Source organism: Gracilibacillus alcaliphilus (genome assembly GCF_016909015.1).
Lineage (GTDB): Bacteria > Bacillota > Bacilli > Bacillales > Amphibacillaceae > Gracilibacillus > Gracilibacillus alcaliphilus.
Genome location: NZ_JAFBFA010000003.1, coordinates 173,014 through 230,684 on the forward strand (window position 1 = coordinate 173,014; position 57,671 = coordinate 230,684).

General features: G+C 39.0%; 64 protein-coding genes and 4 pseudogenes (2 of these 68 only partly in view). 14 read left to right on the forward strand and 54 right to left on the reverse strand.

The features are described 5' to 3' along the window. The 6 genes and pseudogenes from JOD18_RS03720 to JOD18_RS03745 form a co-directional block, all read right to left on the reverse strand. Positions 1-616, reverse strand: the 5' portion of a protein-coding gene (locus JOD18_RS03720) for an ABC transporter permease (RefSeq protein WP_204667673.1). The gene continues 104 nt to the left of window position 1, outside the view; only the first 616 of its 720 coding nucleotides appear in the window; it begins with the start codon at positions 614-616; its stop codon lies beyond the left edge, outside the window. Next, the gene (locus JOD18_RS03725; RefSeq protein ID WP_204667596.1) at positions 609-1,526 is read right to left on the reverse strand and encodes an ATP-binding cassette domain-containing protein; all 918 of its coding nucleotides are present in this window, start codon (positions 1,524-1,526) and stop codon (positions 609-611) included. The genes JOD18_RS03720 and JOD18_RS03725 overlap by 8 nt, the downstream gene beginning before the upstream one ends. A gap of 76 nt (positions 1,527-1,602) precedes the next feature. Beyond that, positions 1,603-2,643 (reverse strand): sensor histidine kinase, encoded by a 1,041-nt coding sequence (locus tag JOD18_RS03730; RefSeq protein WP_204667597.1) that lies wholly within the window; start codon positions 2,641-2,643, stop codon positions 1,603-1,605. Beyond that, positions 2,633-3,346, reverse strand: coding sequence for a response regulator transcription factor (locus JOD18_RS03735; protein WP_204667598.1), 714 nt, complete (start codon positions 3,344-3,346; stop codon positions 2,633-2,635). The genes JOD18_RS03730 and JOD18_RS03735 overlap by 11 nt, the downstream gene beginning before the upstream one ends. A 194-nt stretch (positions 3,347-3,540) precedes the next feature. Then, a pseudogene (locus JOD18_RS03740) lies at positions 3,541-4,091 on the reverse strand (shikimate kinase). Between the two features lie 48 nt (positions 4,092-4,139). Beyond that, on the reverse strand, positions 4,140-5,003 hold the full coding sequence (locus tag JOD18_RS03745) for a PhzF family phenazine biosynthesis protein (protein WP_239587900.1): 864 nt from the start codon (positions 5,001-5,003) through the stop codon (positions 4,140-4,142). A gap of 541 nt (positions 5,004-5,544) precedes the next feature. Here JOD18_RS03745 and JOD18_RS03750 point away from each other — a divergent pair. Both JOD18_RS03750 and JOD18_RS03755 read left to right on the forward strand, forming a co-directional pair. Next, on the forward strand, positions 5,545-5,970 hold the full coding sequence (locus tag JOD18_RS03750; RefSeq protein WP_204667599.1) for a hypothetical protein: 426 nt from the start codon (positions 5,545-5,547) through the stop codon (positions 5,968-5,970). Positions 5,971-6,336: 366 nt separating this feature from the next. Continuing rightward, on the forward strand, positions 6,337-6,765 hold the full coding sequence (locus JOD18_RS03755) for an SRPBCC family protein (RefSeq protein WP_204667600.1): 429 nt from the start codon (positions 6,337-6,339) through the stop codon (positions 6,763-6,765). A gap of 132 nt (positions 6,766-6,897) precedes the next feature. On the opposite strand, the gene JOD18_RS03760 is transcribed toward JOD18_RS03755, so the two are convergent. From JOD18_RS03760 to helD, 4 genes are all read right to left on the reverse strand, one after another. After that, the gene (locus JOD18_RS03760) at positions 6,898-7,299 is read right to left on the reverse strand and encodes a hypothetical protein (RefSeq protein WP_204667601.1); all 402 of its coding nucleotides are present in this window, start codon (positions 7,297-7,299) and stop codon (positions 6,898-6,900) included. Between the two features lie 122 nt (positions 7,300-7,421). Then, complete coding sequence (locus JOD18_RS03765) at positions 7,422-7,937, reverse strand: ribonuclease FAU-1 family protein (RefSeq protein WP_204667602.1); 516 nt, start codon at positions 7,935-7,937, stop codon at positions 7,422-7,424. A gap of 57 nt (positions 7,938-7,994) precedes the next feature. After that, the gene (locus JOD18_RS03770) at positions 7,995-8,828 is read right to left on the reverse strand and encodes an aminoglycoside adenylyltransferase domain-containing protein (protein WP_204667603.1); all 834 of its coding nucleotides are present in this window, start codon (positions 8,826-8,828) and stop codon (positions 7,995-7,997) included. 166 nt (positions 8,829-8,994) lie between these two features. Next, positions 8,995-11,343: an RNA polymerase recycling motor HelD gene (helD, locus tag JOD18_RS03775; RefSeq protein WP_204667604.1), complete on the reverse strand. Its 2,349-nt coding sequence runs from the start codon at positions 11,341-11,343 to the stop codon at positions 8,995-8,997. Positions 11,344-11,684: 341 nt separating this feature from the next. On the opposite strand from helD, the gene JOD18_RS03780 reads away from it, so the two are divergent. Then, complete coding sequence (locus JOD18_RS03780; protein WP_204667605.1) at positions 11,685-12,236, forward strand: dihydrofolate reductase family protein; 552 nt, start codon at positions 11,685-11,687, stop codon at positions 12,234-12,236. 152 nt (positions 12,237-12,388) lie between these two features. Next, positions 12,389-12,910: a GrpB family protein gene (locus JOD18_RS03785; RefSeq protein WP_204667606.1), complete on the forward strand. Its 522-nt coding sequence runs from the start codon at positions 12,389-12,391 to the stop codon at positions 12,908-12,910. Between the two features lie 300 nt (positions 12,911-13,210). On the opposite strand, the gene JOD18_RS03790 is transcribed toward JOD18_RS03785, so the two are convergent. The 10 genes from JOD18_RS03790 to JOD18_RS03835 form a co-directional block, all read right to left on the reverse strand. Beyond that, positions 13,211-13,663: an HD domain-containing protein gene (locus tag JOD18_RS03790; RefSeq protein ID WP_239587901.1), complete on the reverse strand. Its 453-nt coding sequence runs from the start codon at positions 13,661-13,663 to the stop codon at positions 13,211-13,213. 193 nt (positions 13,664-13,856) lie between these two features. Continuing rightward, on the reverse strand, positions 13,857-14,597 hold the full coding sequence (locus tag JOD18_RS03795; RefSeq protein WP_204667607.1) for a MerR family transcriptional regulator: 741 nt from the start codon (positions 14,595-14,597) through the stop codon (positions 13,857-13,859). Between the two features lie 217 nt (positions 14,598-14,814). Beyond that, on the reverse strand, positions 14,815-15,660 hold the full coding sequence (locus JOD18_RS03800; RefSeq protein ID WP_204667608.1) for an ABC transporter permease: 846 nt from the start codon (positions 15,658-15,660) through the stop codon (positions 14,815-14,817). Further along, positions 15,660-16,646 (reverse strand): ATP-binding cassette domain-containing protein, encoded by a 987-nt coding sequence (locus JOD18_RS03805; protein WP_204667675.1) that lies wholly within the window; start codon positions 16,644-16,646, stop codon positions 15,660-15,662. Before JOD18_RS03805 ends, JOD18_RS03800 begins: the two co-directional genes overlap by 1 nt. A 31-nt stretch (positions 16,647-16,677) precedes the next feature. Continuing rightward, positions 16,678-17,043 (reverse strand): hypothetical protein, encoded by a 366-nt coding sequence (locus tag JOD18_RS03810; protein ID WP_204667609.1) that lies wholly within the window; start codon positions 17,041-17,043, stop codon positions 16,678-16,680. 80 nt (positions 17,044-17,123) lie between these two features. After that, positions 17,124-17,753: a TetR/AcrR family transcriptional regulator gene (locus tag JOD18_RS03815; protein WP_204667610.1), complete on the reverse strand. Its 630-nt coding sequence runs from the start codon at positions 17,751-17,753 to the stop codon at positions 17,124-17,126. Positions 17,754-17,969: 216 nt separating this feature from the next. Beyond that, the gene (gene phaZ / locus JOD18_RS03820) at positions 17,970-18,833 is read right to left on the reverse strand and encodes an intracellular short-chain-length polyhydroxyalkanoate depolymerase (RefSeq protein ID WP_204667611.1); all 864 of its coding nucleotides are present in this window, start codon (positions 18,831-18,833) and stop codon (positions 17,970-17,972) included. Between the two features lie 192 nt (positions 18,834-19,025). Next, the gene (locus tag JOD18_RS03825; protein ID WP_204667612.1) at positions 19,026-19,859 is read right to left on the reverse strand and encodes an MBL fold metallo-hydrolase; all 834 of its coding nucleotides are present in this window, start codon (positions 19,857-19,859) and stop codon (positions 19,026-19,028) included. Between the two features lie 16 nt (positions 19,860-19,875). Further along, entirely contained in the window at positions 19,876-20,682 is an 807-nt protein-coding gene (locus JOD18_RS03830) for a glucose 1-dehydrogenase (RefSeq protein ID WP_204667613.1), read from the reverse strand. A gap of 188 nt (positions 20,683-20,870) precedes the next feature. Continuing rightward, entirely contained in the window at positions 20,871-23,441 is a 2,571-nt protein-coding gene (locus JOD18_RS03835) for a winged helix-turn-helix domain-containing protein (RefSeq protein WP_338029484.1), read from the reverse strand. A 346-nt stretch (positions 23,442-23,787) separates the two neighbouring features. Between JOD18_RS03835 and JOD18_RS03840 the strand changes: the two genes are divergently transcribed. Further along, entirely contained in the window at positions 23,788-24,045 is a 258-nt protein-coding gene (locus JOD18_RS03840; RefSeq protein WP_204667614.1) for a hypothetical protein, read from the forward strand. Between the two features lie 364 nt (positions 24,046-24,409). Here the strand turns inward: JOD18_RS03840 and JOD18_RS03845 are convergent, their stop codons facing one another. The 5 genes from JOD18_RS03845 to JOD18_RS03865 form a co-directional block, all read right to left on the reverse strand. Further along, a complete protein-coding gene (locus tag JOD18_RS03845) occupies positions 24,410-25,015 on the reverse strand; it encodes a response regulator transcription factor (RefSeq protein ID WP_204667615.1) in 606 nt (201 codons plus the stop codon). 29 nt (positions 25,016-25,044) lie between these two features. Next, on the reverse strand, positions 25,045-26,166 hold the full coding sequence (locus JOD18_RS03850; RefSeq protein WP_204667616.1) for a sensor histidine kinase: 1,122 nt from the start codon (positions 26,164-26,166) through the stop codon (positions 25,045-25,047). A 225-nt stretch (positions 26,167-26,391) separates the two neighbouring features. Further along, positions 26,392-27,075, reverse strand: coding sequence for an ABC transporter permease (locus tag JOD18_RS03855; protein ID WP_204667617.1), 684 nt, complete (start codon positions 27,073-27,075; stop codon positions 26,392-26,394). Beyond that, a complete protein-coding gene (locus tag JOD18_RS03860) occupies positions 27,072-27,809 on the reverse strand; it encodes an ABC transporter permease (RefSeq protein WP_204667618.1) in 738 nt (245 codons plus the stop codon). The genes JOD18_RS03855 and JOD18_RS03860 overlap by 4 nt, the downstream gene beginning before the upstream one ends. Position 27,810: 1 nt before the next feature. Continuing rightward, entirely contained in the window at positions 27,811-28,758 is a 948-nt protein-coding gene (locus tag JOD18_RS03865) for an ABC transporter ATP-binding protein (RefSeq protein WP_204667619.1), read from the reverse strand. A 488-nt stretch (positions 28,759-29,246) separates the two neighbouring features. Here JOD18_RS03865 and JOD18_RS03870 point away from each other — a divergent pair, with 488 nt between their 5' ends. From JOD18_RS03870 to JOD18_RS03880, 3 genes are all read left to right on the forward strand, one after another. Continuing rightward, positions 29,247-29,429 (forward strand): hypothetical protein, encoded by a 183-nt coding sequence (locus JOD18_RS03870; RefSeq protein WP_204667620.1) that lies wholly within the window; start codon positions 29,247-29,249, stop codon positions 29,427-29,429. Positions 29,430-29,577: 148 nt separating this feature from the next. Then, positions 29,578-30,393, forward strand: coding sequence for a CPBP family intramembrane glutamic endopeptidase (locus tag JOD18_RS03875; protein WP_204667621.1), 816 nt, complete (start codon positions 29,578-29,580; stop codon positions 30,391-30,393). A gap of 113 nt (positions 30,394-30,506) precedes the next feature. Then, the gene (locus tag JOD18_RS03880) at positions 30,507-31,058 is read left to right on the forward strand and encodes a DUF2441 domain-containing protein (protein ID WP_204667622.1); all 552 of its coding nucleotides are present in this window, start codon (positions 30,507-30,509) and stop codon (positions 31,056-31,058) included. 595 nt (positions 31,059-31,653) lie between these two features. Here JOD18_RS03880 and JOD18_RS03885 read toward each other — a convergent pair. From JOD18_RS03885 to JOD18_RS03930, 10 genes and pseudogenes are all read right to left on the reverse strand, one after another. Next, entirely contained in the window at positions 31,654-32,322 is a 669-nt protein-coding gene (locus JOD18_RS03885) for a hypothetical protein (RefSeq protein ID WP_204667623.1), read from the reverse strand. A 151-nt stretch (positions 32,323-32,473) separates the two neighbouring features. Continuing rightward, entirely contained in the window at positions 32,474-32,944 is a 471-nt protein-coding gene (locus JOD18_RS03890; protein WP_204667624.1) for a DUF5946 family protein, read from the reverse strand. 184 nt (positions 32,945-33,128) lie between these two features. Beyond that, positions 33,129-33,361: pseudogene (locus tag JOD18_RS03895) on the reverse strand (zinc ribbon domain-containing protein); the annotation flags it as partial. After that, a complete protein-coding gene (locus JOD18_RS03900; protein ID WP_204667625.1) occupies positions 33,343-33,927 on the reverse strand; it encodes a TetR/AcrR family transcriptional regulator in 585 nt (194 codons plus the stop codon). The gene JOD18_RS03900 and the pseudogene JOD18_RS03895, both read right to left, overlap by 19 nt. Before the next feature lie 14 nt (positions 33,928-33,941). Further along, positions 33,942-34,712: a DNA alkylation repair protein gene (locus JOD18_RS03905; protein ID WP_204667626.1), complete on the reverse strand. Its 771-nt coding sequence runs from the start codon at positions 34,710-34,712 to the stop codon at positions 33,942-33,944. Beyond that, positions 34,712-35,128, reverse strand: coding sequence for a VOC family protein (locus JOD18_RS03910; protein WP_204667627.1), 417 nt, complete (start codon positions 35,126-35,128; stop codon positions 34,712-34,714). The genes JOD18_RS03905 and JOD18_RS03910 overlap by 1 nt, the downstream gene beginning before the upstream one ends. 244 nt (positions 35,129-35,372) lie before the next feature. Further along, positions 35,373-35,588, reverse strand: coding sequence for a hypothetical protein (locus JOD18_RS03915; protein WP_204667628.1), 216 nt, complete (start codon positions 35,586-35,588; stop codon positions 35,373-35,375). A 493-nt stretch (positions 35,589-36,081) separates the two neighbouring features. Next, entirely contained in the window at positions 36,082-36,651 is a 570-nt protein-coding gene (locus tag JOD18_RS03920; RefSeq protein WP_204667629.1) for a DUF4352 domain-containing protein, read from the reverse strand. Between the two features lie 78 nt (positions 36,652-36,729). Further along, positions 36,730-37,176: a DUF4352 domain-containing protein gene (locus JOD18_RS03925; RefSeq protein WP_204667630.1), complete on the reverse strand. Its 447-nt coding sequence runs from the start codon at positions 37,174-37,176 to the stop codon at positions 36,730-36,732. Positions 37,177-37,575: 399 nt separating this feature from the next. After that, on the reverse strand, positions 37,576-38,172 hold the full coding sequence (locus JOD18_RS03930) for a hypothetical protein (RefSeq protein ID WP_204667631.1): 597 nt from the start codon (positions 38,170-38,172) through the stop codon (positions 37,576-37,578). Positions 38,173-38,420: 248 nt separating this feature from the next. On the opposite strand from JOD18_RS03930, the gene JOD18_RS03935 reads away from it, so the two are divergent. Next, entirely contained in the window at positions 38,421-38,804 is a 384-nt protein-coding gene (locus JOD18_RS03935; protein ID WP_204667632.1) for an RrF2 family transcriptional regulator, read from the forward strand. 65 nt (positions 38,805-38,869) lie between these two features. Then, positions 38,870-39,775: an NAD(P)/FAD-dependent oxidoreductase gene (locus JOD18_RS03940; protein ID WP_204667633.1), complete on the forward strand. Its 906-nt coding sequence runs from the start codon at positions 38,870-38,872 to the stop codon at positions 39,773-39,775. 198 nt (positions 39,776-39,973) lie between these two features. Here JOD18_RS03940 and JOD18_RS03945 read toward each other — a convergent pair whose 3' ends face one another. From JOD18_RS03945 to JOD18_RS03975, 7 genes and pseudogenes are all read right to left on the reverse strand, one after another. After that, positions 39,974-40,678 carry an FAD-dependent oxidoreductase gene (locus JOD18_RS03945; RefSeq protein ID WP_204667634.1) on the reverse strand — a complete coding sequence of 235 codons (705 nt, stop codon included), beginning with the start codon at positions 40,676-40,678 and terminating at the stop codon, positions 39,974-39,976. Positions 40,679-40,707: 29 nt separating this feature from the next. Next, positions 40,708-41,100, reverse strand: a complete 393-nt coding sequence (locus JOD18_RS03950; RefSeq protein ID WP_204667677.1) for an iron chaperone — start codon at positions 41,098-41,100, stop codon at positions 40,708-40,710. 27 nt (positions 41,101-41,127) lie between these two features. Next, positions 41,128-41,493, reverse strand: a pseudogene (locus JOD18_RS24550) (SRPBCC family protein); the annotation flags it as partial. A 3-nt stretch (positions 41,494-41,496) separates the two neighbouring features. Further along, positions 41,497-41,817 carry an ArsR/SmtB family transcription factor gene (locus JOD18_RS03960; protein ID WP_204667635.1) on the reverse strand — a complete coding sequence of 107 codons (321 nt, stop codon included), beginning with the start codon at positions 41,815-41,817 and terminating at the stop codon, positions 41,497-41,499. Positions 41,818-42,153: 336 nt separating this feature from the next. Continuing rightward, on the reverse strand, positions 42,154-42,441 hold the full coding sequence (locus JOD18_RS03965; RefSeq protein ID WP_204667636.1) for a DUF899 family protein: 288 nt from the start codon (positions 42,439-42,441) through the stop codon (positions 42,154-42,156). Positions 42,442-42,561: 120 nt separating this feature from the next. Next, entirely contained in the window at positions 42,562-43,035 is a 474-nt protein-coding gene (locus tag JOD18_RS03970) for a DinB family protein (RefSeq protein WP_204667637.1), read from the reverse strand. Between the two features lie 327 nt (positions 43,036-43,362). Further along, a complete protein-coding gene (locus JOD18_RS03975) occupies positions 43,363-43,728 on the reverse strand; it encodes a winged helix-turn-helix transcriptional regulator (protein WP_204667638.1) in 366 nt (121 codons plus the stop codon). A 191-nt stretch (positions 43,729-43,919) separates the two neighbouring features. Here JOD18_RS03975 and hxlA point away from each other — a divergent pair, with 191 nt between their 5' ends. Together hxlA and hxlB are read left to right on the forward strand one after the other, a co-directional pair. Beyond that, a complete protein-coding gene (hxlA, locus tag JOD18_RS03980; RefSeq protein ID WP_204667639.1) occupies positions 43,920-44,552 on the forward strand; it encodes a 3-hexulose-6-phosphate synthase in 633 nt (210 codons plus the stop codon). Between the two features lie 7 nt (positions 44,553-44,559). Further along, on the forward strand, positions 44,560-45,117 hold the full coding sequence (gene hxlB, locus JOD18_RS03985; protein WP_204667640.1) for a 6-phospho-3-hexuloisomerase: 558 nt from the start codon (positions 44,560-44,562) through the stop codon (positions 45,115-45,117). Positions 45,118-45,190: 73 nt separating this feature from the next. Here hxlB and JOD18_RS03990 read toward each other — a convergent pair whose 3' ends face one another. Beyond that, complete coding sequence (locus tag JOD18_RS03990) at positions 45,191-46,414, reverse strand: DUF418 domain-containing protein (RefSeq protein WP_204667641.1); 1,224 nt, start codon at positions 46,412-46,414, stop codon at positions 45,191-45,193. A gap of 437 nt (positions 46,415-46,851) precedes the next feature. Between JOD18_RS03990 and JOD18_RS03995 the strand changes: the two genes are divergently transcribed. Further along, positions 46,852-47,625: an acetoin reductase gene (locus JOD18_RS03995; protein WP_204667642.1), complete on the forward strand. Its 774-nt coding sequence runs from the start codon at positions 46,852-46,854 to the stop codon at positions 47,623-47,625. Between the two features lie 383 nt (positions 47,626-48,008). On the opposite strand, the pseudogene JOD18_RS04000 reads toward JOD18_RS03995, so the two are convergent. From JOD18_RS04000 to JOD18_RS04045, 10 genes and pseudogenes are all read right to left on the reverse strand, one after another. Continuing rightward, positions 48,009-48,344, reverse strand: a pseudogene (locus JOD18_RS04000) (DUF2200 domain-containing protein). A 202-nt stretch (positions 48,345-48,546) separates the two neighbouring features. Continuing rightward, complete coding sequence (locus JOD18_RS04005; protein WP_204667643.1) at positions 48,547-48,864, reverse strand: putative quinol monooxygenase; 318 nt, start codon at positions 48,862-48,864, stop codon at positions 48,547-48,549. Between the two features lie 333 nt (positions 48,865-49,197). Beyond that, positions 49,198-49,608 (reverse strand): DUF3021 domain-containing protein, encoded by a 411-nt coding sequence (locus JOD18_RS04010; protein WP_204667644.1) that lies wholly within the window; start codon positions 49,606-49,608, stop codon positions 49,198-49,200. Position 49,609: 1 nt separating this feature from the next. Then, positions 49,610-50,059, reverse strand: a complete 450-nt coding sequence (locus JOD18_RS04015; protein ID WP_204667645.1) for a LytTR family DNA-binding domain-containing protein — start codon at positions 50,057-50,059, stop codon at positions 49,610-49,612. Between the two features lie 34 nt (positions 50,060-50,093). Continuing rightward, on the reverse strand, positions 50,094-50,840 hold the full coding sequence (locus tag JOD18_RS04020; protein WP_204667646.1) for an ABC transporter permease: 747 nt from the start codon (positions 50,838-50,840) through the stop codon (positions 50,094-50,096). Positions 50,841-50,856: 16 nt separating this feature from the next. Next, entirely contained in the window at positions 50,857-51,756 is a 900-nt protein-coding gene (locus JOD18_RS04025; RefSeq protein WP_204667647.1) for an ABC transporter ATP-binding protein, read from the reverse strand. Between the two features lie 152 nt (positions 51,757-51,908). Further along, positions 51,909-52,880 carry a tRNA dihydrouridine synthase gene (locus JOD18_RS04030; protein ID WP_204667648.1) on the reverse strand — a complete coding sequence of 324 codons (972 nt, stop codon included), beginning with the start codon at positions 52,878-52,880 and terminating at the stop codon, positions 51,909-51,911. A gap of 476 nt (positions 52,881-53,356) precedes the next feature. Beyond that, positions 53,357-54,772, reverse strand: coding sequence for a serine hydrolase domain-containing protein (locus JOD18_RS04035; RefSeq protein WP_204667649.1), 1,416 nt, complete (start codon positions 54,770-54,772; stop codon positions 53,357-53,359). Between the two features lie 30 nt (positions 54,773-54,802). After that, entirely contained in the window at positions 54,803-55,348 is a 546-nt protein-coding gene (locus JOD18_RS04040; RefSeq protein WP_204667650.1) for a TetR/AcrR family transcriptional regulator, read from the reverse strand. Between the two features lie 193 nt (positions 55,349-55,541). Next, entirely contained in the window at positions 55,542-55,964 is a 423-nt protein-coding gene (locus tag JOD18_RS04045; RefSeq protein ID WP_204667651.1) for a VOC family protein, read from the reverse strand. 267 nt (positions 55,965-56,231) lie between these two features. Between JOD18_RS04045 and JOD18_RS04050 the strand changes: the two genes are divergently transcribed. Continuing rightward, complete coding sequence (locus JOD18_RS04050) at positions 56,232-57,209, forward strand: NAD-dependent epimerase/dehydratase family protein (protein ID WP_204667652.1); 978 nt, start codon at positions 56,232-56,234, stop codon at positions 57,207-57,209. 98 nt (positions 57,210-57,307) lie between these two features. On the opposite strand, the gene JOD18_RS04055 is transcribed toward JOD18_RS04050, so the two are convergent. Continuing rightward, positions 57,308-57,671, reverse strand: the 3' portion of a protein-coding gene (locus JOD18_RS04055; RefSeq protein ID WP_204667653.1) for a helix-turn-helix domain-containing protein. 554 nt of this gene lie beyond the right edge of the window; the window shows 364 of its 918 coding nt (coding positions 555-918); the start codon falls outside the window, past its right edge — the gene reads right to left on this strand; the stop codon is at positions 57,308-57,310.

Consider the following 57,671-nt stretch of genomic DNA (forward strand, 5'->3'; position numbering starts at 1 on the left):
GGAGGGTATGATTGGCTATATCTCCTGCCGCTGCCCATGGAAATAGAGCTCGATGTTCCGAATTTCCACTCATAACATTTATCAAAGTAATAACAACTGTAAAAATAATAGTGGGCACATAATTTTTCATCACAAGTGTTACCAAAATAATAGGAGTGGAAAGGATAAACAACAGCAAGCCGCCTACAGCAAATTGACGGATAGATGCTAATAACAGGTCAACAGTTAGTCCGTCAAACTGTGTTAACCAGCCTAAAAATAACGTAAGGGCCCAGGCAATTGCGGTCAAAAACATGATCCATAAGAAAAGCAGCAGCATTTTACTCATAATAAAGCTTATTCGTGATACAGGGATAGTAAATAGATTTTTCAGTGTATCCTCCACATATTCGCGATTGAACAAATAGGTAGTCACCACTCCATATAAAGGAACCCCAATAATCAGCACCGTATATAAATTCACATTGTAAAACAGGTCTTGAAAAGGGGTAGATGGCTCATTCAAAAAAGTAGCTATTACCACAACAAAAGGGGCTACAACTGATCCAAGAATGCTGATCACAAACATACTGGAACGTTTAAGCTTCAGCAATTCTGCCAATACTAAATTAACCAATCGTACCACCCCCGACCAATTTTTCAAAGTAATCCTCCAGCCGGTCTTCACTTAACTGTATTTTTAATACGTCTATATCATGCTGGACAAACAGCTTATTCATTAATGCTCGTTCCTCAAGCTGCGAGTATATCCGGATTCTTCCCTCGTCATATACTTGGTAATCAAACATCTGAAAGTGTTTCTCCAATAGCATGATTGCTTTATTATCATTCGATACTTGGAACTCAAGGTATTTGCGATTTTTTTGCCGAAGCTGGTCAAGGTCTATCTCTTCCAGAAGTTTTCCTTTATGTATGACCCCCATATGATCAGCCAACTGTTCAACTTCTGATAGAATATGGCTCGATATAAAGATGGTTATATTCCTTTCTGCTGCAAGGGACTTTATCAGCCTTCTCATTTCCTTTATGCCAATAGGATCTAAACCATTGGTAGGTTCATCTAATATTAAGAGTTCCGGATAATGGAGGAGAGCCCTGGCAATCCCTAATCTCTGTTTCATACCTAATGAATATTTACCAACCAGCTTTTTCTTTTCATTTTGCAGCCCAACAATTTCTAATGCCTCATAAATGGCATTTTTCTTGTGTATTCCCTGAATTCTTGCGTTAATCATCAGATTTTCTTTAGCAGTTAAATTTTCGTAAAACCCCGGTGTTTCCACAATAGAGCCAATTCGTCGTAATATTCCTTTCTTGTTGCTGGACAAATTCTCGCCAAACAGCTCAATTTCTCCATCAGTCGGTTGGATAAGACCCAATAACATCCGAATGGTAGTTGTTTTACCAGCCCCATTTCGGCCAAGAAAGCCGTAAATATCCCCGTGATTAACTGTTATACTCAGTTGATCCACAGCTTTTTGATCCCCATATGCCTTTGTTAAATTGGTTGTTTTAATAACACTCATTCCACAACACCTGCTTTCAATTAAGTTGATAGTTTCTATTATAGGGGATTGATTTTAATAGGGACTTAACCATTTCTTAATTGTTTCTTAATTGGCTCTTACCCGTATGTTTAGGGATCAAAAAACCAAAGGTTGTTTTTTTCCATGGCATACTTTCCACCCAAATCTGGCCATGGTTTCTTTCTACCAGCTCCTTCGCAATAGACAATCCTAAGCCACTGCCGCCATATGAACGATTCCTTGAATCCTCCCCGCGATACATTCTCTCAAAGATGTTCTCCATATCTTCGTCTGAAATACCAGGCCCCCGATCCCAAATAAGCATTTGATAGTTATTGTCAGTCTCGATCAATTCGACTCCCAAAATTCCTCCATCCTTGCCATAATGCAGTGCATTCTTTATTACATTCCCAATAATTCGAATCAGACTTTGATGATCCGCCATGATATAACAAGTGTCCTCTGGGATATGAACTTTTAACTCGATTCCCTCTTTTTTCAGTTCAGGTAAAAACGAAATAACAGATTCTCTGGCAACCTCTGCAAAGTCCAGCCGTTCTTCCTTTAGTGTGAATTCATCAGCATCCAGTTTGGCCATATCAAAAAGATCATCTAACAACTGTTTTAAACTGTTCGCTTTTTTGGATACGGTTGCTATATATTCATTTCGTTCCTGTTCTGAAATAGATATGTCATCTTGTAAAGCGTCGATATATCCAATAATCGAAGTAAGCGGAGTGCGGATGTCATGTGAAATACTGGATAAAATCCTCTTTCTTGCTGTTTGAGACTTGATAGACTGGATTTGGATCTTTTCCAGCTGTTCAAGTAAGTCATTGATAGAAAAAGTCAACTCATCTAGAGCTTTGTCATGATTAGCCAATAATCTTGTATTGGCATTCTCATATACAGCTCGTTTCAATTCTGTATCCATGCGCTTAAGCTGAGCAAAGTAGCGGATTCTTGTCGATAATAAAATGACCGTTACCAGACATACCCCTAAAAACAAGCACCAACTTATGATAGCTGGCATTGGCTCATTTATATCTATCATTAATATACCAGTTATCATAAGTAACTGAAGCACCAATAGTATGCTAACCTTGTCATTTCTCATTTGGCTCACCAACAAACTTATAACCAATTCCCCAAACTGTTTGGATAAATTTTGGATTGGAGGGATCTGTTTCTATTTTCTTTCTGAGTTTCCTGATATGAACCATAACGGTATTATCATCTTCAATATAGTCACTTCCCCAAACATGACGAAATAGCTGTGTTTTTGTGAATACTTGTTCAGGATGGGCAGCCAGAAATCGAAGCAATTCAAATTCTTTTGCAGTTAAAGCGACCTCTGCTCCATTCTGGATGACGGCATATTTTTTTAGATCAATCGTCAAACCGCTAAACTGGATTAAACTCTGTTCCAATGCTTCCACATTACTGCCCAATATCAAGAACCGTCTCATTAGCGATTTGACCCTGGCAACCACTTCATGAATGCTGAACGGTTTGGTAATATAATCATCCGCTCCAATACCTAATCCCAAAACCTTCTCTGCCTCTTGATCCTTGGCAGTGAGCATTAATATTGGAATATTTGTTTTATTTCTAAGCCGTCTGCACACCTCAATACCATCGATCTTTGGCATCATTAAATCCAAAATAAGGAGGCTGTATCGGTGTTTATCAAATAAATACAGAGCTTCCTCACCATTTACAGCAATATCTATCTCATATCGTTCTCTTTCCAAGTATTTCTTCAGCAAATCACTAATTTCCTTCTCGTCTTCTGCTATCAATATTCGAATATCTTCCATCGTTTCACCTGCTTTTTCTGATATTCATACGACATTTAGTTCGTTTACCTGTTACTTACCATATCATATTTTAGAAAAGATGAACTGGAAAAACTGTCTCCCCCTGCTTAGCCTTTTTCTAAAGTTTTAGAAAATGATTAGATAAAACCTAAAATAACCACCTCTCCGTCTATGGAAAGGTGGTTATAGCTCATTTACAGATTAAATCTTTCTTTAATCATTTTCGCTGCGTCTGCAGCCTCTAGGTGGGTATTGTTGATCTTGTTATAATTATCTTCTTGGATTTCACCTTTATAAGAATTTAACCTGTGATTTTCCATTGTCTCTCTCAAATTCTTCTCAGATAATTCCACATTTCTGTAGGCTTGTGTTCCAGCCGGTGCGGGCTTGTATTGCGGTTCAGCCTTTCTTCCAAAGCAGCCTCCAGTTCCACATAGTAAACCACTGCGTCCTTTGATTCAAAAATTTCACGTATCTAAGCCACAGAATCCCAATCTTTCTGCAAGTCAAATGCCCACACATAGGTGAATATCAAACCGTCCAGATCACTCTCTGCAACTGCCTTAAATATTTCTTTACGAAATAGATCCACTAGCCGCCACATTTCTGAGTTTAAGTTAAAAAAAGGTGCCAGCAAATCAATCGTCATATGATTATGAAGCAGTTTCAGCTCCGTTTTTCTCCAGTTCTTGCCCCACTGTATTTTCCCGACTGCTTGTGGTCCAAATAGAAAAACAAGCTTCACCCAACCCCTCAGAGCATACCTTGATTTTTTTCAAAACAGATAATTGATTCAACTACGCAGTTGACCTTCTATACAAGTAACAATATTCCCGCCAAGCAAAATTTTTCCATCCGGTTCAAATCTTACTTCAACGCGCCCATTCCTGCCTACACAATAGCCTTGACCAGCTGTATAACGTGAACCATGGATCAGCCCTAACTTCCTCACCACCGTGGCAACACAGCCATTACCACTGCCACAAACAGGATCCTCCGGCACACCTTCACTAGGAGCAAACGAACGAACTTCAAAGGCAGGGTCTGCATTTGATGTTGTGGCTCCAAATACTGTTACACCAGTTACGCCCGGCGGCGTCAGAGAAGCCAGTTTTTCCATATTTGGGCGTAAATGATGCACCTCTTCAGCATCCGACAGTTGCAATGTCATCCATACAGCGCCTACATCAACCGTCAGACTAGCTTTCACGCGATCCACAGCTATGCCAAGGGCATTGGCCAGCTGCTGAACATACTCGTGGTCGATTGCTTTTATCTGTGGATCAGGCAGGGCGAAAAACAATTTTTCTCCCTCTATCCTAATATCGACTAATCCGACAGCACTTTCCTGTACCAAGCGTCCTGCCGTTTTTGGCTTTCGACCATGTTTCAATATGGCAAAAGCCGAACCTAATGTAGGGTGACCGGCAAAAGGGAGTTCACTTTTTGGTGTAAAGATCCGCAGTTTATAATCTGCTGCTGGATTGGTTGGTTGACAAACAAACGTCGTTTCCGATAAATTCGTCCAATTAGCAATCTCTTGCATTTCTTTAGTCGTTAAACCGTCACCTTCTAGTACAACGGCAACGGGATTTCCTTTAAATGGCGTATCTGTAAATACGTCTACTTGTTGAAATGGCAACTGTAGTGTCATCATGCATTCCCCCTCTAGGTTAAAGAATTTTTGTTATCTATTTAGCTCACAAATTTGATTAGTTAGCATTATACTATATATATTCCCAAAATTATATTTCATATAGAAAAATCTTTCAAAGATTAACCTATTACTACATTATCTCCGTTAGACATTGGCCTTTGAGCAATAAACCCAAATACTGTTTTATAAAGCGAAACTTCATTCAGCGGGGGTACGACACGACATCGCAAACTTAGTCTGTTTCCTCCATCCCCCGCTCTCCCACTTAGAAATGACGTGTTCCCTTATTTCTTGAAGTGGGAGTCTCACAGCCAGTTACACTGCGATAAAAAAAGAGCAGTCATTCTGTCTTGTTCCATATGGAATACATCGAATGCTACAACTAACAAGACTTGGTGAGAGGTTTTAAAAAACCGAGCTTTTTATGATAAAATGAAATGATGACGTTTTTGTAAATATGGCTTCTGGCTCCATCGAAGAAATATCTTTAATTTTCCACCATACTATCACAACATTTTATAAAAAGGAGAAAAAACTAAAGATGTCTACACTACAAATACTTTTAATTGCTCTTATTATCATTGGCATTATTTTTTTAATCTTTTTAAAAAGAAACCAACTTAATCCAGCACAGACACAAAAGGACCCAATCGAAGTTATCTTTGAAGCGCTGATTAAATTTAGAGTGGATCAAAATACAACCTCCCCTCTAGTATTCATCCATGCATTGAGATATATAAAGCGAGAGACGGGTATGGGGTTATTAGCGTTACTGAAACATCTAAAAAACCAGCAAACCCTGTTGCAAAAATTAGATAACCCTCAATTTGTACAGAATGTAAACGACATGCTGCAATCTCCGGAAAGTGAGTATAAAGCTGTAAAATACGTACAAGAACAGACTGGCTTAAATATGAATACTTCAGAAAAGATTGTCCTTGTATTTAAGAAGAAGGAACTGCTATAAAGGAAGATGACAAAACCCCGGTTGGAGAACAGATTTAGAATAAGGACAGAATCTGAAGCACGATTTAAGAAAACCCAAGAAGAGTATGGCCTCAGCAGATTTACAAGAGTGTGTTCAAAAAAGGCCGAGAAGTTCAAAGCAGCGTAGTTAAATAATCGAACGTATGCTTTTAATATATGAATCGTAATAAAAAATCGAGTCTATTCTCCCTACACTCTTTTCAGAAGAACGATTTACTTCCACCATGGCGATAGATCATGGAACACATACCAATCAGTTTAGGATACAAACAGCAATTTGAAAGAAACCTTATGGCCACTCCATGCTATAATAACTAAGTGTAAATAAAAACTTGGAGGTTATGTAATGGGAACAGATAAACCAGTAAAGATAACCATTGAAGCAATTGTTCAAGCACCTGTTCATCAAGTATGGGAACATTGGACAGAGCCGGAACATATCACAAAATGGTCCTTTGCCTCTGATGAATGGCACGCACCAAAAGCCGAAAATGATTTACGAACTGGCGGCAGTTTTGTCACAAGAATGGAAGCAAAAGATGGAAGCTTTGGATTTGATTTCAGCGGTGTTTATGATGAAGTGAAAACAAATGAATTGATTTCTTATACACTCGGCGATGGAAGAAAAGTGATAATCACCTTTGTTAGTCAAGGCAATGATACGAAGATAATAGAAGTGTTTGAAGCAGAAGCCGAGAATTCCATTGCCATGCAAAAGGAAGGCTGGCAGGCTATTTTAGATAATTTCAAAACATATAGTGAGCTTGCTAAATAATTAACAGAGAATTGTCGAGGCTGCTGCACAACTAATAGTGCAGCAGCCTCGACTGATATGCCCTTACGTTTAGCTTTCGTTTGCTGGAAATAGCAAAACGATGATTTCTTAACAGTCTGAATTTCTTTATTATCAAAATTCACTTGGGTAATCCTCACGATTCATGACATAGATAACTTCTCCTACCATCTCTTCAAAATCATCCGCGTAATTAGTTTGTTTAACAAAGAGCGCATTATTTTCATCATCTTTATTTTCAAAAACGACATAATGATTGGCTCCATCCACTTCCACCCGATAGTAACTGGTAGAATTCACAAACCCTGCCGCATTCTGAGTAATTTCAAATGTTTCCTCACTGCCGCTCTCATCCGTGATGATTAGGTTTTTTTCTTCTGAAAAATGAAGCATAGCCTGTTCTCCTGTATCCGACAGTCCATACCAATCACCAGCATACTTATCTGATGGCTTACAGCTTACTAGTAGAATAAGTCCGAATAAAATAATTGCTGTCTTGATTAATTTGCTTGTCATATGTATGCAGTCCTCTCTTATGAATTGAGTTTACTCTGTTTTTATAAACAGACTTCCATGTTACGAATATATGGATTCGCAGTACACCTCATTATTTCAAATAAATTTCAAATAAACAACACTTATAAAAGACCTTTTTTCCATTTTTTCAATAGCTGTTCTGATTCTTTAATTATATCCTCCGCAATAGCTTCTATAGAGTCCAATAATTCCTTTAATACAGCATTGACTCTGCCATTCTCAAATTCCTCTAATGGTTCTGGCAGTTCATCTTCGTCTAATACAGCATATTCCCCGCTTGGCTTTCTGACAATATCAATAATTAAATCTTCAAATGTTACAATTGCAGGAGTAATTTCCGTCTGCTTGACAATGTTAACATACAAACCCAAGAGCTGATCATGATTATCTCTAAATAAATAGATATTATACGGTCGGTCACTCCAATAAAAAGCAAACGTATAACTGCCTTTTGGTATATTGAGTATCGAATTATTTACTTGCATGGCAAAAGGAAACTCGATTTTGTGATACAAAACAGCTTCTTTACCAGTATGAACCCTAATCTCTCTGCACGGGTATTCAACCACCGAACCATCATATCTGATTTTCCTTTCGCTGACGAAGTTATTTTCCATCACCCCCACCTCCCTTTTATCCAAATAGAATAGAGAAGGAAATCCTATAGCCCTCCACTAATTATGGTAATCACTTAACCTTTCACGAGCATAATCTCTCAGCGCAAGCAATTCTTCTCGATTCCATTCCAGACCGCCCGTTTCTCTGTCTGATTCCTCAACAGCTTCAGAAGAACGATAGATAGAAAGGGTCATTTGAATAAGAGGGTGAAACGCTTCGGGCAGATGAGCCAGTCCCCATTCGCCCCCTTCATCCTTGCTATAGACAATTTGCACATTTTTGCTAAGTAATTGAAAAGAACGGCACATGTTTAGAATGCCATAGTAAGGCGATTCCAGAATATGTTCCTTCTCCAAAATCCATTCTAAATCATCAAGCACTCCAAACATAAAGTCATCCCAATCCACATCACCAAATACTACATCAATAGGCTGACCAACTAAACAATAACCGCGTTTTTTCACATATACCAAATGCACATACAAGTCGGTATCAAATGCCTCGTTTCCATATTGCATGTCACCGTTCAAAATCCGATCACGCCAGGATGAGCTGTAATGTAATTGATAAGGAATTGGCTTTGGTATATGTTTAGCTGTATCAGCCGTTATCACAGACAGTTCAATATCTCCTATGCTGGGCCGCAAATCAGAATATTTGGCTATAGATATACTTACCTTCTTCGCTAAATCTGGGACAAGTGGTTCAGTCACCACTACAAGTATGTCGATATCACTTTTAGGAAAGTAGTAACTGCCAGTCGCCAGAGATCCATGCAAGTAAACACCAGCCAGCTGCTGCTTCAGATGGGATTGCAGCAATGCAACCAATTGATCCACATAATCTTTGATCTCACTGTTTACTTGCGGCCATTTTTGCGGTTGGCTCATTATAATTCTTCCTTTCCATGTTAATTATCAACTATTTAAAGCTGCCGCCATCAATGGAGGATGATGAACGATTGCACCAAGATAAATGTCATTTCCCAAAATAAATTCCTTTTTTCTATTGTAATCGAAAGCTATCTTTTTTTAAATAAGCTAAAGTGATGGATTGTCAGATAGACAATCCATCTTGGAGAATATTTGTCCTCCATGCATTTTGCAAGAACGGGCTCGGCTCCCCTACACTATAAAGCTGTAAGTAGTGCATCGCCCTCGTACAAGCAGTGTAGAATATCCTGCGCAAGCTTTCTTCACCATATACGTTTTTCGAAGCATCATAAATAATTACGGCATCAAATTCAATTCCTTTAGACAAATAAGAGGGGATCACTACCACGCCTTGTTCGTATTCAGCGGCACCATGCTTCACAAGCTTAATACCATCAATATGAGACAATCCTTCATATGCCTGTTCACTTTCCTCTGCCGATTTGCAGATAATCGCAATGCTTTGATAGTTACGGCTGCGCAGATCGGCAGTCTTGGCAGTAATATGGCTGTGCAGTTCTTGATAATCGGGCAATTGCTGCAGTGACGGTTTTTCTCCATCGCGCTCAAAAGGAATAATACTTTTCCCATTAGGAACAAGGCTTCTGGTAAACTCAATAATCGGCTTGGTTGAACGATAACTCCTTGTCATATTGATGAGTCCCGTCTTATCGGAACCGTAAAGACTAGTAAGGGTATGGAAATCCACCCTTTCACTCGCATGAGCAAAGATCGCCTGGTTAAAATCACCAAGTACTGTCATCCTGGCCGCAGGAAATAAACACCGCAGAAATTCAAATTGAAATGGAGAATAATCCTGCGCCTCATCCACAACAATATGTTTGATTGAGCTGTTGATCTGAAAGCCCTGAATCAGCTCTTTTAATAACAGAAACGGCGTAGCGTCCTCATAATACAATTTATCTTCTGCCAGCATTTCTAATGTAGAGTGACAAATAGCCTCTAGCTGATCCGGCGTCTCCCCTTCCACCCATTGTGTAACTCGCTGAGGATCAGCAAAGAACTGTTTGTATATCCCCTTAAAGTTAATAAAATGAAATGCTCGGATTCGTTTTTGCAATGGCTTTATTTTTTGCTGAATCAGCAGTTGAGCCAAGGCTTCTCGCTCCATCTCATAGTCAGCAATCGCTTCTCTTTCAAAACCTCGTTTTTTGGCTAAATAGCGATGGGCTTGATGATATTCTTCATTGCTCAATAGTTCGATTTCTTCCTGCACCCATGGCTCTTGCTGTTCGTTTTTTTGAAACTCCTCCAGCTTAGCTAATAACCAATCTCTTAATTTTTCTAATCTATTATAAAAGCGAAGTGATGTATCATGACTGTAAAATCGTTCAGCTATTTGTTGGGCAGTAACAATGGATTGCCCTCTGAAGCTAATATGCTTAAACAACATACCCGCTAATTCCAAGGATTGTCTGTACGACTGAATCGCCTCGAAAAAACGAGTAGAGGCCTTAAATTGGATGCTCGCCAGTCTTGTTTGATATGACGGTGTATGGTTCGCCGTTAACACATATTCCAGCTGCTCATAGGGATTTTCCACATCAAACTTTTTACTTAGACGGTGATCTAAGTATTCTTGGAAAGTGACCTGCTGCATATTTTCTTCACCTAATTCTGGAAGTACATTGGAAACATAACTGCTAAACATAGCATTCGGTGAAAAAAGAATAATTTGATCCGCATGCAGACTTTCGCGGTATTTATAGAGTAGATAAGCAATACGCTGCAGTGCTGCTGATGTCTTACCACTTCCTGCCGCTCCATGCACAATCAACAGTCTCCCCTGATCATGACGAATAATCTGGTTTTGCTCCAGCTGAATTGTCGCAACGATATTGTGCATCTGCTTATCATTTCCTCTGCCTAACACCTGTTGTAAAATCTCATCTCCAATCGTGAGACTTGTATCAAATAGGGATTGCAGGATACCATCACGAATCAGGTATTGCCATTTTTTCTCCAATTGACCATGGATAGTGTCTGCAGGCGTGTCATATTGAACCGGCCCTGGCTGATAATCATAATAGATACTGGAGATCGGAGCACGCCAGTCATATATCAAGAAATCCTCCCCATTCTTATCCATAAGCGAAGAAATTCCAATATAAATTTGTTCTGGCACTGAAGTCCCTTCTTCGATAAAATCAATCCGCCCAAAATAAGGATTCCTTTGCATACGGTGCAGAGTGGCTAAACGTTCAGAGGCGTGCTTATGGCTGCTTTGACTGACTGATAATGCTTGAGCCTCTTGCCGTAAACCAATAATCGTCTCCAGATAGTCATCAAAGGTGTCCGTATTTATCTTGACCTCATCCCAAAAGTGTTTACGAATATGAACTACTTCGTTCTTACGTTTGACAGTTTCTGCTTCCAATCGGTTCATTTCCTCCGCAATCGTCCTTATCACACTGTCTGCTCGTTTTTGTTCCTGTTGAAGTTCTGATTTCATAGCAAACACTCCTCTAAATAAATTTTCACAAAAAGGTTGACTAAGCAATCTATATAGTGTACTATTAAAATAGGGAAAATATATTTGAAAATAATAAAACACTACATATCTATATAAATTTACCATAAATCCTCCTCCTTTTCAATGTTTTTTGATAGGTGGGGGGTTTTTATATTCATCTTAAAGAACGATTTTTTTTATGAAACCCTCTTAAAGATTTTTCTGCTATTGCTTGAAAAACAGCAATCTGCAAGAAATCTTAGCATGATTTATATCTTATACTAAGAAACATAAGTACATGATCTCCATCATGTAACTAGCTGTAAAAAGGAGTGGGACCATTGCGCAAGATTGTTTTATCCATGGTAATGTCATTAGATGGATTTGTCGCTGGGGAAAACGGGGATAGTTCATGGCATGTGATGGATCAGGAGATGCATGATTATATGGATGATTTTTTAGATTCTGTAGACACACTGCTTTATGGACGGATTGCCTATGACATGATGCTTTCACACTGGCCGGCCGCTGAGTTTCATAGTACAAATTCCAAAAAAGAACAAGCCTTTGCCCGAAAAATGAATCAAATGCAGAAAGTTGTTTTCTCTCGAACATTAACAGAAGCGACATGGAATACTAGAGTGGTAAACGAAAATATAGCTTTGGAAATGGAACAGCTGAAATCACAGCCTGGAAAAAACTTGGCACTGCTTGCAGGTGCCAACATTGCTCAGACTTTTATCCAGCATGATCTTATTGATGAATACCGCCTGATTATCAATCCTGTTCTACTAGGAAAAGGTCAACGATTATTTGATGACGTTAAACAAAAACTTGATTTAATCGAATCACGCACTTTTTCTTGTGGAAATGTATTATTGGTTTATAGATAAGCAGGAATAATTCCCCAATGAGGTTGTCATGAGAGCTGGTGGATCTTATTAAGATACGGGGGGAGTAGTAAACCAGCTTGTGCTTACATACTTAGATAAGCGTGAATTTCATGTTTGAGGCGGCAGGTCATCAAAAAGGGAGGAACAATCGGATGGACATAGATGAGCTTATCCAAGTGGTTCCTTATAACGAACAGTGGGATACTCTATTTCAAAACGAAAAAATAAATCTTTTGGAAATTTTCGAGGAAACTGCAGTCGACATACAACATTTTGGTAGTACAGCGATATCAGGAATGTGTGCAAAACCGATTATTGATATCTTGGCAGGTGTGAAATCCTTGGAGTTACATAACTCCATAATTAGTCAATTAAGAAAACTTGGCTATGAAGAATTTGGAGAGGCTGGTGTAGAGGGGAGATTATACTTTCGAAAACGCCATGTTCATGCTTATAATCTTGCTGTTGTCGTCTGGAACGGAGAGCACTGGGTAAACAACCTGCTCATAAGGGATTACTTAAAGAAGAATCCAGATATAGCTAAGCAATACAGCGAAAAGAAGCTTAAAACCATCCAAAATGGACATACTACACTGCTCTCTTATTCAGATGAAAAAGCCGATTATGTAGAGGATTTACTTAAGCAAGCTAAGCAACACATAAAATACACCTGAGACAGAACTGCCTGTACATCGGCGGTTCTGTCTTTTTTAACACTAGTCACTTTCAACTGTTTTTTAATTTTTATCTATACAGAGAAAGCCTATGAAAATGAGACGATTCCTGACAATTACTTTCTCTCATCAACTGGTCTAAAAACATCACCATATATTGATGACGTTGATCGGCCACCTTTTTAGCTGTGGAAGTGTTCATGCGGTCTTTAAGTAATAGAAGCTTTTCAAAGAAATGATTAACCGTTGTTGTTAACTGTGATTTATATTCCTCAGGAGTTTGATGCAATTTCGGTTCTACTAGTAGATTAAATAACTCCTGCCCCTTATCCCCCCATAAGCAAACGCCCTCGCAATACCGATAGCCCCCATAGCATCCAACCGGTCTGCATCTTGAACAATTTGCCCTTCTAAACTCTCCATTGAAGATGTTACACCAGCACCCTTGAAAGAAAGATCTTGAATGATTTGACAAACATGATTAATCATATCCTGTTCAACATGTTGAGACTCTAACCACTCTCTTGCCACTCTTGGACCAGCTTGCTCATCACCATGGTGAAATTTCCAATCCGCAATATCATGCAGCAGGGCCGCCAATTCCACCACTTCTTTATCAACCTGCTTATTAGTTTCCTCCATAATTTGCAGGCTATTCGAATAAACTCGTTCAATATGCCACCAGTCATGTCCTGTTGCTTCTCCAGATAATTTTTGTTTTACAAATTTTCGCGTTGCTACTACAACATCCATTGCAATACTCCTCACTTTTCTGTATGTCGACACCTAAGCAAAATGGTTATTAATGGAGAGGCTCTTTATTGAAAGGCAGTGAGATTTATCAGTTTTAGAACATCTGCTATATGTAGAATGACGTCATTCATGATTCCTTTCTTCTTTCACTTTGTTGGGATTCGCTCCCCGTTTCCAGCAATTTAATTCATTGTTATGACGATTCTTTTCGTTCATACATAATACCGATAGCTTTATTCATGAACTGAACGATATCTTCATCCATAGGATACACGGCAATTCCACCTGAATGTTCTTTAATAACATCCCACATTTTTGCCGCTAAATAATGATTGTCACCAAACATGTCATATACTTTTTGCATCCACCGTTCCGCTAAACGTTGAACTTCTTCTGAGGAGGGATCCTTGTTTAACACAGCTCTCACATCACCAATAATGTCAGACCACTCCTGAACATCATCTATACTTCTTTCAGCCTGTATATCTTTGATTATCTTTTGTTCTTTTTTGTTAAGGTAAGGGTCATAAAGATGTTGCACTATTTCTTTATCCTGTTGAAATAAACGGATGATCTCAAAGATGAGTGACCATTTCACCTCTTCTTCAAACTGGATGGAGTACAATACGCCATTCAGTGCTTGTTCTAAAGCCTGTAACTGTTTCTGTTGTTGACGTACCATATCCAATTGCTGTTCCAATGACTGCTGCCAGTTCACTGCTGATTCACCCAATTTCTCCTTGATTTGTTCTAGTGAAAAACCCATATATTTCAAAGCCAATATTTGCTGCAGCCGCAATACATCATGTTGATCATATAGACGATGACCTCCTTCTGTTGCAGAAGATGGTTTGAGCAGTTGAATCTCGTCATAGTAATCCAATGTCCGTACCGTCACACCTGTCTTTTTTGATAATTGGCCAATCGAGTACATTTGATCCGCTCCTTTTTTTTTGATTACAACTTCAGTATAAAACAACACGTTGCGTGTGATTCAAGAAAAAATAATCACTATATAAAAGAACATCTAGATTTATGTCTTTTCACGCAAAAGAAAACAAACCAGTTCAATGAAATAAATTAAAATGGTTTGTTCTTTGAACATCATTATGTTAGTTTTTCAATAACCAGTTAGCACAAACACGCCAGATCTACCCTTTCTTTTTATACTGATACAGGTATATCGTCACTGGCGCAAAAGTAGCGGCAATCATACCGGAAACAAGCACTCCCCACCCCACTTGTGCTAGTGTTACAACACCATGCATGGCATCACGAATCGCACTCACTACGATCGAGATGGGATTAATATCAACGAATCCATACAGCCAAACTGGCAATGTTTCGGGATCTACAAATACATTGCTGACAAAGGTAAAAGGCACGATGAAGATAGTACTTACCATAATTAATGACTTTTCCGTTTTAAGAATCAAGGCAAGCATCGTCCAGATCCAAGATAAACAAAAGGCAAAAAACAAAACCAACGTTACCCCTAAGAGGATGCCAGTAATACCTCCCACTGGTCTAAAACCGAGGATAAGACCTAGCGCTAACATGATAGCTGCCGCAATAAGGTAACGAAGCATATCCACAAGCAATGCACCAACAAGCGGTGAAGGCTGCCAAATTGGCAGTGTTCGAAAACGATCAAACACTCCTTTTTCTATATCTCTCTTTAAATCAATTCCCGTATACATTGTTAACATAGTTACTGTCATAGCAAGCACGCCTGGAAAGATAAATTGCAAATAATCTGCTGTGGATCCAGCAACTGCTCCGCCAAACAAGTAAGTAAACATCAGCAGAATAATCACTGGAAGAACTGTAATATCAATCAATTGTTCTGGTACATGTTTGATCCTCAGGAGCACTCTTCTTCCAAAAATCAATGAGGAAGATAATGCGTTGGGGGGCTTTGGTTGCTGTGCCTCTGTCATCAAATTATTGAAAAGCTTTTTCTCATGAACACTGTTTGTTTCTGTTGGCTGATCCATCAGTTTGCTCTCTCCTTTGGCTGATCTTGATAGGACGATTCCGAATAACTAGTCAGTTGCAGAAATACTTCATCGAGACTTGGCTGCCCATAGGAAAATTCATGGACACCCACTTTTTCCTTTTCTAATTTTCTGATCTCTTCCATCGCTGTCGTGTAATCACTCACCTCATAAAGCAATTCTAGTGGATTTGAATTTTCAGAGACAGCGGGCGCTAAAATCTTTATTGCTTTATGACGCTCCTCCCAATCAGCAAAACGGATCCGTAATACCCCCATTTTTAGAGAAGCTTTTAATTCACTGCTTGTTCCCTCAGCAATCACTTTTCCTTTTTTAATAATTGCAATGCGGTCTGCCAAGTAGTCTGCTTCTTCCAAATACTGTGTTGTCAAGAACACCGTCGTACCAGCGTCTCTAAGACTGCGAATCATCTGCCAAACCTGATTGCGGCTTTCAGGGTCAAGCCCTGTTGTCGGTTCATCAAGAAAAAGTATATCAGGTATGCTGACAATACTTCCTGCAATATCAATCCGACGACGCATCCCTCCTGAGTAATTTTTCACCTGACGTTTTGCCGCTTCTTCCATTCCAAACACACGTAATAATGTTTCCGCACGTTTTTTTGCCTGGCTCTGAGAATATCCTAATAATCTGGCAATCATTATGATATTCTCTATTCCTGTTAAGTCCTCATCCAAAGCAGCATACTGTCCTGCCAAGCTGATTCGTTTTCTCACTTCCTTCGGTTCACTTGCAAGGTCGTTACCAAATACCGCTACCGTACCGCCGTCTATGGGAAGTAATGTAGATAACATGCGTACTGTCGTAGTTTTGCCAGCTCCATTTGGGCCAAGGAAACCGTATACCGTTCCTTTGAAAATGCGCAAATTCACATCATCCACTATCCGATTTCCCGCAATTTCTTTTACAAGACCTTTTGCTTCTATAGCAAGCTCTGATAAAGCATAAGATCGTTTATCCTTTATCAAACACCTCACCTCTTTTATCAAATTTCTGTTACTTGAGAACAAGACTGATTAACCATGTTACAAGAGCTGCCATCACAATATAACTTATCATAGACATCCCCATGCCTAATGCAGCTTGCCAGATATAAACGACCAGCAGCAGTGTGGAAATAAGAATTGCGGCTATAATTAGAAATGCAGCAGCTTTGCATATAGCAAGCCCAATAGCGATCGATACCATACCGCTCACCACAAAACTCAGAAAATCAAGTTCTAACCACTGATTCATCGGAAACTCAAAGAGTCCCCAAAGTATAATTACAACACCTATAATTACCAAAGACCACCCCAGAATTTGCCATCCCATTGTACGTCCACCTTTCTGTTGTGTTATTTTTTCAGGTTGATTACTCATTATTTCCCCATTATTGAATGAATTTATTAATTATTCATTCATTTTGTGATAAAAGTGTACACCACTAAACAAAGTGGTGTTTACGATTCCGTGCTTAAGCCATCAACAATCATCTCTGCCAACAACTCCAATACTTGCGGATAATGGTGGCTCCCGACATCTTCCCTATGGTTGTCAACAACTACTAATGCATTAAACAGTGCAATGATGGTGTCTAGTTCAATATCGTTTCGAAATTGACCAGCTTCTCTCCAACGCTTAATATTCTCGATTAGGAAACTGTACACATAACTGTTCTGCCACACATCTGGCTCTTGAATATGCTCCATAATAATTTGCGTGACTTCCGTATTCTGGTACCATACAGATAAAATTGGATTTTCTTCACTTGTTTGGATCATGAACGTTAAGAATTGTTTGATCACCTCCTTTGGTGATTGATCCATATCAATTTGCGCGACGATTCTTCGTTTTGCTTTTTCATTTTCCGTCTGATATACTTCAGAAAAAATTTGCTCTTTGGATGAAAAATATTTATAAAATGTCCCAACCGCTACTTCCGCTCGTTCCGTAATGGCAGCTACATTTGTTTTTTTAAATCCTTGCTCCCAAAATAAATGATGAGCAGATTCAAAAATACGTTGTCGTTTATCCAACTGTTTCAATTCCAGCACCTCTTCTTGTATTGAATGAATTAATTTATTATTCATTCACAATGTAACATACTAAAAAATGAATTGTCAATGATTTTATTCATTTTTATCAAAACAGGCTAAGATAACTGAACTCTACAGCGCTGCCTTATAATAATGACTCACCTTTTTTGAGTGTAAAAAAGAACCTATTTTGAAAGTAAAAGTGACCAAAATAGGCTCTTATCCAGCAAAAGGATATGAAAACATACCGATAAAAATAGATACATGCTATTATGCGATATTAATAAACTTATAGGTTTCTTCCAGAACTGCTTCTACATTATCTACCAGCAAAGCGTGTCCTGCATCTATTGGAGCATAACGGAAGTTAATTCCTGCCTGTCTGAAATCCTCTATTATTTCAAGTGTCATCTCTTCTGATACTATTAGATCATGGCTTCCCCAGATTACTAGAATAGGGGCACAGATATTCTGTATGTCACCAGTTCCATCAACCACACCATTAGATACTGTACTTATATTGAACACATTTGCTGCATGGGCAGCATCTAATGTATTCCGTTGCTGTGTTGCGGCTTCTAAATAGGTTTGATACTGTTCTTCTGTCGGTTGATTAACAGAATAAAGCACTTGATCCATAGCCGCTTTGAAAAACGCCTGATTATTGTTTTGTTGGGCCTCTACCATCATATTTAAGCCCGAATCTGTTACAATTTGATCCCTCGAATGAATTCTTTCACCATTGGTCTGAAAAGCCGGATAACCTCGTGTAGACATGGAAGAGAGCAAAACGATTTTATCGACATGTTCTGGGTAATCAGCAGCAAACTGCATAGCTACACCGCCACCATTTGACCACCCCATCAAGCAAACTTTCCGCAAATCTAATTGGTCAACAAGTTGCTTTATATCATCAGAAAAATCCTTTATAGTATCGATTGGCTGATGATAACTTGATTTTCCATAACCACGTAAATCAACGGCATAGATGGTAAAAGCAGGATCCATTTCTTCAAGTAATAAATCCCATTGAACAGACGATGCCATATTTCCATGGATTAGTAGTAAAACACGCTCCCCGCCGTCTCTTTTTACATAGGAAAGATTCTCGCCATTGCTTAAAGTAATATTCATACATGCCCTCCTTTTTGTTTGATTAGATGTACAGTTTCTGATTCTTGTCTCAATCCATATCCAGTCACCGCAACTGGTTCGCTGCGGCGAAATAAGCATTGCTGAACTGCTATTCATTGTTGATACTGCATCGTTGCATTATTTTCCACTCGAATCTTATAGCTAATTCCAATCACACAGCTGTATCCGCTGTCATATTGCCTTTTCGGATACAAATATATATCGTTCAAACCTGGCTAAAACATGACTTTTTTGAAATGGATAGTGCTCGTAAAGGTAATCGATAAACCTGCCAGGCCATTCTGTATTACCTGCAAACATATCATAATGTATCGGAATCACTGTGTTCATTTCTGCTGCCACAGCTAATTCCGCTGCCTCTCGTACATCCATATTTCCGATAATATTCTTCTGATTGCGGAAATAATCTCTGCCATTTATCGGGAGGAAAGCTAGATCAATTCGCTCTTCTTTTAATAACTCTACTAATCCGTCATACACAACGGTGTCACCAGCATGGTACAGCTTAACACCTTGCCAGTCGATCATATAACCGACAAAACGATGCTGCTTATTGTTATCATACTCAAACGTTTCATGGGCGGCCGGAATCGCTTTTATCTCTATACCAGATTCCATCAACGGATGGTTGGTATCTGCTTGAATGATATTTTCATCTGCGACACCACACGTCTTTAATAATTCCTCACAACATGGCGGTGCAATAAATTTCGTTTTCTTACTTACTGCTGTCATTGCCTTCACTGTGACTGGATCCAGATGATCAATATGGTCATGAGTAATGCAAACATAATCTACACCCGTTAGCTCCTGCCCACTAAAAGGAGGTGGAAAATTACGATAAGGTACCGAGTCTAAATACGGATCAATGGCTATAACCTTATGATCGTGTCCTTTGATTACTATACTAGCTTGACCGAGATACCAAACGGCTAACATATTTTGTGGTACATTAGTCGTTTTTATTTCTTGTAAAATAGCTTGACCTCTTTCTGAACTGTTCATTTTATCAATCTCCCTTCTATAATCCAAGCCCGCCATTTATATCGAGCTCTGTACCTGTTACTTGTTTCGATTCATCGGAAAGTAAATACATCACACCATGGGCAATATCTTCTTCTGTCTGCATTTCCCCCGTCGGAACAGCAGTTTTTGCCCGTTCTTTCAATTGCGCTTCACTGATTCCCATGCTTTCATGTAATTCTATTTCACCTTTAGAAGCAACCCAGCCGACCGTCACCCAATTGGAACGGATACCATCTTTTGCGTAATGGGCAGCAATGCTTCGATTCAGGGTAAGCATCGCCCCTTTGGAACAAGAATAGGCCACTAATTCCTTTGCTCCTTTATAAGCATTGGTAGAGCCAATTTGTACGATGGAACCCCCGCCTGTCTTTAACATTTCTTGAATGGCATACTTAGAACAGAAAAAGGCACCTTTCATATTGACAGCAAAGATGGCATCGAAATCCGGCTCTTCTGTTTCTAAAATGGTACCACGCGGAAAAATACCAGCATTATTAACCAAGCCGTCTATCCGGCCAAAATAAGCTATCGTCTTTTCTATTAATTCCCGGCAAGCCGCCTCTGTGGAAACATCTGCGTGGATAAAAACTGCCTTTGTGCCATACATTGTTTCAATCTCTTTTGCCGCCGCTTTTCCAGTCTCACTATTTCTCCCATTAACTACTACATAAGCTCCTTCTTTTGCACAAAAATGAGCAATTGTTTTACCAATCCCTTGGGTTGAACCGGTGATGACAATAACTTTCCCTATCAGCCGATTGGACATGAATGATCCCTCTTTTCTTAAATTAGTCAATGCCACTTTACCTGCCTCCAATGTAACATGACTTCCGGGACACCGCCAGTTATAAATAGGCGAATGATAGGATGAGTTGACCATTTTATATGAAAAGAGTCCAATCAACGCTGAACTTTTTCATACTGGCGGTAGTCAACCCTATCACTCAGAAAAAGGGAAATATTTAGATTTGATTCAAAAAAAAGAACGACTCAGAACAATTCGTATGTTCTGGCACGTTCCAACGCCTGCAATCGGTTTTTGGCCTGTAGTTTGCTATAAATATTATTAATATGTGTTTTGATAGTGGAGAGTGAAACCTCCAGTTCGTTGGCCATTTCTTTATTAGAAAGTCCTTTGTCCATCAGATGGAGAACAGATTGTTCCTTTCGCGTGATAGAGGGTTTATACCCATTTACCAAGGCGGATTCGTGAGTCTCTGTTCCGAGTGGAAAAATGAGTCGTTGCAATTGTTTCACATATGACAGAGGGACTTTTTTGCTAGGACGGTGATGTTGCGTTTGACGCCGCTTAATATATCGATTCAATAATTCTCCGAGTGCAGCTCCTTCATCCACAAAAATACGGATATAATTCTCCGGCCATGCCAAGGCCAGAGCTTCCTCCAATACATCCATGCATTGTGCTTGCTTTTCCTGTAAAGAAAGAATTCTGCTCTGCGATATAAGTAAACGGATTTGTTCACCTTGCCGACCCGTCTTATTTGCGTGGCGAATCAGCCGCTCTATTAACGCCGTAGCTTGTTCTATTTGTCCCTTTTCTGCCAAGAAGACGGCCAATAGATTGTATTCCTCCATCATGGATGCCGGGATTTCATCTGTATATCTTAAGCCGCTTGTTCTTATCCATTGATTGATATATTTCTTTGTTCCTTGCATCTTTGCCAACGTTCCCTGAACCAATGAAATCCGCCTTGACAAATGTGTATTCGCTTCCAATATATCTTGTTTGCCTAATTCTTGCAGCTTGCCATTCGCAGCTTTCCAATCTCCTTGTGCAGCTGCAATGCGGGCAAGCCATAGTTCAGCTATGATCACAAGACTCAAATTACCATACGATTTCCCGATATCATATGCCTTGCGCATATACCGCTCTGCTTCATGCAGATCATTACGTTCATACTGTAATTTGCCAAAATCGATATGGAGATGAGCAATAAAATATACTTGTCCTGTTTCAGACCAAATAGACAGCAAAGGAAGAACTACTTCTTCGGTCAGATTCAAACTATCATCAGATACATAAATATCCCAAACCGGATGATAACCATCTTGACCATTGCCAAATCCAACGAATAAATCCCCTTCTGGATGTTTTGCGACATATTCCTTTGAATATTGCACGACGAACTCAAAATCTCGATCTAAAAATGTGCGGAATGCAACCAAAAAGGGAAGACCCGCTTGCAATGTCTGAATGGCCTTCGGAGAAAGAGAGGAATTGTCTTCTTCCAGCTTGCGAACAGCTTGCCAGTACGCTTCATTAGAGGCCTCGACCCGCCCTGATAAATACTGAGCAGCGATTTTGGCCAGCAGCAGTTTGGGCTTGGTAAACAATAATACTGCCGGAATGGAACTAAGCCATCCCCCCAGCGTTGTCCATTCTTGGATCATCAATTCTGGTGTCCTTACTTCCAATAAAAAAAGCGCCGCTTCATAATCCTCCCCTGTTAAATAATGTTCAATTGCCTCATCAAGATAGCCATTCTCCTCCAGCCATCTTGCTGCAGTAAGATGAAACCCTTGCCATTCGAGCGGTTTACTTTTTTTCAATTGTCTTATTAAAAATGCTTGAAACAAATGATGATACCTGAACCATTCCTGCTGTTCATCTAAAGGGACAAGAAACAAACTGTTCTGCTCCAATTGCTGCAAATATGCTTCACTCTCAGTCATTCCAGTCACCGTTCGACAAAGTTCACCAGTCATTCGCTCTAAAATCGATGTCTGCATTAAAAAGCGCTGCATCCTTTTTGATTGATAGGAAAACACTTCCTCGAAAAAGTAGTTCGAAATATCACGCTCCATTCCAGTCATCTTCTGAACTAGTGCAATCGAATCAGCCTTGTCGGGCAAAGACATGACTGCTAGCCGCATCGCAGCAGCCCATCCTTCCGTTCGTTCTTGCACAGCCGCTGCTTCTTGATAGGACAATTGCATTGCGCCGTTCTTAACAAAGAATTCGGTCGTTTCCTCTGAATTGAAACGGAGATCATTCGCTTCCAGCAAGTTCAGGCCATTTCTTGCTCGTAATCGCGACAAAGATAATAAAGGCGTCACTCGACTAGTGATATAAAGATGGACATGGGCAGGAAGCCGTTCCAGCAAATAAACAACACTCTCTAGAATCACTGGATCAATCAGCAGATGAAAATCATCCCATATGATAACCTGTGTCTGTGGCATACGATTCAATTCGTTAACAAGTGCCGCAACCAGTGCGTCTCCAGCCTTATCTTCGATGACATGACGAAGTACAGGCTGTTCATCAAAATCCGGATAAGCTTGCTTCAGTGCGGCAATCGTATGGCCCCAGAATCGGGCAGGATCGTTATCCCGCCGATCTATCGATACCCAAGCAACAGGCTGATCCAGTGTTATTGCCCACTCACTGAGCAAGGTTGTTTTGCCATACCCGGCAGGGGCTGTAATCAAGGTGAGCTCATGCTCCAGCCCTTTATCTAACCGATGAAACAAACGAGTCCGCTCCACAAGTGCTGCTCGAGATTTGGGGATATGCAATTTGGTGGCAATGATAATCACGTGCAATCACTCCCTGTTTATTCAATGAATGAGAATGAACGTATGGTAACTATTACTTTTTTACTATTATACCAAATTAAATGTATTTGTCTTATCTTGTTTGAACACACACAAGAAATATTTACTCCGTTATTTCTTTAGTTGATTACTTATGGTTCGTCTATCTTGCTAGAACGAATGGAAACAGTCTTAAAAGCAACAGATGTGCGTAAAAACTGGGGGAAATTTAATGATGATGTGTTCATAAGGGCCCGCAATTCGTCAAACGTAATCGATATGAATGGGCAGCTTTAAGTAAAGAACAACTTCTCATGCTTTTGATTCCTTTCGTTTTCACGCGTCAGTTTTGCCCGAAAGTGATGGTACTATTACCTTATCCATTAGAGACTTTGATATTGTAGCCAATGGAGAAACAGAAGAAGAAGCAGTTACTGATCTAGCCGAGTTCCTCATTGATTATGCAGAAGACTATTTGAATGACTATTCCTTATATTCCAGATCTCCCAATCGACGCAGCCATCTCCCTTTTATAATGAATATTTTTTTACAAGATGATGTTGAGGGAGTCAAGCAGCTAATTACATGCCTACATGGAGAGAAATAGAGCGATTTTGTAAGCGTGATGGTTGGGAAATAGTTAAAAAGAAAACAAAACATACTCATTAAAAAAAGTGATGAAAGATGGATCAGTAAAGTATACAGGGGTCTCTAGGGGAACAGGAGAAGTAAAAGGGAATTTATGAAGAGAAATATTAAATAAACAGCTTTAGGTCACGGTAGAAGAGTTTAATAAGAATAAATAAGAACCTTCTTGCAAACGTTATTTCATTGTTTGCAAGGGGGTTTTGCTGTACAAGAAAACTCTCAGATTTGGTATATTCCTTTTTTCTTCACAATAAGTCATTCTCTGATAACGACAAAAATACATAGTCAGGCGTGATCACCGCACTATCCAATTTAGCTAACCTCTACACCCTCCGCCAATAATAGAGAGCCAGCTGTGTTCGGTCACGTACTTCCAATTTATCTAAAATAATGGAGATCGTGTTACGGACGGTTCCTTCACTGATAAATAACTGACTGGAAATTTCTTTGTTGGAGCAGCCTTGTGCAACAAGCTGAAGGATATCGGTTTCCCGTGTCGTTAAAACGTCTAGTCCCTTCTTTTCCGGTTGTGTCAGCTGTCTTAATACATTGGCATGAAGTACGGAACTCCCAGAATCCAGTGCCCGAAGCTGTTGTGCCATATCTTGCACTGGCGCCGACTTAAGCAGATATCCTTCCGCACCAGCCAACAAAGCCAATCTTATATTCCGTTCATCTTCAAAAGTTGTCAGCATCATCACGCGAATTTGCGGCCAGCGTCTTTTAAGCTCACGGGTGGCCTGAATACCGTCCATTCCTGGCATTTGGATATCCATAAGAACAGCATCTGGCTGTGAGGCTTCACAAGCAGCAATAGCTTGTGCACCATCATTTGCTGTTCCGATCACCTTGATATCCTTTTCACGGGAAAACAGTAATTGAAGACTCTCATATACCATCTCGTCATCATCAACAATAATTATCTTCATCTCCAAGCCCTCTTTCCTTTCTAACTATGCTAGGTTTCACTAAGTCTCTTTTCGTCGTTTTCCAGGGGCAGAACACAAACAAGCTGAAATCTTTCTCTTAGGACAGAAGCAGACAAACTCCCTCCGACTGATTCCGCGCGCTGCCGCAGATTTCTAAGTCCAATTCCATTTCCATTCGCGGATCGAAGCACACCATCATTGAATATGGAAAGACGAATAATGCTTTCACTGATATCCAAGGAAACCTTTACTTGTGTTGCTTCCGTATGGTGTGCCACATTTGTCAGCGCCTCCTTCAAACATGGCTCTAATATCCCCCACAAATAGACTGGGATTTTTGATGTATCTCCGTGAATCTCCCAATCGACTGGACACTTATTAAATTGCTCCCCTATGCCTTGAAAGCTTTCCAGACCCATAGCATGTATTGGTTTCATGTTACGAACGGTTTCTCTTAAGTGACGGGAACTCTCAGAAAATCTCTCTTTTGCTTTTAAAAAAACCTGTTCCGCTTGTGGATCGTCTTCCTTCCAGAGTTGTTCAAATGCTTGTAATGCCAAAATAGCTCCTGTCAGTTCATGACCCACATGATCATGTAATGACTTTGAAATGCGGTTTCGTTCTGCTAATTCTGCCACTTTTGCTGTCTGCACATTGGCCAACAGCAACTCACGCTTAAAGGTCTCTAACTCGAATCGCTGCCGCCGCTCCCGATCGGCTTCCTTTTTATATGCTTCTACATCCTGTGACCAGTTATAGATCGCCATTCCAGTAACTGCTGCAGAACATAAAACCGTCAGCAATACCAATGAATACTGAGATTCCATGAATAAAAAAAGGAAAGATAGCAATATAAACCACGGCTTTCCTTTCAGCATCGTTTCAAAAATTGGAACAGCAAGGGCAAACCAGGCACCTGGCCAAAAGATAGCTATAATGAAACAACCGACCTGATCAAAAATAGTTGTCCAAGCAGGCATCTCTATTCTCCATCTCATGAGAGATATCGTTGCCAGAAACAGCAAAAGGAGTACTCCTGCCTCGCTGTCATCACTAAAAAGCCAAAAGATACAGAGTAAAAGAATAGCTAAAGACCGCCATATAAAGGTGCACGTCACCGGAGTCCATACTTCATATTTCTTTGGCTCCATATGCTGATTCCCCTTCTGCCATACAAATTTTTGATTGCTGCAAGACCATTTTCCAACTTCAGGCTGATTGAAAGCTCTCCTCCAACAGGCACTACTGTACCACAGGGAAGCAAGGTAAAAAAACGGATACAAGTCTCGCTGTCTTCTTTTTTCCAGTGTATCATGTGAATCCATCCAAAGAAACTACTTACTTGTTTGATCACGAAGTTGGCACCGCTGATGAAATTAAGAGAGCCGTCGTTTACTGCCAATTACAAGGAACGCTGCTGTAAACAGCAACAGCACAACAAACGGTACTGCCAGCTCAGTCGGATCTGCTTGAGTAGCTACAATTATTAGTGATTCTGCTAGCCAGTAAGTGGGGAATAGCATAGCAAGCCGTTGTAACAGTTCAGGCATCAATTCAACCGACCATATCATACCTCCTGCCATCGTCATCAGCATAATGGAACTCATTAAAACCACAAAAGCTGTCTCTTTATGCCGGAATAAGGAAAACCAAGCCAGGGAAAAACCAATGGCTGTCAGTGCAAATAGCACATACACCACCAATAGTAAGAACGGATTAATTAAATCATGGCCATATAAAATACCGCCAGCAATAACCACTACGATCTGTACAATTAAAATAAGTGAATAAGCCAGTAAGTTTTGCCATAGATATTGTAAATGTGTAACAGGGGCAACCCCAATTCTCATCAGTACTCCTTTTGTACGATCTTCCATGATAATGCTGGTAATTCTGGCTGCTGCAAAAAATAATACAACACCATATAGCTGAAAACCTAACGGAAGTAGTGTCCACTCTTCATTCGGCATAAGAATGACAATAAAAGGTAAAACACATAATAAGATGATATTCATAATATTTCTGAAACAGCGTCTAATCGTAAACAAGAAAATAGTCATGTCAACCGCCTCCTGCCAAGCAGTACGATTAATACTGTTAATATAATAGAAAGCACAATCAGCATCCCCATACTCAGATACATTTCACTCGTTTCCAACCCTTGCATTCTATAGATAATAGCTGTCTCACCAAGTGTTAATGGATTGATATAGCGATTAATCCAATCAATAAGCACTATGTCTGGAATCGGAATGAACAGATAACCTGATAAAATCATAAAGAGAAAAAGATACGCATATCCAATTAATTCAGCAATTTTGTATTTCTTTATGACTGTAACAGCTATCAAAAATACGAGCTGTGACACAATAGAAACAAACATAAGGACAAGAACAGCCCAGCCTATATTTCCCCAATTCACACCATAGACCCAATAGGTGAACAACACCATAATGGTTCCATTTAGGATATTAAACAGGACACTGCTTATCACAATAGAAATAGCATGAATATATATCGGATAAGGTAAGGATCGTAGCCGCCATCTGTTTTCAGAAAACAGATCACCTTTGATCGTTTCCATTGTATAAAAGCCTCCAACAAGTTGAAAACCTATAATGATACCTATGGAAATCATCTCCATTCCAGTCCGTCCATACTCATCAACAAACTCATCCCCTATCGCAAAGCCGTTCACCGTTATAATCGCTAAAGGGAGCAAAATTAAAATAACAAAGCCAATATAACCACGGAGCATTCTCCGTAACGCAAAATAAACAGATCTGAGTAGCATGTTATTCCTCCTCTCCATCTCGCAGTGTTTTCCCTGTCAAGGTAAGGAATACATCTTCCAATGTTGGCTTCTCTGCTGTAACCGAACGGACTCCTCCTGCCTTTTTAACCACGGCAAGCACGTTATCAACGTTTTCTGCACCACCACTGGAAATGATCTGGATTTTCTTCTTGTTGTGTATTACTTGTTTGACGCCATTAAGGCTGCGCAGTTCTTCCAAAGTCTCACTGGTCGGCTCATCTATTACTTCTAAATGTATTTTTTCTTCATGTTGAATATTTTCAACCAACTCTTCTAGTGTACCTTTGGCAATGACATGGCCTTGATCCATAATGACAATTTTGGAAGCAAGGGATTGGACTTCTTCCATATAATGCGTTGTGTACAAAATAGTGGTGCCCTGCTTTTGCAATTCACGGACGGATTCCAGAATATAATTTCTCGATTGCAGATCAATTCCTACAGTTGGTTCGTCCATAATCAGTAGTTTCGGTCGATGGACGAGCGCACAAGCGATATTTAAACGCCGTTTCATTCCCCCGGAAAATTTAGCAGGCAGATTTTTCGCTCTATCGGTTAACCGTACAAAAGCAAGGGTTTCATCCACACGCTGTTTAAGCTCAGCCCCTCTCAAACCATATATTCCGCCAAAGAACTCCAGGTTTTCACGAGCGGTCAGATCGTCAAATATGGTAATGTCTTGTGTGACCAAGCCTATCTGTTGTTTAATCTCCATGATATGATCATTCAATTTTTTCCCAAACAACGAGATATCACCAGAGTCTACTTTAATCAATCCTGCCAATGCATGAATCAATGTTGTCTTGCCAGCTCCATTCGGCCCAAGCAAACCGAGAATTTCACCTTTTTCTACCTCAAGATTTACATGATCTAAAGCTCGAAAAGAGCCATATCGTTTTACGATATCGTTCATATACGCAATTATCATGTACGATAACCCCCTTCATGAATTTGTTTTATGATGTTATTATCGCAGGAGATAATGAGCAGTAATAGTTACAAATGTAACGAACTTAACTAGTAGATTTAAAACTGGCCTCATTACCTTAGTGAGACGTATAGGAAAACAACGCTTTTTTTGAAAGTACAGACTACATGCGCTCGCTGCTTAACTTTATTTTAAAGCAACATGAATTACAAATGTCACTATTCACCACTGAAAACTCAAATTATACTATACACAAATCTTTTTTTGTGAGGTGACATGATGCAAAATAACAAAATGACTGCTGCTAATTATTCCAAACGTTCTCTTGCCCCGGACATTGCCAGAGGGTTTATGCTTTTATTAATTGCAATGGCTTCTATCTGTTCAATGTGGAACTAGGGGTATACACTCGTCCTGCTGGTGGTACAGTGTTAGATCAGGCAGTAAATTTTTAAGCTTCATCTTACTGGAACAGCAGAGTTTACCCAATGTTTGCCGTATTATTCAGAATAGGATTAGCAATAGTGGTTAATCGTCAAACTGAAAAAGACATGGCTGATAGAGATATCAAAAAGTTAATTCGACGCAGAGGATATTTCCTTTTGCTCTTCAAGGTGATTCACGGCACTTTCGTTTATGGCGGTGAAATTCTTCGTACAGTACAAAAATAAAACAAAGAGGTTATCTAGAAAGGGCGTAATGCTGTTATTACAAATGTCACTATGATTCAACGATCTTTTCGTTTATGTTCTGTAAAGAGGATGATTGAGCAAGATTTTTGTTTTATGAAACAAGTTTGAGAAAAAAGGAAGTGTATATATGAATCATCAACGTCTGTCACTCATATGGAGAATACTTATTGTTTTCACAGCTATCTCTGTCATTTGGTGGATATCCAGTGGTGTTAATGCCTGGATAGGAGTTGAGGGAGAATACAATCGTACAGCTCACATCCTATCAGCATTACTTATATTCAGTTTGGTCATTCCATTGATTATTGTTGCACGTAAGTATCTAGACAAACGGCCCTGGACAGGATTAAGGCTTACCTCTTTCAAAAAGGGGTGGAAACCGTTTGTTTATGGAGGGCTCAGCTATCTTATACCAGCATTGCTAGGAATAATCATTTTTTCCTTGTTTGGGTGGACAAAGGTAAATTTTCAGTCCTCTTTTGGAGAGCTGTTAGTTGCTGTTATCGTGTTGGTAATACTTGTATTTATGTCTGAGGCATTACCGGAAGAGCTTATTTTCCGTGGTTATTTTTATCGTAACTTAAACAATTCCCTTTCCAAATGGAGGGCAGTCTTAACTCAGAGTGTGTTATTTGTATTGTTTGCTTTAATTATTGGAGCTGCACCTAGTATTGATCGAATCGTATTTTTTCTAGCAATTGCCATTGTGATAGGTATGATTCGTGTTATCACTGAGAACGTATGGAGTGCGGTTGGTTTTCACTTAGCTTTTCAAACGATGCAGCAAATGTTTGGAAATCCTTATCACCAAGAATTAACTTCTTCGACACCAGCTCTTATGGAAATTGTGATTTTGGGAATCATTCCGTTTTCCTTTGCGATTGTAACACTAAAACTGTTTGTTAAAAAAGAACCGGATTGGAAGGAAGTAGATCCGGAATAGAGGCTATTTCTTTTTGTATATTTCAACAATCGCGCCCTAATGTATTGAACATTTATGTTCCTGAGAAAATAAGGTATACTGAGAATATAGCTTAATGGAGGGTGCAAAACATAATGGATAAATTGTATGTGTACCATGTAGTTACCGAAAAACCTATGAAGCTTGGACAAATAATAATATTTGATAAACACCATTATAATGGTGTCTATCACCGAGTTATGGCTTGTAAAAATATATTAGATGGCGCCAAGCCTATTGATAACTTATCCAAATTTATCAATTCAAATTTGGAATACTGGACTGTTAGAACATATAGAGAATTAGCGTTGGAAAAGGTTAGAAAGGAAAAATACCCAAAATACCCTTCTAGAATGTCATGTTTATACACCTCAAAAACTTTTTCAGACGCAGAAATGTGGGCAGATTCATTTATAAATAGTGGTAGAAATGTTTATCAAATAGTTAAATTACGAACAGATGGTAAGGTATTTGATGGTGATGCGTATAATGTATTTGACGGAACTGATAATTCTGAAGAAAATGAGAGAAATGCAGATTACTACTGGAGTCAAAAACCTAATAAACTTGGTAAAGACAAATTAGTTGAAACCTTAATAGATGGCAATATAGAAGTCATAGAAATAGTAAAGGAATTTCCACAATAGGGCACAAACGATAAGCCGGAGCTGGCATGGATCTTATCTTTGACATACTTATTGTGTAAATCTTATGGCACCGCGAATTATATGTTTTCTTAATATACAAAGAAAGTTATTTCCTATTCAACTTTTCAACAAAAACAGCCTTTAACCAGCAACGGTGCAGCAGACTGACTTACAACCTGCTCCCATATAAACTGATTAAAATAATGCTGTGAAAATCTGCAAAGGTAAATTAATCAATCCATTCTTGTAATCTCCCAAATTCTAAAGCCGGATTAAGTTTAGTTTGGCCTGGACAAATCACTAACCTTACAATCGCTGATCACGACTTCAAAACTTTTCACATGGTGCAGGTATGTCTTAGACGGTTTTAGTATTACATGGAATCTTTAGCAGTAATAGTTACAAATGTAATGAATGGTATAGGAAAAACGCAGCCAAAAATAGGAGCGTTGAAAACAAGAACCATGCTGTGGTAACACTGGCAACAGCAGGAATGGCATTGGCTTAACAACGAGATACAGTTGTTTGGACAACATATAGTTTATCTTGTGGAACAGGTGGGAAATTGATTGATTTTGGCTCTTTAATTATACACTTACATAGACGCGATCTGCTCTAAGTGTAGCTGGTTTACAACAGCATCAACTAAGGGAGCCAAAGGATTGATGATAGACTGTGCTGTCGCATATTCTGCTTGCTTAGCAGCCTCTACCATAGATAGCTGAGCAACCGAAATAATTCTATCTTCTATATTTTGTACAGCCTCTAAGATTGCCTGATTATATGCTTGTTGCTGACCTTTCATCAACAATTCAAAAGCAGCGTTTATTACTGTTATCTCTATATCTAAGGAATTTTGTTGTTGATCTGCATGATGATGGAGCCGCTCCATTGTTCCCTGAACGGTGGCTGGGTTAGTAAATAGAATCGTTTGAGGCTGCTGTATACGAGATATGGCTTCAAAATACGGTTCATCCACTTTTATAATAGGTACGGATATTGATAGCACTTCTTCTTGTAATAAAGCAATATAGTTGGTACATGTAATCAGAATAGCGTCCGCATGACACTGTGTCACCCACTTAATTTGCTCCTTCACTTTCATTTGAGCCTCTGCCACGGTGAAATGTTCATTAGATGTCATGTGATACAGGAGAGCCGGATCAACAAAATGGATGAATTCAACATCATATGTAGAAAATGAGGTATCGATGTAGGTAATATTTAAATAATGTGCATGTAAACAGGCTATTCTTTTTTTCACATTATCTCCACCTTTGAAGTTATTTGGACTATCATTATATCAGAATGTGGATGGAAAAATTAAAAGTGTCATTTAGATTATGCAAGGAAGCAGAAAATCCTAACGATCTGTTCAAGTTATCTCAAGAAGAACTGGACTGCATTAGCAGCACTCAGTCCGATTGCCTCTTCTGTTGATCCTTCTCTGGAAGCAAAGGCCCCATCTCTCGCCATGTCCTGCGTCCCCACTCTATAATTAATTCACAATAACTTTCTGCATCATGCATTTGCTGTTTAACATCAGCAATAGTCATAGACCAAGATACTTTTGGCAATGGAGGCGCCTCCCTCTGTCTGTTCACTTCCCAGTTTCGAATACTTGAAGAGGTATCTTTGGCTGCCAGTTTCCGTATTTCAGGGCCAGAGAGGTTATACATAAGGTACGTACCCAGCTTTGATTCCACCCACACTAGCGCTTCACCACTATAACCATTATGTTGAATCATATAACAGGCAACAGTAAGAAAATGAACTTGTCCATAGGCAGAGTCCTCAAACTCTAAAGCCAGAAAGTCATGATAAATCGATTGACATGTCCTTCCCTCAGTATGGAAAGCACCACAATCTGCACAATATTCTCCCACGTTTTTCCCTCCTCTGATTCAGATAAGCTATCTCCAGTATAAACCATCCCGGTAACGGTGAACTACTCCCACCACTTATCACCCTTCCAGGCCGCTTGAAGTGGGGGCTTCTCGACTTATCGTTTCTTTTATTAGCCAACGAAAAATGACCGAGCTAACCCTCTTGTTCCAAGAGTTTTTATTCCTATGCTAACGCTAATAAGCGCAATCCTTCCTTTTTGATATTCATGGCTGCATTATAGTCACGGTCTGCCACATAACCACACGAACAATGGTAGGTACGTTCAGATAGTTTCATATGTTTTTCTGCACCGCAACAAGAACATTTTTTAGTGGAAGAACCATTTATCAATTTTTATCAATTGTTTCCTCACAGCCTGGCTGCCTACTAACAAAAGTTATTTTCTCACCCCATCCAGCAATAGGCGCAGGACATTCATCGCGTCTTCGATGGCGTCTTTTTGTTCAAGATGATCAGCAATCCATAATACCACTTCATTCATTGCTCCAGAAAGACAATGTGTCAGCGCCTCTGTCGAAACAGGCTGGATTAAATGTTGCTCCTGCATCAGCTGCAATTGTTCTCTTAATGAATTCATCGAATACTTTTCATCCATTTTGCGAAAGGTATCCCAACCTAAGACGGCTGGTCCATCAATCAAAAGAATCCGTTGATTATGTGACGCTGCTGCCCCCTCAAGAAAAGCTTGGCACCCATTGATTAACTGATCCCAGCTATGATTACTCTTTGCAGCAGCTGTTTCCACATATTCTCCGATTTCTTGTTGAATGGCCTCAAATACCGCAAGAAACAGCCCCTTTTTATTGCGAAAATGGTGATATACAGCTCCTCTTGTTAGACCCGCTTCTTTGACGATCTCTTCTAAGGCCGTATTTACATATCCATATTCTGTAAAATGATGACGTGCGATGTTGATCAAATTTCGAATCGTTTGCTCTGTTTCTACTTTATTTTTCCGCATAACGACTACACTCCTCACTCTGTCTGGCGTATTAATGCCAATGCATGTTCATCGTTTGATTTTATTAACGTTCTTAATCCATTCTTGATTATCCTTGGATTTATATTATCATGATTTGCCAGCCATTGGAGCACTGTTTCTGGATTTTCTTTGGTTAAGTCATTTATATGATTGGCTACTGACTTCTGAACATAACGGGACTTGTCGGATACTAATTGATCTAGCAAAGATAAATTATATTGTATATGATTCTTTAGCAGCGGCATCTTTTTAGCCCATGGGAGCCTAGGCCGCGTTCCTTCACTGACCAGCCGCCTGACATGTGAGTTAGGATCTTTTAACCAATCTTGAAAATAAATCAGGCAGCGATCTGTGTCTGCCATTAAGTATGGCCGAATAGCATATTCTGATGTATGTCGCTTAGTAATTTCATACAATGCTTTCAAGGATAAATCAAAGTGATCTAAGCCATATTTTTCAACAAAGCAGGCGATCGGCATCAGAAAATAACCGTTGGTAAACATTCCTTCTTCGGTTTGATTTTCCGGTCCTAGAATTTTTCGTAAGACAGCTAAAGCTTCTTCATAATCGACAGGAAGGTGTTGCTTTAAGGCACTTGCAATCACTTCGACCCGATCCTTCAATTCTTTACCTTCTACCCCGACAGCTACCATATCTATAAAAGAATATTTAGAAAAATTAGTGTAATGCGGCTTAATTAAATCAGCCAGCCTCAAGGCCAATTCCTTATCAAAATAATATTTTAAAGGGATATACTCACTCATCATATTTCCTCTTTATACTGGTCTTGAAAGGACTCATCAGGCGGTATCACTGTAATGACATCAATCAATACGCCATTTGGATCACTTGTAATAAAGTGCCTTTGACCAAATGCCTCATCACGCAAATCAAGATGTAAAGGCAGGTGTTTTTCCTTAATCAATTGTTGATATATTTCATCTACATTTTCCACCTCAAAATTCAAAATTAATCCTTGAACAGGCTTTCCAAAAGAAGAAGGAACGGTTTCATGATCAGCTTGTAGGATCGCCAGCTCGCTGCCAGTCTCTTCCTGCTTCAGACTCATATACCAATCCGCCTCAAACACAATCGAAAACCCAAAATACTGTAGATAAAACGCACTTGTTTCCTTTACATTCTTCGTCATCAATACTGGATAAAAACTATTAAGTCTCACTTGCTCCACTCCTTTATTTTTAGTTATCCTGATTTTAACATACATACAGTATGTATGTAAATAACAATATGTGTTATGTCTTTTCCACCATTAGCTTTCCAACGTAGACTGCTTTGGAATCTCTCCCCATTTGGATGCAGGTCTTACGGACAATTTCACTGAGTTAAAGCTCAAACCACTATTTCAGGTTGTCTGATTGGGTTACGTATCAACTGTTACATGCAAAAAAATAAGCTTGATATATTCAATTATCTAGCTTGTTTTTTAGACCCAACCATTTTTTTATTTTTAGAACATTTGAGATCATCATCAAAATAAACCCAACAATGCACATGGTTATGCCAACAATATCTGCTGTACTTGTCATGCTAAATAGATCACCATATACACTCCAAATTGCGAAACCAATAATACAAATGAAAAATCCTATATTTACTAAATACCCCTTGCCTTTCAACATAATAAGTTCCCCCCTAACCATCCTATATTTTCTACTTGTTTAGCAAATGTGGAAGAAATTTCAGCACCTTACCTTTTACTCTGTTGTCGGTATTGGTGCAGCTTCTTGTACAGGTTGTCGTAATGGATCAGGTGCCAATTATAAAAAATAAGCTTGATATAACCCATTACCAAGCTTATTTTTTAGACTTAGATCGATTTTTCACTCCTAGGACACCATAGATAATTATCAAAATAACCCCAACAACCAATATCATTCTGCCAACAACATCTTGCGTTCTTGCTATGTTGAATACATCATATATCATCCAAATTCCTGCAACAATACCAAAAACAATAAACCCTATTTTGATGAAATAACTCTGTTTTTTAGATTGAATAGGATAACTCTCCTTTAACAATTATATATTTTATTCCTATCCAGCAGAGATGTTACATAGTGCTTTTTCACAGATGTTGTATGGAACCCTTTCCGCTAAAGAGAGGGCTTCTTTTTATTGTTCAGGATGAGGTAATTCAAAAATGACTTCTTGATCTGACATAACTTCATACTTGAAAGCAAATTCGTCATGATAATCTTTCATTTCAATATACACTACATGACCTTGTACTTCCTCACCAGGGGCCAATTCTTCATCTCCTTCAGGAAAGAACTCATCATAAGACGTATCTCCACCCTGCTCATCTATCCCTGATAAATTAGCAGAAAACATTTGATGTGGAATATAGGATTCATCGCTAATGTTTTTAATCGTGACATCAACTACCGCCAACGTATAATCATCATCTCGACTAGTCATGACATCTTCAATTGTTTTTCCATTTACCTCGTCTGCAAAATAAAAATCATTGACAGTTACCTGATAATCAAACTCATATAAATCACTGGTAATAACCGCTGTATCACCAATACTATAAACCTCTTTTTCTTCTTCCCCTGAATTTTCTGTCGTGTTTTCCATGTTTTCTTCTCCACCTGAATCGGTAGTTTCTCCTGTATCATCACTTCCACATGCAGCTAACAATAAACTTGTAAATAATACTGTCAGTAATAATTTTTTCAATACTATAATCCTCCCAAATTATGAATATAAGTTTAATTACCATATCATCTTTTCGTTGAACACACTACTAGTTATGTACTAGATTTCAAATCTAGTTTCTTCTTTTGTAGCCTCAGCTTCAAATGTTAGATAGTAAACATTATGATCCTCAAAAAAACCATGATTATATACTAAATTCCCGGTAATTGCCTCTCCAGGTTCTAACACATCATTTCTTTCCGTAAATATCTCATCCAGTGAAGAAAGCATAGAATAATCTTCATTATATAACTGCTCTTGAGGTGTAACAGACCTATCACCAATATTTCCCATCGTTATATTAGCTACAAGAAATTGCCCGCCTTCGTCTGGTTCATATCCCCTATATTCCAAGCATATACCATCTACATTTTCTGTTGTATCCTCTAGTTCTGGTGAATCAGACGTCTCATTTTCATTATTTTCAGCTTGATCATTGCTACTACATGCTAAAAAAACAAAGAGTAATAATCCTAGCCATGTAATTCTAAAAATGATTTCATTCACATTTCTTCCTTTAATTACCATTCACCCAATACAAACACAACAATTATAACAATATCAAAAACAAAAATCAAATACGCTTCAAAACACTTTGGCTTTTAACTAACCAATACTAAGACGATTTAAACGATTTTAAACTTTAGGGAAAATTTAATGCTCCCCTAGAGAATTTTCAATGTGATATTACAGCTTCATTAGTTTGGATAACATGGAAAAAGTATTCCCCTGAGGAAAGGAGTAACAATAGCTATTATAGATTTACGCTGTGACACCAAACATGCCTCTAGAAGAAAGGATAATGGAAGATATGTGTAAGATTGTACGGAGTATTGATTTTGTCAATTACAATAGAACATAGAGCAGAAAATCATCTCAGCCCCTGCATCATTCGTTTTCCCTGCTTCAGCTTCTGTCAAGAGAATAGATGTTCATTACGGATTCTGAAGCAGGGAGATAGTATTCATCAACTCGACCTTTATGATGATAATTTTTCAACTTTCCTTCATATATCAATTCTAATTCCAACATTTCCTGCAAATCATAAGGTGCAATCAATGATGAAGGCTTTGCAAAATCAACAACAAGACACTCCATCAACACAGTAGCAACAAACTGAGAACAGAAGAATGCTTTGTCTCTTCTTATCGGCTTGTTCACGATAAATCCAAGCAAACCTAAGAAATTATAACGATAAGCTTCCTTTTGCTCTTCTATTTCCTGTATATATCGTTTCATTTTTTCGATGTGGACATCTGTTACCGTCATAGAATATACAGCACAATCCGCCTGTTTAAATAAACCCTGCTTTACATTTTCTTTTACAAACCCTCCATTGAAGGGGTTGCTTAGTTTCTTTCTTCCAAAACTATATACCTCTGATAATTCCGAGTGAAAGGATATCGACGCATGGTTATATGGCCTTTTGGTATACAACTTTATCAACCTTGTAAAAAAGGAACCTGTATCTGTTAAAAGAATATATACCTGTTTTTTTGTCATGACTATACTCCTTTTCTTTTCTCATATAAACAATTCCTATTATTAATGTACACCCCAAAACATAAGAACAGCTTAACGGTTTCTTAAGAAAATCTTAATTTTTTGGGAACAGCCAGCATGTGACTAGGTGCCCTCTTTATCCCCATCAAGCCATTCGTAACATCCTTGTTGCTTTCTACTTGTGTGCAACATTAAATTAAGTTATTATAGATTCACAATATCTTTAATTAAAGGACTGATTATCACAAATGAAATTTTCCAAGGCAACCGATTATGCATTACATGCACTGCTATATCTGATTATGCATAACGCTGATACCCAAAGGGTTCCGGTACAGGAATTGGCTAGCTCGTTAGATGTTTCCGCCACCTATCTATCAAAAGTACTCACCAGATTAGTTAAAGCAAATTATATCACTGCTTCAAGCGGTGCAAAAGGAGGATATCAATTAAGGAAAAATTGGGAGGCGATCACCATTTACGATATCGTCGTTGCCATTGACGGCGAACAAACCTTATTTGAAGACAGTTTTGACCATGGAGAAGGCTGTAAGATTCAAGCCCTTATGCAAGAAGCAGAAAACAATTTACTTCATTCCTTGAAAAGTAAGTCATTGAAAGATCTAACGTAAAGTTTGGGTCTTTTCAGTCCAATTAAGGATATTGTGAATCTATAATATATATGAAGGTGATAAATATGGTATATGAAGCTATTATTATTGGCGGAGGACCAGCTGGATTAAGTGCAGCACTTAATTTTGGCAGAGGAATGAGACATACGCTTGTTATTGATGATCATAACCCGCGTAATCAAGTAACCGATGAATCGCACGGTTATCTAACCCAAGACAGTATTTCCCCAAGCCTGTTCCGGCAAAGAGCGGCAAATGATGTAAAGAAATATGATGCTGTGGAACAAATACATGATCGAGTAATCGATATAATGAAACAAGACCAGCTTTTTTATGTGACAACGCAAAACAGCTCCTATACCGCACAGCAAGTCCTTATAGCAACTGGATTAAGAGAAAGCCTGCCAACTATTGATAACATAGAGAACTTTTACGGCAAATCGGTCTTTTACTGCCCTTGGTGTGATGGTTATGAAATGAGAAATAAAACATTAGCAATTATTAATCCGACTCAAGCGATTATGCACCTAGCTAAAATTGTCACGAATTTCGCTAAAGAAATTATTTTATTTACTGATGGCACAGATATATTAGATCAAGCGGATAAACAATTATTAAAAAAGAAACAGATATCTATATACTATCAAAAGGTACTTGGAATGAAAGGTCAACATGGCGAGGTAACAGCACTTCAATTGGACAATGGAATTGAGATACCGATCGAAGGTGCCTTTACTTATGTTCATTGGGATACAGATTTCGGTTTTCTCCAATCTTTACAAGTAGAACGGGAAGAGTCAGGCAAATTGAAGGTCGATTCGTTAGGACAAACCAATATCCCTGGCCTTTTTGTAGCAGGAGAATCAAAAGAAAACTTTGCCGGCCAATTAATAGATGCAGCAGCAAATGGAGGTATGACGGCTAAAATGATGATGATGCAGCAATTTGAGAAGGAATTTACCTCAGACTAACACTTCATTCAGCGGGGCTCCCACTACTTGTTAGTTGAGTCCATCGGAGGTTGATTGAAATAGGAGGGCTATCAGCATACTAACCACTTGCAGGATTATCATTTACTTTATCTATTTGTATGAAATGGAAAGCAATCTATAAGTGTCCACAGACCTCCGTTATCGACAAAGGAGGTCTGTGAATGGTCATTTATTAAATTAATATCCAATTAAGACATCTTTTTTAATATTTCGTTTAGGTACTTGCTGCTTCTGTAAATAGGCAGTTACTGCTCCCACCATATCTTTTGGTCCAGCAACAAAGAATTGACTATCTGTCGAGGAGGAAATCAGCTTATCTAATTCCTTATTCAGATGATTTCTTTCATGAAGATAGGTCACTTGAACAGCCGTCTTGCACGCTAATTGATCCAATTCATCTTGGAAAAGATAAGATTTGTTGCTGTCCAAGTACATTAAATGAATGGGTGGATGAGCCCCTTTAGCTTCTATTTCTATTTGTTTAAGGATGGATCGAAATGGCGTAATCCCAATCCCTCCTGCTACCAAAACGACAGGACTATCCGTTTGTAAATAAAAGGAGCCAACAGGCCCAGCCAGTTTGATAGTGTCTCCTTTCTGTAAGGATAACATTGCTTTTTTGAATTCACTGGGATGATTACTAATTTTCATCGTCATTTGAACCACGTTCTCCACAGGCGCTGAAGCGATCGTAAATGGACGGGTATGATCTTTGATTTTCTGATGGGTAATCGTAAATAAACCATGCTGACCAGCCTTCCAAGCGACCTCCTGCGGCTTTTCAAATCGAAACGTATAAACACCTTCTGCTTCTTGCACTCGTTCTATAAAAGGTAAATCTCTTTTTTTAAAGATGGAAACCATATCTTGAAAAAATGCCATCTCATCCTCTCCTTTCTTCTTAGCTTCCGTTATTTTCGCCAAAATGTCGTGCAATTAGCCTTGTCCCAAATATTAAAATCAATCATTTTCTCTAGGAGCTCATAATTCACCTCACGATTCCACGGAATCCGAATCATCCCTTTGGTATATTCATAACCTGCTTTTTGAATGTCTTCTTCCACATGCTTGATCGTCGCCTCCTCAGGCGCAACCGCTAAATGTTTCTTCGCTACACTAAATCCAATGATAAATGTACCATGATCCGTAAACATCGGTTGATTCCATTTTATTTCCTTTACTAATTTTGGATATTTTTCGGTAATCCAGCTGAAGATTGCTTCCGTTCTTTCTCTATGTGCCTTATGATCGATTCCTTGGAGAAAACCAGCGAAAACCTCTCCATTAGACGCCTTTTTATCCAGAGTTACTTCTTCTGTTAACACCTTTTGCAATTCTTCTACTTTATATGCCCAACCATGTTTGGCACCTTGGTATGCTTGTCCTTTTGCCTCAAATCCAGTATGATCAAGGTGTACATGGGTTATATCACCGGCTTCTGTCAAAGTCCAAGTTACGATGGTATCAATCGGGCCGCCAACCCATGTATAGGATAACGTATGCGGTTCCTCTACCACTAACACTTCACAATCAACAATCAGATCAATTTCTTGATTCCAAAACTGACACTTATGTCCCACAATCGGTTTAAAGTTATTTTCCATCACCCATTGAGCTAGTGTTTCAGGTTTCGTTAATGCTTGCCACACTTTGTGAATCGGGCTTTTAAATTGAAAATCTAATGCTATATCTGCCATCTGTTATTCCTCCAAAATAGATTTAAGTATTGCTGCTCGTTCCTTCCAAAATTGATCATAAAATGCCAGCCAATCCTTCACTTCCTGCAAAGGCTCTGGATTGAGCCGGTACTTTGTTTCTCTGCCTGCTTTACGATTCTTTACTAAATCAGCTTCTTTCAGAATCATCAAATGTTTCGATACGGCTGTACGCCCCATTTGAAAGTGAGGAGTCAATTCATGTAAAGCTACCTCATCCGTATCTGCCAATAACCGGATTAATTTACGCCTTGTTGGATCTGCAATAGCTACAAACACATCCCGTTTCTCCTCTGTTTGTTTCAAAACGTTCTCCCTCCCGATACGATACCAAATGGTGTCCTTTTGATTATAAGACACCATTTAGTGTCGTGTCAATGATCTTATTATGCGGCAAACCAAACAACATATGAACATAACGTCCACTTTATTTCTCCAGCCTGCTTATCTATTTAATGATTAGGTCAAAGAAAGAGAAGGGGGAAGGCGTATTTATTGAGGAGTTAGAAGCACAAAGTAGCGGTATGTCTTACTTAACCAATCAGTAATTTGATGGACTCCAAAAAATATTTATATGAACAGAGGGACATGTTTCCGCTGTTCAACGTTCCGGTTTACCAAGTTTTTCAGTAATCAAATGATTTAAAAATTCCAACTACATCCTGAGCATGCTTTTTCCCAGCTAGGGTCAAACATGACATGATGGACAATCAACTGACGGCGACCTTCAAACAGATCAAGCAAACTGGCTTTTCTCTTTGTCCCTGCAAAAATATACTCTTTATTAATTTCCATCATTGGCAACTTGCGCCGCTCGGCATTTAATTCATCCCGTGCCTTGGTAAGTTCCTTTTCCTTCTGCAATAAATCCTTACGGGCTGCCAGCCAATCCGCTTGAGAAACAACGGTTGGTTTTGTATTTTCTTGCATGATAGACATGTCTCCTTTCCATTATTAGCAATCAAAAAGGGTCTCTTATCTCATAATGAATCACCTTAACTGCATTCGGAACATTGAAAAACATTTGATCAAATGAAAGCTCACGATTACTTATTCTAACGTTCGTTTCATGCCGTTGATGACACCCTGCTGCCATCCTTCATGCCAGAGAGTAAATACGAACAGATCTCCCACTCTCGTTAACCTTTTATCCTGAAATGCAAATACGTTGGCTGCCTCATCTCCTAATCTTCCGGAAAATGTCTCTATCATTCGTTTCTTTTGCTCTAATAATAACTCGCGTATTTCATACAAAGTTAGCGGAGTGGCAGACCAGTCGTTCGGACTTGTTCCTGTTTTGAAAGCCTCTTGTATTTTTGAGGGAATCTCGCCTGATTGATTCATGCCAAAGTAATACATGATTCCCTCTTGTGCGGCAGAGATATGTCCTAAATTCCAACGTAGGGAATTGCTATACCCATTTGGAATCACATCCGCTTGTTCTTCGGAAATAACAGAGTCAAGTAATTGAATCGATGACTCCCTGTAAAAATCATATTGTTCAAAAATTCCATCTTCTTTCATTGCCTTCCCTCCCTTTTGTTTCATTCTATTTCAATGTATCATATATGGCTGCTAAGAAATTCTTCTCGATTGCCCAAATCCTCTTGCTTTTTCAATGAATTAGCTAAAAATATCCAAAGGGGAAAACGATACAGACTTATTTCTAATCACTACCAATAAAGAATTTGTTTCCTATATCTATTATATTTCCTAATCAAAGCATACAACTAGTGACGAGAAATTATAATTGGTGACTTAAAGAATCAGTTCCGTGTGTGTAATGCATACACTACTTCGATGTTGGATCTGAATCTGCCACTAATATTTTCTGCACAGGGAGAAAGATTTTTATTTAACTGTTGATTGATCCTCTGTTTCCTTCTCTAGTACATTCTCAATATAATCTTTACCCCATTCATACATCGCAGCTAGAATCGGCAGCAGTTTTTCCCCATGTTCCGTAAGAGAGTATTCCACTTTGGGCGGAACAACCGGATAAACTTCTCGATGGACGATTAAATGATCTTCCAGTTCGCGTAATTGATTGACAAGCATTCTTTGAGTAATACCTGGCATCAGAGCCTTTAATTCCCCAAATCGTTTGGTACCTTCCCTGCCTAAATGCCACAAAATTAACATTTTCCACTTCCCACCAATCACCGCAAGTGTTAATTCCTTTTCACAATTAAATGTTTTCTCTCCTAAATTCGGCATGTATGACACCTCCGCTTTATTTTGTCTCACAGTATACTTTTTAGCACTATATGTGATTAAAGTGCGTACTTCTCAATTCAGAATATACTCAGTATACTAGGTAGCATACGGCTGAGTAAATAGATTTTTCAAGAAAACACAGCCAGCTGTTCAACACAATCAATCAAATTATATTGAAGGAGCGAATACAGATGAAATTACAATTAGCATTAGATCTTGTCGATATTCCAGGGGCAATTGAATTAGTAAAAGAAGTAGAAGAACATGTAGATGTCGTAGAAATTGGCACACCTGTCGTCATTAATGAAGGGCTTAAAGCTGTAAAAGAAGTAAAAGCAGCTTTTCCTAACTTAACTGTATTAGCGGATTTAAAAATTATGGACGCAGCCGGATATGAAGTAAGCCAAGCCTCTGCGGCAGGCGCTGATATCATCACTATTTTAGGTGCGGCAGAAGACGAATCCATTAAAGGTGCCGTTGAAGAAGCGAAAAAACAAGGCAAACAAATCCTTGTCGATATGATCGCTGTCAAGGATATTGCAGCCCGTGCACAAGAATTGGATGCACTAGGTGTAGACTATATCTGCGTGCACACAGGTTATGACCTGCAGGCGGTAGGCCAAAACTCCTTTGAGGACTTGCAGACTATCAAGAGTGTCGTGAAACATGCCAAAACCGCCATTGCAGGCGGCATCAAATTAGAAACACTTCCTGAAGTAATTAAACAACAGCCTGACTTAGTGATTGTAGGTGGTGGAATCACAAGTAAAGAAGATAAAAAAGCGGCTGCAAACGAAATGCAGACATTAATTAAACAAGGTTAATGCTGCTATGAAGACTACTCAATATGTAGCAGATATTGTGCAGGAATTAAGTCAGACCACTCCCTTTATTGCCGATGCAGAGGCAGAGAAATTAGCAGATCAGATGTTAGCCTCCAAAAAAGTATTTGTAGCTGGCGCCGGACGATCTGGCTTGATGGGTAAAGCCTTTGTTATGCGAATGATGCATATGGGAATCGATGCCTATGTAGTTGGAGAAACTGTCACAGCGAACTTAGAAAAAGGTGATCTTTTAATTATTGGATCAGGTTCCGGGGAGACAAAAACGTTAGGCGCCATTGCCCAAAAAGCAAAAAGCTTAGGCGGAACCATTGCCGCTGTAACTATTTCGCCTCAGTCTACTATTGGACAGTTAGCAGATCTGGTTGTGGAATTACCAGGTGTAACAAAAGATCAATCAGAAGGTAATCAGCAAACTATTCAACCAATGGGCTCCTTATTTGAACAAATGATGCTGCTATTCTATGATGCCTTAATTCTGCGCTGTATGGAGAAAAAGGGCTTAGATTCTCAGCAAATGTATGGTAAACATGCAAACCTTGAATAGATCCAAATAATGGAACAACCTGGTACTGACAGGTAAACAGTACCAGGTTGTTTTCTTTTTTTACATCTAATCGTTAACCTTTGCCAGTTTTTATAGAACCAGAGGATGGCTTTACTTTCCAAGCTGGTAAAGATAAATAAGTAATCCATCTCCACAGCCATTCCAATGGACCGATTCGAAAATAACGAAACCATACCATACTGTACACTATCTGTACAACAAAGATCGTTATAGCAATCAGCGAAGCAATTGCTGGTCCTACCTTACCAAACCACCCAAATCCGTAACCATAGAAAATCAAAGTACAGATCACAGATTGCATGATATAGTTAGTGAACGCCATGCGCCCTACATTAGCCAAGGGGTTTAACAACACTTCCCATGTTTTTTTCTGTATCAATAAAGCAACCAGCAGAATGTAGAACACACCGATTAGCGGACTGCCTAACAGATGCTGAAATAGTTCCAATTGACCTAGCAGTGTCTCTGTCCCCCAGCTAAACAGCTTCAACGATACAGGGATAAGATGCGACAGGAAACCAACCCCGCCTGTCCACCAACAGATCTTCCGTAATGTGGCACGGTTTTCCGTTACATGCTGAAACCATCTTTTCTTGGCAAAATAAACACCTAATAGAAACAGCCCAAGAATTTGCGGATAAAAAATAATCTGGTTTAACAAGGAGGAATTCCAATCCCTGATCCGCAGCGATTGAATTTCTGTCCATGATCCGCTGCTGTAGATTACCTCATCTTCAGTTATCCATTGCTGGACTTGTTCCATCCATTCCGGGCTTGGTTCATAGCTTCCATCTGTACCACTTAATAACATGATTCCAGGAATAAACAGAAGCAGCAGAATAGACCACACTAGCAGTGTACGGGCTTTACGCTTATAAAACAGCAATAAAATAAAGCCAAGCAAGGCATAATGAAGCAGGATATCACCATACCAGATAAACCACCCATGAATTAATCCGAACAAGAGTAAGGCCAGCAGACGTCGAGAATATAGAGGAACAAAACGATAGCCCCTTTTTACAGCGCTGTCTTTCATCAACATCATACCATACCCAAATAAAAAGGCAAAAATAGCTATAAATTTGCCGGCAACAAAGAAATCAAGCAATGTTTGTGCCGTTTGATCCCACCAGTTTGACGAAACCTCTAATTGAAATTGAATCGTTTGCAGTGAAGTCGTAAAGAAACGCATATTAATCAAGAGAATACCTAACAAAGCTAAGCCTCGAACAATATCTAGAAGCTTAACCCGCTGGTTAGCAGGCAATGACTGCATATTTCATCTTCCTTTCCGCACCAAAATAATCGTGTTCTGTCTTGAACAAATTAATTGTAAAAGACAATTATAAAGATTTTATAACGGACAGCCATTAAAACAGAAATCAAGAGAAAGAACATTTATTCAAATAGCATGTAAATGCTGATTTTAGGTAATACTAATAAACATCTGTTTTATCGCAGTGTAACTGGCTGTAAGATTCCCACTTCATGAAATAAGGGAATACGTCATGTCTAGGCGGAAGATCCAGCAGCCAGTAACGGCCCGATTGGTTCAATTAACATTCAGTGGGGAGAGAGGAAACTGACTAAGTTCGCAATGTCTGCACTAGCAGACCTATTCGTCGAACTCCCCACTGAACGAAGTATCACTTTATGACGATTGGTCTTGTGAGAAATGGAAACAGAATATTTTTGCGTAAAAGGAGAATGATGATGAGCAAGGTAGCTATAGTAACGGGTTCTGCCGGCGGATTAGGCAAAGGAATAGCTGAAAGGTTATGTAAGGATGGTTTCAGTGTGGTACTGCATGATATAAATGAAGCCGTACTAAATGAGACTGCTGCAGAGTTTGAAAAAAACAATCTTTCTGTCATCAGTGTGAAAGGAGATGTATCTAAACGAGAGGATCAATTTAATTTGGTACAAGAAGCAGTCGACAAATTTGGCCATTTAGATGTCTTTGTCAATAATGCCGGAGTTGAAGCAGTTTCTCCATTTTTGGAAATAACGGAAGAACAGCTCAATAAATTATTCCACATCAATGTAAATGGGGTCGTTTTTGGTACACAAGCAGCAGCCACTCAGTTCATTAAACAAGGAACAAAAGGGAAGATCATCAATGCCTGCAGTATCGCAGGACACGAATCCTATGAAATGCTTGGCACTTATTCTGCTACTAAGCATGCTGTAAAATCAGTTACACATGCAGCTGCGAAAGAGTTAGCCCAGCATAAAATCACCGTCAATGCTTATTGTCCTGGTGTTGCCAAAACGAAAATGTGGGATCGAATTGATGAAGAAATGGTGAAGCAAAGTGATGATTTAAAACCCGGGGAAGCTTTTGCACAGTTCTCGGCAGACATTGCCCTTAAACGATATCAAACACCTGAAGATGTTGCTAATTTAGTATCTTTCTTAGCTTCGGATGATGCAGATTATATTACTGGTCAGGCTATCATAACAGATGGCGGTTTGGTTTACAGATAATAGTTAGCTCAGTGAACTACTTACCACTTAGCTACGCTTGAAGTGGGAGCTTCTCACTTTAACGACGAAAACAACCTTTCGTCTCCATGAGCGTTACTTCGGGAAGTTCCTGCCCTAGATGTCCGACGATTCGGAGTTTCCTTAGCACCTTGGATATTTTACACATGGAAGAAATGAGCTTGGTTTTCACATTTTAAGTTTCTCCATGCAACCTCATATGTATCAAAGAACACTTCATGGTGTAATCGCAACGCATGTTCGGTCAATTCATCTCCACCTTTCCGTTGGGCTATCGCCCTTCACACGCTTGAAGATGGAGATTTCTTGGCTAAAATTTTTAAAAACACTGATTCCTGTATAGGTGGAATCAGTGTTTCTTTGTTTTAGCGCAAAATCTTCTCCATTGCTTTTCCTTTTACTAATTCGTCGATCAATTTATCCAAATAGCGGCTTTCCCGCATCGTTGGTTCTTCGATCCGAACCGCACAGATCACCCCTTTGATCGAGGAACGTGAAGGATGTAATTGGGGAGATTCCGCAAAGAAAGTCTCAAAGTCGGTCTCGTTTTCCAGCTGTGCTTCCAGCTCATCCTGGCTGTAACCTGTTAACCAACAGATGATTTGATGCACTTCTGCTTTTGTCTGCCCTTTTTTCGTTGCTTATGTCACATAATGGGGATAGACACTTGCGACACCATGGGTATACCTCACTAATATAATTTTGATTAATTTATCATGAAAAAGAGACAGGCTCAAATGTCTTTTATTGCCTATTTATCAATCAGGAATGCAAACCGTCATTTGTTTGGTGTTCTTGATATCACAAAAAATCCAAAAGTTTATCCGGTTACTCCCAAACAAACTTTCGGATTTAGAAACATATATTTTATTGACAGTGATGAGGTAATCAACACATAATTTTTTAAGAATGACTGGAAATCCCTTTCCCTCCCTTTGGCTCCAGCGTACAAATTCTCTCCATTCCTGTAATAATTGGCTTTGCGTGTTTGATTAGAGTTTGTGTAGACTCAAGTGTTAAGGAGGCTTGATGAGTGCTTTCATCAGCCCACACTTCATAAACATAAACAGCATTTGGTTCATCTTCTGAAGCGCTTACAATATAAACCTCGCATTCCTCCAAGTCTTTCATCGACTCCGCTGCCTCTAACAAAATAGCTACCAATCTATCACGATCGGCTTCTTTCGTCGTAAACTTACCAAACAAGCCGAATTTATTCATCTTTTTCCTCCCTCATAACGGCCTCTTCATATCCCATGCCTGTCGATACAGACAATCATATCCGAAAAGGGAACACGGTGCAACTCTTTTTGTCACCAGGGTTCCTTAACATCTTTATGGGAAAAGCAAATACAGTGTGGCAGAGATAAAAACACTTCACATAAAATAAATACTTTTTAGTAGAACTATCCTGCTCCATTCGTTGAAGAAGAAATTCCCCCAATTGAGGATACCGCAAAAGGATAGTTACACTAGTTAAAATTACCTCTACTTCACCATGAATGCTGATTTCCACTCCTATCAAAAAACAAAGGCTAGGAGCAACCTCTGTCTTTATCTATTTTTCTGCAAATGTCTATTTAACGTAGCTTCGACTTTTTTAAAGTAAAGAAACCATCCAAACCAATTCAGCACATATATCAAGATAAAAAGCAAGCTACTCCAGAGAATAACCTTGCCGCTAAGCGGTATCCAGCCAACCACACCGGCGATAATAAGCCACACACTATAAGAGAGAACAAAATGGAGCAGCGATTTCTTAATGATATTGCTTCCGCTTGCTCCAAAAATAAACGAGGATAGGCCAAAATATATACCTAATAACAGGCTGGCTCCCATATTCATCCATATTTCCGAAACCGTAGCCTCATATTCATTTACTTTCATAATGGTAAGGGCAATAAATGTAAATATACCTCCAAAAGCAACACCAAGCATACAACGCCTAAAAATTTCAAGTATCATGTTACTGCCCTCCCTGCATTAGTTTATCCTTAATTGCACCTACATACGTTCGTGTAATATATTCCTTGTTGCCGGATTGAAAATACACACAGAGATTGCCATTAAAGGAGGCCTCAAATTTTTCAATCCGGTGAATATTCCCGATAACAGATTTTGAAAAGCGCATAAAACCATGGGGGATTAAGAATTCTTCCACTTCATACAGCTTCATTTTCACTTCAAAACGCCAGTTTTTAGACACAGCATATATTTTTCTTTTTTCGGCATGAATAAAATCAATTTCCCTTGGCGCTAGAAGTACAGTTTGATCTTCATCCATGCCAAATAAGCGCTGCTGCTTGGTCTTTTTAACGATATTCACGATCTCCTCCAGTTCCTTTGTCCATTCCTTTGCCTGGATGGTGATCTGCGTTTCTTCATGACTCTCATCGATATCGATGTTTATTTTCATGCTCATCCCCCCTAAGCGCGCCCCAATCCCTTGTCTATTTTACAGCCCGTTTTAGAAAATATGGGTAACGAATGATGGCGATAATAAAAGCAGCCAATCCAATGGCGAATAATATCCCCAATGTTTGGAAAAGCTCCGACACCTGAGTAGTTCCTGCCATGGCATCCTGAAAAGACTGATGTGCCCAATACTGAGGCAGGAAGCGGCCAATTGTTTGCATAAAACTCGGCATCATGTCAAATGGAATCCATAATCCGCTTAACATCGCACCGCCTAGAGCGATTATTTGGGTGAAAGCGATTCCCATATTTTCTGTATGGACAGTAAGAGCCATGGCCAATCCGATTGCTGTAACTGTAAACGTAATGAACAATGACAACATCAACAGAACCAGTGGCTCTTCTAATGAAACATCATACACTAACTTTCCAAATAAGAATAACACTACAATCTGAATCAACACAATATACATGAAAGGGAGCCACTTCCCTAGCAAATAATAATAGCTTTTGATTGGTGTGCTTGCAAGTCTAGCTGTCATCCCCTTATCCCTGTCTTTAATAAATATCTGCACCATCGAAATCATAATAAAAAATACAAACATAACCACATATCCCGGGACTATGGATTGGATCACTTCCTGCTTTGTTGCGTTGTCGGCACCTGCTGTAAAGATGGAAATAAATAAAATGGTAAACAGAATCGGCAGAATCAGCATCCAAAAAACGAGCCCTTTGTCTTGTAAATGTTTCTTTAATTCTACTTTCATAATTGCATTCATTGTAACACCTCCCCATTTAGTCTCTCAAGTTACTGCCGGTTAATCTGAAAAAGACATCCTCCAATCGCGGGCGAACAAGCTCCAGCCGTTCTACCTCTATGCTATTCTGTCTGCAGTATGAAATAATTTGTTCCATTGCCTGCAGCGGTTCCTCGGTATAAAGTAAAAAGACATCCTTTTCTAGTGAAACCATCCCGTATGATTTCAGTTCTTCCACAGAGATATTACTCCCTTTAACACAAATGGAAGACACGGCATATTGTTGAAGCAATTCACTTGTCGTGCCATTTTCGACCATCTCTCCACGATCCAGAAAAGCGACATAGTCACAGAGCCTTTCTACCTCCTCCATATAATGGCTGGCATAAACCACCGTCTTTCCGGCCTTTTTCAATTCCTCAATCATTTGAAAAATATAGTTTCGTGATTGAGGATCAATACCAACTGTTGGTTCATCCATGATGATCAGTTCCGGATTATGCATCAGCGCACAGCCAATATTCAATCTACGCTTCATACCTCCTGAAAAGGTAAATACTTTATCTTTTCCCCTATCTTGAAGACCAATCAGCGTCAATACCTCATTTATACGCTCTTTCAACTGACTTCCTTTTAAACCATACAGATTGCCAAACAGCTGTAAATTGCTGATTGCTGAGATATCCTCCTCCAAAATGATATCCTGTGGGACATAACCTAATTTCTGCTTTGATTTGTCGGATAGTTTTTTTTCGTTAAATGTAATATCTCCTGTGTAGTCACGAATAATTGATGTAATCATCTTAATCAATGTGGATTTTCCTGCTCCGTTAGGACCGACCAGACCATAACAAATCCCTTTTGGAATAGTAATGGATACATCTTTTAAAGCTTTTGTCTTGCCATAATGCTTTGTTACATGATGGATCGTTAGCATTCTCATCAGCTCCTTTCACATATATTATGGCAAAGAAACGGGAAGCTGCCGTAACAAATGGTATAACATGCAGGATTTTATGTGTGAAAAGCTGAAAATCCTGCATAAAAAAAGAGTGAAGCCCGATTGGCTCCACCCTGTTTTAGCTTGTATTAATCACCCACATACTGCCCCTCAAAATGATCAAGCATTGCACGGACTTCATCTGTTGACGCTGTATTCATCAATTGATTCCTTAATCCGCCTGCACCGCGAAATCCGCGGACATATATCTTAAAAAAGCGGTGCAGCGCCTTGAACGAACGTGGCTCTATTTCGGAATAATGATCAAAGAAATCCAGATGAGATCTTAACAGACCAAGCAGCTCCTGACTGCCATGTTCTTTTGGTTCTTTTTCAAAGGCAAAAGGGTTGGAAAAAATACCTCGTCCAATCATCACACCGTCCACACCGTATTGATGAACGAGCTGCAAACCGGTTTGACGATCTGGAATATCTCCATTAATCGTTAACAATGTATCTGGTGCAACCTGATCACGAAGCTGCTTAATTTCCGGTATCAGCTCCCAATGGGCATCTACCTTGCTCATTTCTTCTCTGGTACGCAAATGAATCGACAGATTCGCAATATCTTGTTTCAAGACATGTGTCAGCCATTCGCGCCATTCACTCAACTCTGTGTAACCAAGCCTTGTCTTCACACTTACAGGCAGTTCTCCGGCTTTGGCTGCTTGAATTAACTCTGCCGCAACTTCTGGACGGCGGATCAGGCCAGACCCCTTTCCATTCTGTGCCACGTTAGGCACAGGACAGCCCATATTTATATCCACACCTTTAAATCCTTGTTTGGCCATCCCAATACTCATTTGCCGAATATACTCCGGCTTGTCTCCCCATATATGGGCTACCATTGGTTGTTCATCCTCTGTAAAAATCAAACGGCCGCGTACACTATGATGTCCCTCTGGATGACAATAACTTTCCGAGTTGGCAAACTCCGTAAAAAAAACGTCAGGACGAGCGGCTTTACTCACTACATGACGAAAAACAACATCTGTTACATCCTCCATTGGTGCCAGCACAAAAAACGGCCGTGGTAAATCACGCCAAAAATTATCTTTCATCTTACTTTTTCAATCCTCTCATCTATGGATAGCAGGCAAAAGCCTGATCATAAAATTTAAAAACAGGTATTCCTTTTTCTTTGCGTATTCAACTTCAATACTTCCGCTCCAATTAGGGAATTATATCTTGAACGATTTTGCTAAATGTAAGCTCATCTGCTTCATGACAAGGAGTTCATCTTTCTCTTTCCTCATTTTTCCCATACAGAGATGAAATAACTTCCTCCCGTTGATTACGACGTCTCTTCATCATTTTATTGTGACAATACTTGTAACGTTTTGTTGCGATTCAATTTATTAACTTTATTTCATTTATGAGAAACATATGCCTGTTTAAAGCTTTCCATTTATTTTGCACATTCCCAGCTTCTACACACAAGCCTATTTGTATCCTTTTGCTTCCTAAATAGGAAGATTAATTTTTATTATAACAAAATAAGTGCATTTCTTAAATTAACTCTTTAATGAAAAAAAGTTCAATTGATATTACCCCCTTTATTGTTTAAGAATATAATATATAAGGTAATGATTCCATTAATCAAAAAGATTAATATAAGACTATATATTATAAAAGTAATATCGGGTGCGAACAAGCTGATACTTTTCCACGGAGTATTCAAAGAGAACACAAAAATCGGGATTAAACCAATTGCTAACAACAGTGAAAGTACTCCAACAGAGCTATAAAATATTTTATGTCTAATTAATTTTCTTTTCCATTTAACTAAATGTATACCTGCTAGAATGGCTAGCAGTAATGTAATACCTAATAAAATCCATTGTATGCTGTTATTGTGTGCTGGCAATTCATCTGGATTATCTCCATGTATAATCGCTCGAATCCCTTCCATTATATAAGAGATTTGCTGATCTTCTGTAGTATGATATTTATTTGTTAGAAGTACTGCTGCTGTATTTTCTTCTTGTATAAAGAACATTTCAGATCGAAAATCAGGCGTTGCTCCTCCGTGAAAAGGAAAATGTTCCGTCTTGGAAAAATGCCATCCCAATCCATATTTCCCCGTTTCTTCTGGAGGTGTTTTTAACCATTCAAGATACTGATTAGACAACAAGTCTCCACCGTATAACATAAACTTCAGAAATTTCATTAAATCATTTGCAGTTGATACTATATAGCCATATGGTGCCCCTCCACTATCATATAAACCATCACTTACCACAGGGTTACCAAACCATGACTCAAACCCAGGTACATATCCTTTTTCACTAGCTGTTTCATAATCAGCAGCAGTATGATGCATTCCAAGAGGAGCGAAAATCTCAGTATGCAGGAATTCCGAAAAGGATTGATTTGTCACCTTTTCAATGACAGCTCCTAACAATAAATAATTTGCAGAGTTATATTCATACACTTCACCAGGAGCATTTGAAAGCTTCACTCCACTTAATTGCTTCACTGCTTCTGTAATTGCTTTCTCATCTGTTGTCTGATTATCCGTAACCTTTAGTCCTTCAAACTGACTGATACCACTTGTTTGTTCTAATAGATTTAACACAGTTATTTCCTGTGAGCTATTAGTTTGATAAATAAACGATGGAATATAACGATCGATGGGGTCATGAAGGTTTATTTCACCATCTTCAACTAATATCATAATGGCTAGTGCGGTAAAGGGTTTACTCAATGAACCAATCAGAAATGGGGTATCTTCCTTCACAACTGAATCATCACTCATCATTCCCCATTGTTGAAGATGAACAGTATCTTCGTTTTCCAAAATTGCCAAAGATGCCCCAGGAATTTTATATCTTTCCAGGGATTCCTCCACATATTTTTCTATTTGTTGCATGGTATTATCCTTTTGAGCAAAAGCAGAGGATGGCATCATAAAAAATATTACTATTATTAAGAAGATAAGCACTCTTTTCATTTGTCTCTCCCCTTACATTATAATTATTATTTATGATCTAATATAGCTTTCTAGAAATTCATGCAACACTTTATAAGATGAATGGAGATTAAAATCGCTATCCATTAATTTCTGGTAAGCTAATCCATCAAAACAGGCTAGCAACACACTTGCAATCGCTGCAGCCTTCTCTTTATCATCTATATAGTTCTGTAATGGACGTGCAATACTTTCTCTGCCATCTGCTAAAATCTTCGCTACTTCCTGATTAAAGACCTCCCTTTTTAAACCTAACGAATATAATTCGTACCTCCAGCGATACCAATCAGGGTCTTTTTCTACTCTGGATTCAATTTCGGATAGAACTTTCATTGGATCTTTATTTTGACCTTCATATTGACTGTGGTATTGTTTTTGAATGGATTCTTGCACAGAAAATAAAAGTTCTTCCTTACTATTGAAATAATAATGAACTAGTCCAGGTGTGATATCAGCTTCATTAGCAATATCTTTTATGGAAGCATTACTATATCCTTTTTCACTAAAAACTTTATAGGCAGCATCCATTAATCTTTGACGTTTATCGTTCTTACTCATACTATCTCCCCCTTTTTAGTTGGTTAACCAACCAAATATTAAACTTAATATTACAAAAAGTCAATATCCAAGATCAGCCTCAAGAAGAGATGTCAGGTAAGTATGACAACTCATTGCCATAAATAAAGGGCGCTATCTTCGTCTTCGAAAATTTGCACCCTTTGTTTATAATTCATTTGATTATAATCCATCTTTATGACATTAAGTTTTCACTTTCTGTATCAATTAGAAAAGTGACACCAAATTTATCTGTTAAACTCCCATAAGCAGCACTAAATGAAGTTTCTTGGAATGGCATCTTCACTTTCCCTTCTTTTTTTAGCGCTTCAAAAAATCTTTTTGACTGTGCGGCGTCTTTCGTGGAAATACAAATCGTGACCTGATTGCCTTGTTCAACAGGTAAAACACTCGGACTATCCGAGATCAGTAACACCGATTCTCCAATCTTTAATTTTGCATGTGCGACTTTATTTTTTAAATCTTCAGAGGGTAGATCTGGTACTTCAGCATACGTGATATTTGTCACAACTTTAGCCTCTAATGCTTGTTCATAAAACTGAATAGCTTCTTTCGCATTTCCATCCATCATTAAATAAGGGGTAACTTTTACTGTCATTCTTTTTTCCTCCTTTTGCTTGAATTCCTCTATACTACCACGTTTATCTCATTGTCATTTCTTCTCAATTGCTGTATTAATAAACGTATCTATATCTGCCTCCATTGCTCAAGAAAGCCGCTTATTCTTTTTGATAATATATCACTCGAAATATTTGTGATCACCTTCACAAACGGGGCATATTCTAGCCATACTTAACCAAGTTTTATCTACTATACTAAAAATATAAACATTGATCAACATTTCACAATAAGGAGGGAATCACATATGAAAAATGTTTTTATTTTGGGAGGAACAGGATTACTTGGCTATCACACTGTTCAAGAATTGCTGAAACGAGAATACGTTGTATCTACTGTTGCACTGCCACCTCTGCCTGCACCAGAACTGTTACCATCAGAGGTAGAGTGTCATCTTGGAAATATCAATGAAATGGACGATAGCGACATTTTAGATATGTTAGCTGGGAAAAACATGTTTATATATGCTGCTGGCGCGGATGAACAGATGGTTCCAGAAATACCTGCAACTCGTTTTTTCTATGAAGCAAATGTCATTCCAACACAGCGGTTAGCCCGCCTTGCCAGAATGGCTGGGATAAAAAAATTCATTATTTACGGTTCTTACTTTGCACATTTTGCCGAAAAGTGGCCAGATCTTCATTTAAAGAGAGAGGCCTATCCGCGAACCAGATTATTGCAAGAAGAAATAGGAGCTATGGAAGGGGAAGGTCAAATGGATGTCATGTCTCTTCGTCTCCCATATATTTTTGGAACCATGCCTGGACGCACACCACTGTGGTCCAGGCTTCTTCCGCAAATCCAAGGAAAAGAATTTGATCCAGTACTTGGCGGTGGAACAGCTATGGTCACTGTGCAGCAAGTAGCTGAAGCAACTATTGGGGCTTTGAAATATGGAAAACATGGCGAGTCCTATCCGATTTCTGATACCAATATGAAGCACAAAGACTTTTTCCAAATGATTGCCGATCTACTTGATCAAAAGGATACCGTTATCCAAATAGTTCCACTTGAACAAATGAAACCAGCTATGGAACAATACGATGCGCAAGCTGCAGCAGAAGGAAAAGAACACGGTATCCATCTGGCCGTTACTACCGAAATTCAAAATCGCGATGCCTACCTTGATTCAAAGAATACCATGCCACTCTTAAAATATGGTAAGGCAGATATTCATCGGGCGATTATCGAGACAATTAAACGGTGTATAGAGGATATGAAGTAAATAATATTAGAGTTGTTTCCCGTCCTTATTTTAAGGACGGTTTTCTTTATTAGGCCTAGGCGACTTCCAGCCGCAGAGCAAATCAGCCGGGTTTCGATTCAATCTTTACTACTTTTCCAAGCCGTATATGCGATTGTAAAAACGGCAGCAAACAGAAACACTAACCACCCAGGATGCCAGACATCCCAAATAAAACCGATTGCCAGAAAAATAACAGTTGCCAATGGCCAAATTACCGCATGAATCCAGCCATGTCTGCTCGATTTCTCATATTGTTCATATTCCTTTACATATTCTTCATTGTTGGTCACTAATCGTTCGCTCTCCATTGCCGATCCTGCAATAATGAACAAGTACACAGCAAATGCCCATATCAACGGCATTAGCGCTAGGAGGGGATCTCTGTCTGCATGACCTGTGTCGTTAGTCAAAAAAGGTATCCCAAAACTTAATATAATAGTC

Excerpts from the sequence above, each read along its gene's own strand:
- JOD18_RS03725 (WP_204667596.1), bottom strand. The coding sequence starts at position 1,526 with ATGAGTGTTATTAAAACAACCAATTTAACAAAGGCATATGGGGATCAA.
- JOD18_RS03730 (WP_204667597.1), bottom strand. The coding sequence starts at position 2,643 with ATGAGAAATGACAAGGTTAGCATACTATTGGTGCTTCAGTTACTTATG.
- JOD18_RS03735 (WP_204667598.1), bottom strand. The coding sequence starts at position 3,346 with ATGGAAGATATTCGAATATTGATAGCAGAAGACGAGAAGGAAATTAGT.
- JOD18_RS03745 (WP_239587900.1), bottom strand. The coding sequence starts at position 5,003 with ATGATGACACTACAGTTGCCATTTCAACAAGTAGACGTATTTACAGAT.
- JOD18_RS03750 (WP_204667599.1), top strand. The coding sequence starts at position 5,545 with ATGTCTACACTACAAATACTTTTAATTGCTCTTATTATCATTGGCATT.
- JOD18_RS03755 (WP_204667600.1), top strand. The coding sequence starts at position 6,337 with ATGGGAACAGATAAACCAGTAAAGATAACCATTGAAGCAATTGTTCAA.
- JOD18_RS03760 (WP_204667601.1), bottom strand. The coding sequence starts at position 7,299 with ATGACAAGCAAATTAATCAAGACAGCAATTATTTTATTCGGACTTATT.
- JOD18_RS03765 (WP_204667602.1), bottom strand. The coding sequence starts at position 7,937 with ATGGAAAATAACTTCGTCAGCGAAAGGAAAATCAGATATGATGGTTCG.
- JOD18_RS03770 (WP_204667603.1), bottom strand. The coding sequence starts at position 8,828 with ATGAGCCAACCGCAAAAATGGCCGCAAGTAAACAGTGAGATCAAAGAT.
- helD (WP_204667604.1), bottom strand. The coding sequence starts at position 11,343 with ATGAAATCAGAACTTCAACAGGAACAAAAACGAGCAGACAGTGTGATA.
- JOD18_RS03785 (WP_204667606.1), top strand. The coding sequence starts at position 12,389 with ATGGACATAGATGAGCTTATCCAAGTGGTTCCTTATAACGAACAGTGG.
- JOD18_RS03790 (WP_239587901.1), bottom strand. The coding sequence starts at position 13,663 with ATGGATGTTGTAGTAGCAACGCGAAAATTTGTAAAACAAAAATTATCT.
- JOD18_RS03795 (WP_204667607.1), bottom strand. The coding sequence starts at position 14,597 with ATGTACTCGATTGGCCAATTATCAAAAAAGACAGGTGTGACGGTACGG.
- JOD18_RS03800 (WP_204667608.1), bottom strand. The coding sequence starts at position 15,660 with ATGGATCAGCCAACAGAAACAAACAGTGTTCATGAGAAAAAGCTTTTC.
- JOD18_RS03810 (WP_204667609.1), bottom strand. The coding sequence starts at position 17,043 with ATGAGTAATCAACCTGAAAAAATAACACAACAGAAAGGTGGACGTACA.
- JOD18_RS03815 (WP_204667610.1), bottom strand. The coding sequence starts at position 17,753 with ATGAATAATAAATTAATTCATTCAATACAAGAAGAGGTGCTGGAATTG.
- phaZ (WP_204667611.1), bottom strand. The coding sequence starts at position 18,833 with ATGAATATTACTTTAAGCAATGGCGAGAATCTTTCCTATGTAAAAAGA.
- JOD18_RS03825 (WP_204667612.1), bottom strand. The coding sequence starts at position 19,859 with ATGAACAGTTCAGAAAGAGGTCAAGCTATTTTACAAGAAATAAAAACG.
- JOD18_RS03845 (WP_204667615.1), bottom strand. The coding sequence starts at position 25,015 with ATGAAGATAATTATTGTTGATGATGACGAGATGGTATATGAGAGTCTT.
- JOD18_RS03850 (WP_204667616.1), bottom strand. The coding sequence starts at position 26,166 with ATGGAGCCAAAGAAATATGAAGTATGGACTCCGGTGACGTGCACCTTT.
- JOD18_RS03855 (WP_204667617.1), bottom strand. The coding sequence starts at position 27,075 with ATGACTATTTTCTTGTTTACGATTAGACGCTGTTTCAGAAATATTATG.
- JOD18_RS03860 (WP_204667618.1), bottom strand. The coding sequence starts at position 27,809 with ATGCTACTCAGATCTGTTTATTTTGCGTTACGGAGAATGCTCCGTGGT.
- JOD18_RS03865 (WP_204667619.1), bottom strand. The coding sequence starts at position 28,758 with ATGATAATTGCGTATATGAACGATATCGTAAAACGATATGGCTCTTTT.
- JOD18_RS03870 (WP_204667620.1), top strand. The coding sequence starts at position 29,247 with ATGTTTGCCGTATTATTCAGAATAGGATTAGCAATAGTGGTTAATCGT.
- JOD18_RS03875 (WP_204667621.1), top strand. The coding sequence starts at position 29,578 with ATGAATCATCAACGTCTGTCACTCATATGGAGAATACTTATTGTTTTC.
- JOD18_RS03880 (WP_204667622.1), top strand. The coding sequence starts at position 30,507 with ATGGATAAATTGTATGTGTACCATGTAGTTACCGAAAAACCTATGAAG.
- JOD18_RS03900 (WP_204667625.1), bottom strand. The coding sequence starts at position 33,927 with ATGCGGAAAAATAAAGTAGAAACAGAGCAAACGATTCGAAATTTGATC.
- JOD18_RS03905 (WP_204667626.1), bottom strand. The coding sequence starts at position 34,712 with ATGAGTGAGTATATCCCTTTAAAATATTATTTTGATAAGGAATTGGCC.
- JOD18_RS03915 (WP_204667628.1), bottom strand. The coding sequence starts at position 35,588 with ATGTTGAAAGGCAAGGGGTATTTAGTAAATATAGGATTTTTCATTTGT.
- JOD18_RS03930 (WP_204667631.1), bottom strand. The coding sequence starts at position 38,172 with ATGACAAAAAAACAGGTATATATTCTTTTAACAGATACAGGTTCCTTT.
- JOD18_RS03935 (WP_204667632.1), top strand. The coding sequence starts at position 38,421 with ATGAAATTTTCCAAGGCAACCGATTATGCATTACATGCACTGCTATAT.
- JOD18_RS03940 (WP_204667633.1), top strand. The coding sequence starts at position 38,870 with ATGGTATATGAAGCTATTATTATTGGCGGAGGACCAGCTGGATTAAGT.
- JOD18_RS03945 (WP_204667634.1), bottom strand. The coding sequence starts at position 40,678 with ATGGCATTTTTTCAAGATATGGTTTCCATCTTTAAAAAAAGAGATTTA.
- JOD18_RS03965 (WP_204667636.1), bottom strand. The coding sequence starts at position 42,441 with ATGCAAGAAAATACAAAACCAACCGTTGTTTCTCAAGCGGATTGGCTG.
- JOD18_RS03970 (WP_204667637.1), bottom strand. The coding sequence starts at position 43,035 with ATGAAAGAAGATGGAATTTTTGAACAATATGATTTTTACAGGGAGTCA.
- JOD18_RS03975 (WP_204667638.1), bottom strand. The coding sequence starts at position 43,728 with ATGCCGAATTTAGGAGAGAAAACATTTAATTGTGAAAAGGAATTAACA.
- hxlA (WP_204667639.1), top strand. The coding sequence starts at position 43,920 with ATGAAATTACAATTAGCATTAGATCTTGTCGATATTCCAGGGGCAATT.
- hxlB (WP_204667640.1), top strand. The coding sequence starts at position 44,560 with ATGAAGACTACTCAATATGTAGCAGATATTGTGCAGGAATTAAGTCAG.
- JOD18_RS03990 (WP_204667641.1), bottom strand. The coding sequence starts at position 46,414 with ATGCAGTCATTGCCTGCTAACCAGCGGGTTAAGCTTCTAGATATTGTT.
- JOD18_RS03995 (WP_204667642.1), top strand. The coding sequence starts at position 46,852 with ATGAGCAAGGTAGCTATAGTAACGGGTTCTGCCGGCGGATTAGGCAAA.
- JOD18_RS04005 (WP_204667643.1), bottom strand. The coding sequence starts at position 48,864 with ATGAATAAATTCGGCTTGTTTGGTAAGTTTACGACGAAAGAAGCCGAT.
- JOD18_RS04010 (WP_204667644.1), bottom strand. The coding sequence starts at position 49,608 with ATGATACTTGAAATTTTTAGGCGTTGTATGCTTGGTGTTGCTTTTGGA.
- JOD18_RS04015 (WP_204667645.1), bottom strand. The coding sequence starts at position 50,059 with ATGAAAATAAACATCGATATCGATGAGAGTCATGAAGAAACGCAGATC.
- JOD18_RS04020 (WP_204667646.1), bottom strand. The coding sequence starts at position 50,840 with ATGAATGCAATTATGAAAGTAGAATTAAAGAAACATTTACAAGACAAA.
- JOD18_RS04025 (WP_204667647.1), bottom strand. The coding sequence starts at position 51,756 with ATGCTAACGATCCATCATGTAACAAAGCATTATGGCAAGACAAAAGCT.
- JOD18_RS04030 (WP_204667648.1), bottom strand. The coding sequence starts at position 52,880 with ATGAAAGATAATTTTTGGCGTGATTTACCACGGCCGTTTTTTGTGCTG.
- JOD18_RS04035 (WP_204667649.1), bottom strand. The coding sequence starts at position 54,772 with ATGAAAAGAGTGCTTATCTTCTTAATAATAGTAATATTTTTTATGATG.
- JOD18_RS04040 (WP_204667650.1), bottom strand. The coding sequence starts at position 55,348 with ATGAGTAAGAACGATAAACGTCAAAGATTAATGGATGCTGCCTATAAA.
- JOD18_RS04045 (WP_204667651.1), bottom strand. The coding sequence starts at position 55,964 with ATGACAGTAAAAGTTACCCCTTATTTAATGATGGATGGAAATGCGAAA.
- JOD18_RS04050 (WP_204667652.1), top strand. The coding sequence starts at position 56,232 with ATGAAAAATGTTTTTATTTTGGGAGGAACAGGATTACTTGGCTATCAC.